At 67.1% G+C, this 56,567-nt stretch carries 51 protein-coding genes and 1 tRNA gene (2 of these 52 only partly in view); 26 read left to right on the top strand and 26 right to left on the bottom strand.

The features are described from left to right. Positions 1 to 563 carry the 5' portion of a LysE family translocator gene (locus H9Q09_RS01920; protein WP_246715959.1) on the bottom strand. The gene continues 55 nt to the left of window position 1, outside the view, so 563 of the gene's 618 nt are visible here — the first part of the coding sequence; its start codon is at positions 561 to 563; its stop codon lies beyond the left edge, outside the window. Between the two features lie 392 nt (positions 564 to 955). On the opposite strand from H9Q09_RS01920, the gene ilvA reads away from it, so the two are divergent. Further along, positions 956 to 2,209: a threonine ammonia-lyase IlvA gene (ilvA, locus tag H9Q09_RS01915; protein ID WP_187389663.1), complete on the top strand. Its 1,254-nt coding sequence runs from the start codon at positions 956 to 958 to the stop codon at positions 2,207 to 2,209. 59 nt (positions 2,210 to 2,268) lie between these two features. Here ilvA and H9Q09_RS01910 read toward each other — a convergent pair whose 3' ends face one another. The 6 genes from H9Q09_RS01910 to H9Q09_RS01885 form a co-directional block, all read right to left on the bottom strand. Further along, a complete protein-coding gene (locus H9Q09_RS01910) occupies positions 2,269 to 3,288 on the bottom strand; it encodes an aldo/keto reductase (RefSeq protein ID WP_187389662.1) in 1,020 nt (339 codons plus the stop codon). A 49-nt stretch (positions 3,289 to 3,337) separates the two neighbouring features. Next, a complete protein-coding gene (locus H9Q09_RS01905) occupies positions 3,338 to 4,393 on the bottom strand; it encodes a hydroxyacid dehydrogenase (RefSeq protein WP_230785238.1) in 1,056 nt (351 codons plus the stop codon). After that, the gene (locus tag H9Q09_RS01900) at positions 4,390 to 5,475 is read right to left on the bottom strand and encodes a LacI family DNA-binding transcriptional regulator (RefSeq protein ID WP_187389661.1); all 1,086 of its coding nucleotides are present in this window, start codon (positions 5,473 to 5,475) and stop codon (positions 4,390 to 4,392) included. Before H9Q09_RS01900 ends, H9Q09_RS01905 begins: the two co-directional genes overlap by 4 nt. Continuing rightward, entirely contained in the window at positions 5,472 to 6,218 is a 747-nt protein-coding gene (locus H9Q09_RS01895; protein WP_187389660.1) for an ATP-binding cassette domain-containing protein, read from the bottom strand. The genes H9Q09_RS01900 and H9Q09_RS01895 overlap by 4 nt, the downstream gene beginning before the upstream one ends. Further along, a complete protein-coding gene (locus H9Q09_RS01890) occupies positions 6,215 to 7,246 on the bottom strand; it encodes an ABC transporter permease (RefSeq protein WP_210315169.1) in 1,032 nt (343 codons plus the stop codon). Before H9Q09_RS01890 ends, H9Q09_RS01895 begins: the two co-directional genes overlap by 4 nt. A gap of 76 nt (positions 7,247 to 7,322) precedes the next feature. Then, positions 7,323 to 8,267 (bottom strand): substrate-binding domain-containing protein, encoded by a 945-nt coding sequence (locus H9Q09_RS01885; protein ID WP_246715958.1) that lies wholly within the window; start codon positions 8,265 to 8,267, stop codon positions 7,323 to 7,325. Positions 8,268 to 8,602: 335 nt separating this feature from the next. Here H9Q09_RS01885 and H9Q09_RS01880 point away from each other — a divergent pair, with 335 nt between their 5' ends. From H9Q09_RS01880 to H9Q09_RS22735, 5 genes are all read left to right on the top strand, one after another. Further along, entirely contained in the window at positions 8,603 to 9,535 is a 933-nt protein-coding gene (locus H9Q09_RS01880; RefSeq protein ID WP_187389659.1) for an SMP-30/gluconolactonase/LRE family protein, read from the top strand. 73 nt (positions 9,536 to 9,608) lie between these two features. Further along, a complete protein-coding gene (locus H9Q09_RS01875; RefSeq protein WP_187389658.1) occupies positions 9,609 to 10,055 on the top strand; it encodes an RbsD/FucU domain-containing protein in 447 nt (148 codons plus the stop codon). A gap of 8 nt (positions 10,056 to 10,063) precedes the next feature. Next, on the top strand, positions 10,064 to 10,981 hold the full coding sequence (locus H9Q09_RS01870) for an amidohydrolase family protein (RefSeq protein ID WP_187389657.1): 918 nt from the start codon (positions 10,064 to 10,066) through the stop codon (positions 10,979 to 10,981). 118 nt (positions 10,982 to 11,099) lie between these two features. After that, positions 11,100 to 11,351, top strand: a complete 252-nt coding sequence (locus tag H9Q09_RS01865; protein WP_281414905.1) for an FAD-dependent oxidoreductase — start codon at positions 11,100 to 11,102, stop codon at positions 11,349 to 11,351. Positions 11,352 to 11,402: 51 nt separating this feature from the next. Then, on the top strand, positions 11,403 to 12,806 hold the full coding sequence (locus H9Q09_RS22735) for a GMC oxidoreductase (RefSeq protein WP_187389655.1): 1,404 nt from the start codon (positions 11,403 to 11,405) through the stop codon (positions 12,804 to 12,806). An 82-nt stretch (positions 12,807 to 12,888) separates the two neighbouring features. Here the strand turns inward: H9Q09_RS22735 and H9Q09_RS01855 are convergent. After that, positions 12,889 to 12,978: transfer RNA gene (locus tag H9Q09_RS01855), tRNA-Ser, on the bottom strand. Between the two features lie 603 nt (positions 12,979 to 13,581). On the opposite strand from H9Q09_RS01855, the gene H9Q09_RS22640 reads away from it, so the two are divergent. The 8 genes from H9Q09_RS22640 to mazG all read left to right on the top strand — a co-directional run bounded on the left by H9Q09_RS22640 (position 13,582) and on the right by mazG (position 22,241). Continuing rightward, the gene (locus tag H9Q09_RS22640) at positions 13,582 to 14,673 is read left to right on the top strand and encodes a septal ring lytic transglycosylase RlpA family protein (protein WP_187389654.1); all 1,092 of its coding nucleotides are present in this window, start codon (positions 13,582 to 13,584) and stop codon (positions 14,671 to 14,673) included. A 209-nt stretch (positions 14,674 to 14,882) separates the two neighbouring features. Further along, the gene (locus H9Q09_RS01845) at positions 14,883 to 16,076 is read left to right on the top strand and encodes a D-alanyl-D-alanine carboxypeptidase family protein (RefSeq protein ID WP_246715957.1); all 1,194 of its coding nucleotides are present in this window, start codon (positions 14,883 to 14,885) and stop codon (positions 16,074 to 16,076) included. A 34-nt stretch (positions 16,077 to 16,110) separates the two neighbouring features. Continuing rightward, positions 16,111 to 16,779, top strand: coding sequence for a dTMP kinase (gene tmk / locus H9Q09_RS01840; RefSeq protein ID WP_187389787.1), 669 nt, complete (start codon positions 16,111 to 16,113; stop codon positions 16,777 to 16,779). Beyond that, entirely contained in the window at positions 16,776 to 17,834 is a 1,059-nt protein-coding gene (locus H9Q09_RS01835; RefSeq protein WP_187389653.1) for a DNA polymerase III subunit delta', read from the top strand. Before tmk ends, H9Q09_RS01835 begins: the two co-directional genes overlap by 4 nt. Positions 17,835 to 17,941: 107 nt before the next feature. Continuing rightward, a complete protein-coding gene (gene metG, locus H9Q09_RS01830; protein WP_187389652.1) occupies positions 17,942 to 19,489 on the top strand; it encodes a methionine--tRNA ligase in 1,548 nt (515 codons plus the stop codon). Next, complete coding sequence (locus H9Q09_RS01825; protein ID WP_187389786.1) at positions 19,489 to 20,283, top strand: TatD family hydrolase; 795 nt, start codon at positions 19,489 to 19,491, stop codon at positions 20,281 to 20,283. The genes metG and H9Q09_RS01825 overlap by 1 nt, the downstream gene beginning before the upstream one ends. A 15-nt stretch (positions 20,284 to 20,298) precedes the next feature. After that, a complete protein-coding gene (locus tag H9Q09_RS01820) occupies positions 20,299 to 21,111 on the top strand; it encodes an MBL fold metallo-hydrolase (RefSeq protein ID WP_187389651.1) in 813 nt (270 codons plus the stop codon). A 257-nt stretch (positions 21,112 to 21,368) separates the two neighbouring features. Beyond that, positions 21,369 to 22,241, top strand: coding sequence for a nucleoside triphosphate pyrophosphohydrolase (gene mazG / locus H9Q09_RS01815; RefSeq protein ID WP_187389650.1), 873 nt, complete (start codon positions 21,369 to 21,371; stop codon positions 22,239 to 22,241). Positions 22,242 to 22,297: 56 nt separating this feature from the next. Here the strand turns inward: mazG and H9Q09_RS01810 are convergent, their stop codons facing one another. The 10 genes from H9Q09_RS01810 to H9Q09_RS01765 all read right to left on the bottom strand — a co-directional run bounded on the left by H9Q09_RS01810 (position 22,298) and on the right by H9Q09_RS01765 (position 30,642). Further along, on the bottom strand, positions 22,298 to 22,582 hold the full coding sequence (locus tag H9Q09_RS01810) for a TfoX/Sxy family protein (RefSeq protein WP_246715976.1): 285 nt from the start codon (positions 22,580 to 22,582) through the stop codon (positions 22,298 to 22,300). A 120-nt stretch (positions 22,583 to 22,702) separates the two neighbouring features. Then, entirely contained in the window at positions 22,703 to 23,080 is a 378-nt protein-coding gene (sufA, locus tag H9Q09_RS01805) for a Fe-S cluster assembly scaffold SufA (protein WP_187389649.1), read from the bottom strand. Positions 23,081 to 23,199: 119 nt separating this feature from the next. After that, positions 23,200 to 23,619, bottom strand: coding sequence for a VOC family protein (locus H9Q09_RS01800; RefSeq protein WP_187389648.1), 420 nt, complete (start codon positions 23,617 to 23,619; stop codon positions 23,200 to 23,202). 10 nt (positions 23,620 to 23,629) lie between these two features. Beyond that, complete coding sequence (locus tag H9Q09_RS01795) at positions 23,630 to 24,043, bottom strand: SUF system Fe-S cluster assembly protein (RefSeq protein WP_187389647.1); 414 nt, start codon at positions 24,041 to 24,043, stop codon at positions 23,630 to 23,632. Positions 24,044 to 24,130: 87 nt separating this feature from the next. Continuing rightward, positions 24,131 to 25,381 carry a cysteine desulfurase gene (locus tag H9Q09_RS01790; protein WP_246715956.1) on the bottom strand — a complete coding sequence of 417 codons (1,251 nt, stop codon included), beginning with the start codon at positions 25,379 to 25,381 and terminating at the stop codon, positions 24,131 to 24,133. A gap of 94 nt (positions 25,382 to 25,475) precedes the next feature. Continuing rightward, positions 25,476 to 26,711, bottom strand: coding sequence for a Fe-S cluster assembly protein SufD (gene sufD, locus H9Q09_RS01785; protein WP_187389646.1), 1,236 nt, complete (start codon positions 26,709 to 26,711; stop codon positions 25,476 to 25,478). A gap of 2 nt (positions 26,712 to 26,713) precedes the next feature. Further along, the gene (gene sufC / locus H9Q09_RS01780; RefSeq protein ID WP_024351751.1) at positions 26,714 to 27,469 is read right to left on the bottom strand and encodes a Fe-S cluster assembly ATPase SufC; all 756 of its coding nucleotides are present in this window, start codon (positions 27,467 to 27,469) and stop codon (positions 26,714 to 26,716) included. A 14-nt stretch (positions 27,470 to 27,483) separates the two neighbouring features. Beyond that, positions 27,484 to 27,801 carry an antibiotic biosynthesis monooxygenase gene (locus H9Q09_RS22410; protein WP_187389645.1) on the bottom strand — a complete coding sequence of 106 codons (318 nt, stop codon included), beginning with the start codon at positions 27,799 to 27,801 and terminating at the stop codon, positions 27,484 to 27,486. Further along, the gene (gene sufB, locus H9Q09_RS01770) at positions 27,798 to 29,321 is read right to left on the bottom strand and encodes a Fe-S cluster assembly protein SufB (protein WP_024351749.1); all 1,524 of its coding nucleotides are present in this window, start codon (positions 29,319 to 29,321) and stop codon (positions 27,798 to 27,800) included. Before sufB ends, H9Q09_RS22410 begins: the two co-directional genes overlap by 4 nt. 133 nt (positions 29,322 to 29,454) lie before the next feature. Then, positions 29,455 to 30,642 carry a cysteine desulfurase family protein gene (locus H9Q09_RS01765; protein ID WP_187389644.1) on the bottom strand — a complete coding sequence of 396 codons (1,188 nt, stop codon included), beginning with the start codon at positions 30,640 to 30,642 and terminating at the stop codon, positions 29,455 to 29,457. Between the two features lie 187 nt (positions 30,643 to 30,829). Between H9Q09_RS01765 and H9Q09_RS01760 the strand changes: the two genes are divergently transcribed. Beyond that, complete coding sequence (locus H9Q09_RS01760) at positions 30,830 to 31,504, top strand: alpha/beta hydrolase (protein ID WP_024351747.1); 675 nt, start codon at positions 30,830 to 30,832, stop codon at positions 31,502 to 31,504. Between the two features lie 28 nt (positions 31,505 to 31,532). Here H9Q09_RS01760 and H9Q09_RS01755 read toward each other — a convergent pair whose 3' ends face one another. Next, a complete protein-coding gene (locus H9Q09_RS01755; protein ID WP_246715975.1) occupies positions 31,533 to 32,660 on the bottom strand; it encodes an anhydro-N-acetylmuramic acid kinase in 1,128 nt (375 codons plus the stop codon). 137 nt (positions 32,661 to 32,797) lie between these two features. On the opposite strand from H9Q09_RS01755, the gene tyrS reads away from it, so the two are divergent. Then, positions 32,798 to 34,051, top strand: a complete 1,254-nt coding sequence (gene tyrS / locus H9Q09_RS01750; protein WP_187389642.1) for a tyrosine--tRNA ligase — start codon at positions 32,798 to 32,800, stop codon at positions 34,049 to 34,051. A gap of 29 nt (positions 34,052 to 34,080) precedes the next feature. On the opposite strand, the gene H9Q09_RS01745 is transcribed toward tyrS, so the two are convergent. Next, positions 34,081 to 37,302 carry a hypothetical protein gene (locus H9Q09_RS01745; RefSeq protein ID WP_187389641.1) on the bottom strand — a complete coding sequence of 1,074 codons (3,222 nt, stop codon included), beginning with the start codon at positions 37,300 to 37,302 and terminating at the stop codon, positions 34,081 to 34,083. Positions 37,303 to 37,557: 255 nt separating this feature from the next. Here H9Q09_RS01745 and H9Q09_RS01740 point away from each other — a divergent pair, with 255 nt between their 5' ends. The 3 genes from H9Q09_RS01740 to H9Q09_RS01730 all read left to right on the top strand — a co-directional run bounded on the left by H9Q09_RS01740 (position 37,558) and on the right by H9Q09_RS01730 (position 40,352). Beyond that, positions 37,558 to 38,034, top strand: a complete 477-nt coding sequence (locus tag H9Q09_RS01740; protein ID WP_187389640.1) for a peroxiredoxin — start codon at positions 37,558 to 37,560, stop codon at positions 38,032 to 38,034. Next, positions 38,031 to 38,867, top strand: coding sequence for a ferritin-like domain-containing protein (locus H9Q09_RS01735; RefSeq protein ID WP_187389639.1), 837 nt, complete (start codon positions 38,031 to 38,033; stop codon positions 38,865 to 38,867). The genes H9Q09_RS01740 and H9Q09_RS01735 overlap by 4 nt, the downstream gene beginning before the upstream one ends. Before the next feature lie 156 nt (positions 38,868 to 39,023). After that, positions 39,024 to 40,352 carry a M23 family metallopeptidase gene (locus tag H9Q09_RS01730; RefSeq protein ID WP_187389638.1) on the top strand — a complete coding sequence of 443 codons (1,329 nt, stop codon included), beginning with the start codon at positions 39,024 to 39,026 and terminating at the stop codon, positions 40,350 to 40,352. Between the two features lie 86 nt (positions 40,353 to 40,438). Here the strand turns inward: H9Q09_RS01730 and prfB are convergent. The 3 genes from prfB to H9Q09_RS01715 form a co-directional block, all read right to left on the bottom strand. Further along, a protein-coding gene (gene prfB / locus H9Q09_RS01725) for a peptide chain release factor 2 (RefSeq protein ID WP_187389637.1) occupies positions 40,439 to 41,567 on the bottom strand; the annotation gives its coding sequence in 2 pieces (ribosomal slippage) (positions 40,439 to 41,497 and positions 41,499 to 41,567; 1,128 coding nt in all). A 127-nt stretch (positions 41,568 to 41,694) separates the two neighbouring features. Beyond that, positions 41,695 to 44,145 (bottom strand): penicillin-binding protein 1A, encoded by a 2,451-nt coding sequence (locus tag H9Q09_RS01720; RefSeq protein ID WP_024351738.1) that lies wholly within the window; start codon positions 44,143 to 44,145, stop codon positions 41,695 to 41,697. 236 nt (positions 44,146 to 44,381) lie between these two features. Further along, positions 44,382 to 45,602, bottom strand: coding sequence for an N-acetylmuramoyl-L-alanine amidase (locus H9Q09_RS01715; protein ID WP_246715955.1), 1,221 nt, complete (start codon positions 45,600 to 45,602; stop codon positions 44,382 to 44,384). 690 nt (positions 45,603 to 46,292) lie between these two features. Between H9Q09_RS01715 and H9Q09_RS01710 the strand changes: the two genes are divergently transcribed. Further along, positions 46,293 to 49,151, top strand: coding sequence for a ribonuclease E/G (locus H9Q09_RS01710; protein WP_187389636.1), 2,859 nt, complete (start codon positions 46,293 to 46,295; stop codon positions 49,149 to 49,151). A 119-nt stretch (positions 49,152 to 49,270) separates the two neighbouring features. Here H9Q09_RS01710 and H9Q09_RS01705 read toward each other — a convergent pair whose 3' ends face one another. After that, positions 49,271 to 50,452 (bottom strand): aminotransferase class I/II-fold pyridoxal phosphate-dependent enzyme, encoded by a 1,182-nt coding sequence (locus H9Q09_RS01705; RefSeq protein WP_246715954.1) that lies wholly within the window; start codon positions 50,450 to 50,452, stop codon positions 49,271 to 49,273. Positions 50,453 to 50,556: 104 nt separating this feature from the next. Here H9Q09_RS01705 and H9Q09_RS01700 point away from each other — a divergent pair, with 104 nt between their 5' ends. The 6 genes from H9Q09_RS01700 to aat all read left to right on the top strand — a co-directional run bounded on the left by H9Q09_RS01700 (position 50,557) and on the right by aat (position 55,874). Continuing rightward, a complete protein-coding gene (locus H9Q09_RS01700) occupies positions 50,557 to 51,939 on the top strand; it encodes a M48 family metalloprotease (RefSeq protein ID WP_246715953.1) in 1,383 nt (460 codons plus the stop codon). Between the two features lie 41 nt (positions 51,940 to 51,980). Beyond that, positions 51,981 to 52,778 (top strand): DsbA family protein, encoded by a 798-nt coding sequence (locus H9Q09_RS01695; RefSeq protein ID WP_187389635.1) that lies wholly within the window; start codon positions 51,981 to 51,983, stop codon positions 52,776 to 52,778. Between the two features lie 117 nt (positions 52,779 to 52,895). Beyond that, the gene (gene aroQ / locus H9Q09_RS01690) at positions 52,896 to 53,330 is read left to right on the top strand and encodes a type II 3-dehydroquinate dehydratase (protein WP_187389634.1); all 435 of its coding nucleotides are present in this window, start codon (positions 52,896 to 52,898) and stop codon (positions 53,328 to 53,330) included. 31 nt (positions 53,331 to 53,361) lie between these two features. Beyond that, complete coding sequence (gene accB / locus H9Q09_RS01685; protein WP_187389633.1) at positions 53,362 to 53,841, top strand: acetyl-CoA carboxylase biotin carboxyl carrier protein; 480 nt, start codon at positions 53,362 to 53,364, stop codon at positions 53,839 to 53,841. A gap of 10 nt (positions 53,842 to 53,851) precedes the next feature. Then, positions 53,852 to 55,201, top strand: a complete 1,350-nt coding sequence (gene accC / locus H9Q09_RS01680) for an acetyl-CoA carboxylase biotin carboxylase subunit (RefSeq protein ID WP_187389632.1) — start codon at positions 53,852 to 53,854, stop codon at positions 55,199 to 55,201. A 4-nt stretch (positions 55,202 to 55,205) separates the two neighbouring features. After that, entirely contained in the window at positions 55,206 to 55,874 is a 669-nt protein-coding gene (aat, locus tag H9Q09_RS01675; RefSeq protein ID WP_187389631.1) for a leucyl/phenylalanyl-tRNA--protein transferase, read from the top strand. On the opposite strand, the gene H9Q09_RS01670 is transcribed toward aat, so the two are convergent. Both H9Q09_RS01670 and H9Q09_RS01665 read right to left on the bottom strand, forming a co-directional pair. Then, positions 55,814 to 56,221: a DUF2155 domain-containing protein gene (locus H9Q09_RS01670; RefSeq protein WP_009209683.1), complete on the bottom strand. Its 408-nt coding sequence runs from the start codon at positions 56,219 to 56,221 to the stop codon at positions 55,814 to 55,816. The genes aat and H9Q09_RS01670 overlap by 61 nt on opposite strands. A gap of 158 nt (positions 56,222 to 56,379) precedes the next feature. Then, positions 56,380 to 56,567: the end of an NADH:ubiquinone oxidoreductase subunit NDUFA12 gene (locus tag H9Q09_RS01665; RefSeq protein WP_024351728.1), read on the bottom strand. The gene runs 193 nt beyond the window's last position; the window shows 188 of its 381 coding nt (coding positions 194-381); the start codon falls outside the window, past its right edge; it ends in the stop codon at positions 56,380 to 56,382.

Here is a 56,567-nt window from a genome sequence, read left to right as displayed (position 1 = left end):
AAGCAGGCGCCGGCCAGCCGCTCGATACGGTGACGGGCATCGCGGAACCGGGCCATGATCGGCGGCGAGGCCATGAACAGGCTGACGGCGGAATACCCGGCCAGTGAACTCGCGACGACCAGGCCGATCATCAGCACCATGACCCACCACGGCATGGCGCCGGACGCGGCCGTCGCAAAGACGCTGGCGAACAGCACGATCGCCTTGGGATTGGTGAGGGTGACGACGAAGCCGAACAGAAGCGCACTGCGCTCGCGCGGCGCCTCGCCGGCGATCTCCACTTGATCGGGCCGCTTGATGATCAACCGCAGCCCGAGGAAAACGAGATAGGCGCCGCCGAGGATGCGGACGAACCAGGCCAGCCATTGATACTGGGTCAGGATCGCCGACAGGCCGATCAGGCTCAGGGCGGCGTAGAAGCCGAGACCGAGCGAGACGCCCAGCGCCGTCGCCAGGCCGGCCCGCGATCCCCGCGTCATGGCAGAGCGCACGACCGCCACGAAATCGGGCCCCGGCAGCATCAATGCCGGGATGAAAACCGCGAACACGCTGCCGACTGCCATGACGAGGTCCATCGGGCATTCTCCCGCGCAGGCTTGAGAGCGATGATTATCGCCCCGGCTTTCAACCCGTGCAACGACAGCGACGCCGGTGACGCGGATCGGCCGCGCGGCTTTACAAATTCGCGCGGATGGCCGATGGCTGGCGCAACGGCAATCGAGCAGAGAAAGGGGCGCGCGATGGCATGGAACATCACGATCGGCGGAGCCACGTCCCTGATTATCGGCGCCGGCATGTCTGGCGCTCCTGCTGCACTGCAGCCATCCGGCGCCCAGACATGTCCGGCCCGCGGCGGCGTCGTCTAGACAGCTTCCGCCTATCCGGCCGCCACATGTGACGGCCGTGCATTCCTTCGGAGCCGGAGCCGGCTCCACAAGAGCTAAGTCTGTGATCCATGTCCGATAACGAGTTTTCCCGCCGCGTCGCTGTCGCGGAAGAGGCCCTGCGTGCCCTGTTTCCGGCGACGCCCCTGCAGCTCAACGAGCATCTTTCCGCGAGATACGATGCGCGCATCTTCCTGAAGCGCGAGGATCTGACGCCGGTGCGCTCCTACAAGATCCGCGGCGCCTTCAACTTCATGCGCAAGCGGATCGCCAACGGCTCGGCCACCGGGCGGTTCTGTTGCGCTTCGGCCGGCAACCACGCCCAGGGCTTCGCCTTTGCCTGCCGGCATTTCGGCCTCGAGGGCCGGGTCTACATGCCGGTGACGACGCCGCAGCAGAAGATCGACAAGACCCGTGTCTTCGGTGGCGATGCCGTCGAGATCGAGCTGATCGGCGACTTCTTCGACGATTGCTACGCGGCGGCCAAGGCCTATTCTGCCGAGACCGGCGCGGCGATGGTGCCGCCCTTCGACCATGAAGACATCGTCGAAGGCCAGGCGACGGTCGGCCAGGAGATCGCCGCGCAGCTCGACGGCGAGCGCCCCGACATGCTGGTGCTGCCGGTCGGCGGCGGCGGACTGGCCTCGGGCCTTGCGCGCTACTACGCCGGCGAAGCCAGCCCCGACTTCCGCTTCGTCGAACCGCTCGGGGCGCCCAGCCTGCGCACCAGCCTGGAAAAGGGCGAGCGCACGCGTCTGCCGCAGCTCGACGGATTCGTCGACGGTGCGGCCGTCGCCGAGATCGGCGCGCTGCCCTACGAGACGCTGTCGCGCTTTGCGCCGGACAACGTGCTGCTGTCGCCGGAAGGACGGCTCTGCCAGACCATGCTGGAGATGCTCAATCTGGAGGGCATCGTCCTGGAACCGGCCGGCGCGCTGGCCATCGACGCACTGCGCGACCTGAAGGACGAGATCCGCGGGAAGACCGTCGTGCTGGTGGTCTCGGGCGGCAATTTCGACTTCGAGCGCCTGCCGGACGTGAAGGAGCGGGCGCTGCGCTTCGAGGGGCTGAAGAAGTACTTCATCCTGCGGCTGGCCCAGCGCCCCGGCGCGCTGAAGGATTTCCTCGACTATCTCGGCCCGGACGACGACATCGCCCGCTTCGAGTATCTGAAGAAATCGGCCCGCGACTTCGCCTCGATCCTGATCGGCATCGAGACCAAGGACCCGGCGAATTTCGAGGGGCTGCTGGCCCGCTTCGCCGAGAACGGCGTCAGCTACCAGGACATCACCGACAACAACATCCTCGCCGACTTGCTGATCTGATCCTCAAGCGATCCGCGTGATCACGACCGCCGCGGCTCCTGCCAGCGGCGGTCGCCTTGTCAGTCCTGCGGGACCGGCGCATCAGTGCGCAGCAGCCCTTCGGACTTCAGGTCCGACCAGAGGCCGGCCGGAATCGTCTGCCCGATCAGTTGCAGATTGCGCTGCAGATGGTTGCGGGACGACATGCCGGGGATGACCGCGGCGACACTCGGATGCGTGAGGGGAAAGCGCAGGGCCGCAGCGGCCAGCGGCACGCCATGGGCCTCGCAGACGCTCTCGATCCGCCGCACCCGCTCCAGGATTGCGGCCGGCGCCGGCTCGTAGTCGTAGGTGGCGCCAGCCACGGGCCCCGTCGCCAGAATGCCGGAATTGAACGGCCCGCCGATGACGATCGAGGCGTTCTCACGCTGACAGCGCGGCAGGAAGCTGTCGAGTGCGGTCTGTTCGAGAAGCGTGTAGCGGCCGGCCAGCAGGAACACGTCCCAGCGTCCGTGATCCATCGCCTCCTCGCAGACCTGCCACTCGTTGACGCCGAGCCCGATCGCCTTGACGTCGCCATTGCGGCGCAATTCGTCGAGCGCCCGGTAGCCGCCTTCCATGGCCTGCCTGAACAGCGCCGGATGCGCCGCGGCGCCATGGGTGACCGGACCGATGTCATGCAGGAAGAGGATGTCGACCCGGTCGATGCCCAGCCGCTGCAGGCTGTCCTCGTGGGAGCGCATGACGCCGTCGTAGGAATAGTCGTAGTCGGAGCGGAAGGGCGCCGCGTCGACGAACTTCTCCCGGTCCGGATTGGGCCCGCGATCCGGCCGGATCAGCCGCCCCACCTTGGTGGAGACGACCGCCTCCTGCCAGGGCAACCCGCGCAGCGCGTCACCGAAACGGCGCTCCGACAGGCCGAAACCGTAATAGGGAGCCGTGTCGAAATAGCGAAAGCCCGCCTCCCACGCGTCGGTCAGGAGGCCGCGTGCCTCGTCCTCGGCGATCGGGGCGTAGAGATTGCCCAGCGGCGCGCCGCCGAAGCCGTATTCGGTGACCTGGACGCCGGTGCGCCCGATCTCGCGTTTGCCGAACTGCATGGGTGATCCTCCCTGTTCGTTCAGACGGAGCCTCGTTGCGGCCGCCGATCTAGTTTGTCGTCACCGGGCGCGAGCGCATCCTGGCGACGGTCTCGCGCTCGGCCCGTTTGCACAGCATCGGTGGCAGGCCGCGGTCCATCAGGTCCATGTCGTCCAGCACCATGTCGCCCATCCGCTTGAACGCGATATCGAGCGCGCCGGCGCGATGCGCCGAGCAGAGGAAGCCGTCGAGGGTGCGCACCGGATGATCCGGTGCCAGGGGCTCTTCGGGGAAGACGTCGCTGGCGGCCTGGATGTGCTTGGCGCGCACCGCCGCCATCAGGGCGTCGAAATCGACGACGTCGGCGCGGCTGAGGAGGATGAAGGACGCACCCGCGCGCATCGCCGCAAACTGGGCGGCGCCGATGAAGCCCTGGTTCTCGGAGGTGACCGCGGCGACGGTGAAGATCGTGTCGCTCTCGGCCATGACCTCCTCTAGCGTGGCGGGGACAACGCCGTGGCCGCGCAGGATCGCGTCGGGAAGCCAGGGGTCGAAGACCCGGATGGTGACGCCGAACCCCGTCAACAGCCGGTGCAGCGCCCGGGCGAGATCGCCAAACCCGATCAGGCCAACTTCCGAACCGCCGATCAGGCGGGCGCCCTGATTGCCGTCGCCGCCCCAGGCTTCGCGCCCCTCGCGGAAAGCGCGCGCCGCGGTGCTGACGCCGCGGGCGAGATCGAGTGCCATGGCGAGACCCAGTTCGGCGACCGGCTGGGCAAAGACGGCGCCCGTCGTCACCACGTGAATGCCGCGCTCGAACAGTGTCGGATAGGGCATGTTGTCGATGAGGTTGCTCTCGACATTGAAGACGCAGCGCAGAGACTGCAGCCGCTCCAGCGTGGCCGCGTCGATCGGAGGCTGGCCGATAATATAGCGGGCCGCCGCCAGGACCGGATCGGGCAGGGCGGCCAGACCGTCCGGTTCGCATTCCACGACCTGATAGGTGTCGAAGAGCTGCCTGCGCCGCGCATCGGTCAGGATCAGCGCGAGCGAGCGCGGATGCGGCACGCTGATCACCAGCGGCCGGTCGTCGACAATTGCGGATGGGGCAGCCGGCAGGCTCACGCGACGTTCTCCATGTTCGAATGCGAGCGCGGCGGCCTTGCCGATCCGCGGATCACCAGACGTGACGCCAGCCGCCTGTCCGAGGGGCGACGGCTCGGATCGGCCAGAAGCTCCTGCATCATGTCGGCGGCCGCGTCGATCATCGCGGCGACCGGCTGATGGACTGTCGTCAGGTCATAGGCCGCATGGGCGGCAACGCCGATGTCGTCGAAGCCGACGACCGCCAGATCGCCGGGAATCTGCAGGCCGAGCTCGCTGCGCGCCACGTCGATCACCGCCAGCGCCATGACGTCGTTGGCGGCGAAGATCGCGTCCGGCCGCTCGGCTCCCGACAGCAGCCGCCGGCTGGCGGCAAGACCGTCGGCATAATTGAAATTGCCCGTCTCCTCGGCAAGCAGCGCCACACCGCGGGCGGCGAGCCGGTCCGTGAAGCCGCGTCGCCGCTCGCCGCTGGTCGCCGCGCAGGGCAGTCCGGCAAGATAGGCAGGGCGCAGGCAGCCGGCATCCAGAAGCAGGTCGGCGACGGCCGCCGAAATCTCGACATTGTCGACCGTGACCGCGCCCACCGGCACCTCGTCGGCGTGGTCCGAGATGCCCTCGATATCGGAATTGAACACGACGACCAGCGGAATATCGAATTCGGTGTAGCGGGCGGCGGACTGGGGCGAGATGTCGTTGGACAGGAAGAAACAGCCGTCGACCCGGTATTCCAGCATGGACGGCATGGCGATCTGCAGGTCGCTCTCCGCGTCTCCGGAAAAGATCAGCGTTTTCAGGCCGTCATCCTGCAGGCGCCGCGCCAGCCGCTCCAGCGCGACGGCGATGAAGGGATTGTCGAGCCGGCCGGTGACGATGCCGATGATGCCGGAGCGCCGGCTTACCATCGCCCGGACCAGAGCGTTGCGGTGATAGCCGAGCTCCTTGGCGGCGGCGAGCACCTTGCGGCGGGTCTCGTCCGAGACGCTGGCGCCCTCGGTGAGGGTGCGCGACACCGCCGAACGCGACACGCCGGCGAGTTCCGCGACGTCCAGCGCGGTCACGCGGCGGCGGGACTGACGCGAGGGTCGCTTGCCTGCCGTCATGCCGTTTCGAGCGCTCCCGTGATCAGGCCGGTTGCCTCTTCGGGAGAACTGGCGGAGATGGGCTTGTCGGCGACCTTGCGACCGCGGCGCAGCACCACCAGGCGCTCGGCGACGGCGAAGACGTCGGGCATGCGGTGGCTGATGAGGACGACGGTGACGCCGCTGTCGCGCAGCCGCTTGATGAGGTCCAGCACCTGCGCGACCTGTCGCACGCTGATGGCGGCGGTCGGCTCGTCCATCAGGACGATCTTCGATTGCGCCAGCCGGGTCCGGGCGATTGCGACGGCCTGGCGCTGGCCGCCGGACATCATCCGCACCTTGTCGCCGGGGCGGGTCTCGGACTGGAGCTCGGCGAAGAGCTCGGCCGCGCGGCGCGACATGGCGCGGTAGTCGAGCACCTGGAAAGGACCGATGCGGCGCTTGAGTTCGCGGCCGAGGAAGACGTTGTCTGCCGCGGTCAGGTTGTCGCAGAGCGCCAGGTCCTGATGCACCACCTCGATGCCGTGATTGCGCGCATCGGCACTGTCGGCAAAGCGCACCGGCTGTCCCTCCAGCGCGATCTCGCCCTCGGACGGCTGGAAATTGCCGGCGATGATGCGCACCAGCGTCGACTTGCCGGCGCCGTTGTCGCCCATCAGGCCGACGACCTCGCCATGGCCTAGCGTCAGGTCGATGTCGTCGATCGCGTGGATCGCGCCGAAGCGCTTGGAGACGTTGCGCAGTTCGAAGAGCGGTCCGGTCATTCGGCAAGCCTCCGCGTGGCGGCGAACTGGTCGAGGGCGACGGCCGCCACGAGGATCACGCCGATCAGGATCTGCTGGATGAAGGAGGAGACGTTGAGCAGCACCAGACCGTTGGTGAGAACGCCGATCAGCAGCGCGCCGACGACTGTGCCGAAGATGCTGCCGACGCCGCCGAAGAGGCTGGTGCCGCCGATAACGACGGAGGCGATGACGGTGAGTTCCAGGCTCAGGCCGGCGACCGCCTCGGCCGAGTTCAGGCGGGCCGAGAGAAGGAAGGCGGCGAGGCCGCAGAAGAAGCCGCTGATGACATAGACCAGCATCACGATCCGGCGGATCGGCACGCCATTCAGCGCAGCGGCCCGGGCGTTGCCGCCGGTGGCGTAGACGTGCTTGCCGAAGGCGGTGTAGCGCAGCACCAGATGGGCGACGAGCGCCGCGAGGATGAAGATGATGACCGGGACCGGCACCATCGAGATGCGTCCCTGGCCCCACCAGGCGTAGTCGGCGGTGAAGCCGGAGATCGGCCCGCCACCGGAAAACAGCAGCGCAGCGCCGCGAAAGGCGGTGAGCCCGCCCAGGGTGACGACGAAGGGAGGCACCTTGAGGCGTGTGATCGCCAGCCCCTGGAGCGCACCGCCCGCCATGCCGACGGCGAGCGCGGCGAGGACGGCGAAGATCACCGGGTTGCCGGCAGCGTCGCCGGCGGCGATGGCGAAGCGGTCGTCCAGGCCGCCCTTGGCGACATAGGCGCCGACGAGCCCGGCGAGCGCCAGGAGCGAGCCGACCGACAGGTCGATGCCGGCGGTCAGGATGACGAAGGTCATGCCGATGGCGATCAGCCCGGCGATGGACACCTGCCGCAGGACGTTGAAGATGTTGAGCGGGTGCAGGAAACGCGGCTCGAGAATGGCGAAGATCGCGACGAGCAGCAGCAGGAACAGCGGGGCGGCATAGCGGGCCAGGAACTGGATCGCATCGAAGGGATGCGCTCGCGAGTGCGGCACCGCAGACGGGGGCGCAGGGGTCATGGTCTCATCCGAAGACAGGGACGGGAAAGAGCCGGCGGCAACGCCGGCTCTTCTGGCAGCGCGGTAACGCCCGGCGCTACTGGATCTCGCCGAGGCGCTCGGCCTTGTCGAGATTGTCCTTGGTGATCGCGATCGGGTTCAAGAGGACCAGCGGCTCGGGTGCCTTGCCGTCGCGCAGATGCGCGATCATCGCCTCCAGCGCCGTGGCGCTCTGGCCGCCGGGAAACTGCTCGATGGTCGCGGCGAGGCCGCCGTCGCGCACCGAGGCCAGTGCCTCGGGCAGGGCGTCGAACCCGATGATCGGGATGTCGAGGCCGCGCTCCTGCGCCACCTGCAAGGCGCCGAGCGCCATGTCGTCATTGGCGGCGACGATGACATCGGGCGGGGTGGCGAGGCCGCCGAGGATCGCCTCGGTGACCGACGCGCCTTCCTCGCGGGCGAAATTCGCCGTCTGCTCGGCGACGAACTCGTAATTGTCCTTGCCGTCGAGGACGTTGTGCAGGCCCTTGTTGCGATCGATCGCCGGGCTCGCGCCGGGCTGGCCCTGCAGATTGACGACGCGCGCGCCGTCCGGGAACAGTTCCATGATGAGGTTGCCCTGGGCCTCGCCGCCGACGACATTGTCGGCGCCAACATGGGACAGGATGCCCTCGACACCGTCGACGCGGCGGTCGATCGTGATCACCGGGATCTCGGCATCCACCGCCTGCTTGAGGGCCGGGGCCATCGCGACCGCGTCGATCGGGCTGATGATGATGCCGTCGACGCTCTGGATGATCGCCGCTTCGACGTCACCGGTCTGCTTGGTCGTCTGGTTCTGGCCGTCGGTGGCGATCAGGCTGATGCCGCCGACCTCCTCGGCCTTCTTGGTCAGCGCGTCCTGCATGTGGACGAAGAACGGGAACTCCAGCGCCGGCATGGAGGTCGCCAGCGTGACGTCCTGGGCATGCCCCGGCACCATGGCGCCCAGCAGCGACGCAGCGACGACGCCCGGCGCCAGCAATTTCGAAAACGGCTTCATTCCATCCTCCCGAGATCCGGCGCGTTCGCGGCCTCCCAGCGTCGAACGCCCGTATTTATCGTTGCGAAATCAATTAGAAGCGCCAACCGCCCCAAGTAAAACCGCCCTTTGCACACGTGTGCAACGATGCTACGCTAGCTTCGGTGCTGCGATCGGTCAATGGCCGGGCTGCCGCTGGCGGATTTCAACTTTGCGCTGCATGTATAGCCATGTTGCGATGCGAAATCCGACAGTAAAGGGTTGATCTGCGTCGCCTACGGGTGACACTCAAGGCGAGGGGCGGCGGCATTCCTGCTGCAAACGCCCGGGACGAACTGCCGGCGGGAGGGCCGAATATGGGGGAAACAGGGTCGGCTGTGGCCGTGGAGGATCCGCGCTTTGCGGCATTCTTCCCGCCAGACGCGAAGCTGGAGCGCATTGCGGAGGGGTTCATCTGGGCCGAGGGGCCGGTCTGGTTCGACGAGATCGGCGAATTGCGCTTCTCCGACATTCCCAACAACCGCATGATGGCCTGGACGCAGGAGGGCGGACTGCGCGTCTTCCGCCAGCCGGCGCAAAGCACCAACGGCCATACCCGCGACCGCGACGGGGCGATGATCTCCTGCGAGCATACCGGGCGCTGCGTCAGCCGGACCCGGATGGACGGCACCTACGAGGTGCTGGCAACCCACTGGCAGGGCAAGCGGCTGAACTCGCCCAACGACGTGGTGGTTAAGTCCGACGGCTCGATCTGGTTCACCGATCCGCCCTACGGAATCATCTCGGACCATGAGGGCATTCGCGCAGAGAGCGAGATCGGGTCGAACAATGTCTACCGGATCGATCCCGACACCGGTGCGGTCGAGCTCGTCGCCGACGATTTCGACCGGCCCAACGGCCTGGCCTTCTCGGTCGACGAATCCGTTCTCTACGTCGCCGATTCCGGCCGCGCCCGCGGCCACGGCTTCGGCACCGATGACAGCCGGCCGCATCACGTGCGGGCACTGACCGTGGAGGATGGCCGGCGGCTGGGGACGAGCCGGGTCGTTTGCGAGGTCGACCGCGTGCCCGACGGCCTGCGGGTCGACACCGAGGATCTCCTCTGGATCTCGGCGGCCGACGGCGTCCATTGCTTCACGCCGGCCGGCGAACGGCTCGGCCGCGTGCGGGTGCCGGAGGTCGTGGCCAATCTCACCTTCGGCGGGCCGGATCGCTCGCGGCTCTTCATCTGCGGAACGAGTTCGATCTACGCCATCGACACCACACGCTGCGGGGCGCAGCGGCCGTGACCGCCACCATCCGCACCTTCCTCACGAACACCGGGCTCCGGAACGGGGCCGACCACTAGAAGGATTGTCGCCCATGCTGAAGGGGATCGACCCGCTCCTGAACGCCGAATTGCTGGGCGTCCTTGCTGCCATGGGACATGGCGACGAGATCGTCATCACCGACGCGAACTTTCCGTCCGAATCGGTGGCGCGCGACACGGTGCACGGCACCGCGCTGCGCATGGACTGCTCGGCCCCGCGCGCCGTCGAGGCGATCCTGTCGCTGCTGCCGGTCGACGATTTCGAGCCGGACGCCGTGCGCTTCATGAATGTCGTGGGCGATCCCAAGGCCCGGCCGGAGGTGATCCAGGAGGGCGAGGCGTTGTTTCGGGCCGAAGGCGCGGATCTCACCGGCGTCGACCGGTTCGATTTCTACGATCAGGCGCGCGAGGCCTATGCGATCGTCCAGACGACCGAGCGACGTTTCTACGGCAATTTCATCATCCGCAAGGGCGTGATCCCGCCGGCATCGGGCGGCTGAGGCGCGCGATGTCGGAGCGGATCGACGCCCATTGCCATTTCTGGCAGCTGTCGCGAGGCGACTATAACTGGCTGCAGGACAATGACGATCCGGCGCTGGCGCCGATCCGGCACGATTTCGGTCCCGCCGATCTCCGCCCGCTTTCGGCAGCGGCCGGGATCGGGCAGGTGGTTCTGGTGCAGGCGGCCGAAAGCGACGCCGAGACCGATTTCATGCTGGCGCTAGCCCGGCAGAACGCGGACATCGCCGGCGTCGTCGGCTGGGTCGATCTGGCCTCGGCCAGAGCTGCGGACCGGATTGCGGCGCTTGCGGCGGAGCCGGCGCTGAAATCGCTGCGGCCGATGCTGCAGGACATTGCCGACCCCGACTGGCTGCTGACGGCGCCGACGCCCGCGGCACTCGCCGCCTTGGACCGCTCGGGCCTGCGCTTCGACGCGCTGGTGCTGCCGGTGCATCTGTCGCGGCTTGCGACCTTCTGTGCCACGCATCCCGATCTGCCGGTCATCATCGACCACGCCGCCAAGCCGGCGCTCGGCGCGCCGGCGGATGATCCGCGTCACGCCCTGTGGGCCGAGGGGATGGCCCGGCTGGCCAGCGAGACGGCCTGCGCCTGCAAGCTGTCCGGCCTCCTGACCGAGATGCGGCCCGACCAGCGCGACACGCCGGAAGCGGCGCTGGCCGTCCTGCAGCCGGTGTTCGAGCAGCTGTTGGACTGGTTCGGGCCAGAGCGCCTGGTCTGGGGCTCGGACTGGCCGGTGCTGACCCTGGCGGCGTCTCACGCCAGCTGGGTCGAGATCACCGACGCCTTGCTCGCTCCATTGTCGGCGAGCGAGCGCGCGGCGATCCTCGGCGGCAATGCCCGCCGGTTCTACGGGCTGGCGGAGGCGAATAATGGATTGGGCTCAGCCAAGCTGACCGGCACCTGAACGCGCTTTCTCGCTTCCTTGCGCGAGTAATATGTCCCGGTACAACGTAGACGCGCTCCCCTTCCGTTGCGAAACGTGCCAGCTTGGTCAAAGTGCAATGCAGCATCGGGGCTTGATCATGATCTCGCATGGTGTTCCTTCGCATTTCGGAACCGCGGATATCTGTGTGGCGGGAGCGGGCCCGGTCGGTCTCGCAGTTGCACTGCAATGCGCCCAGGCCGGCCTCAAGGTGATCCTTCTGGAGTCCGGTACGCAGCGCGCAAGCAAGACGCACCAGCTGCTGTCGAATTTCACCAGCGACGACGACATCATTCATGCTCCGGCGCATCTGACCGTGCGCAGGGTTCTGGGTGGCACATCAACCATGTAGGGCGGGCGCTGCGTCGAGTACGACGATATCGACTTTGTCAGGCGCGACCATGTGGGAGGATCGGGCTGGCCTATCGCCCATCATACGCTGAGACCTTACTACGACGCCGCGCGCCGTTTCCTCAGCAGCGATTTCGGCGCAATTGACCCGGTGCCGGAGCAGAGTGTCTTCCAGACCACGTCGCTGGAAAGCTGGACCCGCGACAGAAACACGGCGCATTACCACCGCGAGGTCCTGAAATCGTCGAAAAGCATACTCGTCTGCACCGACAGCACATTGGTCGACGTGCGGATGCGCAATGGGGGCGGCGCCGTCGAAGCGTTCGTCATCCGGTCTCGCGGGCAGGAGGTTGTCGTCCGGGGCTGCGCCTTCGTTCTCGCCTGTGGGGGGCGCGAGAACGCCCGTTTGCTCCTCAACCTGCAGAGGCGGTTCTCCGCAATGTTCGGCGGGGAAGGGGGGCCACTGGGGCGCCGTTACATGGGCCATCTGGCCGGTGAAATCGCCTGTATCGAATTCGCGGACCCGAGTCTGGCCGAAGCGTTCTTCTTTCGGCGGGCCGGGCAGCGGACCTTCATACGGCACCGGTTTCGACCGACCGACGAGACCCAGCGTCGCCACGAGCTTCTTAATATCGCCTTCTGGCCAAAGAGTCCGCCGCCGGAGGATGCGTCCCATCGCGACGGCGTTGCTTCGGCGCTGCACATAATGAGCCGGCTGCGCGTACGAGCGCGACATCGACCGGGGCGCCCAGCCGATCCGACAGTCGCCAGCGCGCACATCCTCAATATTCTCCGCAAACCGGGCGCTGCGATGATCGGGGCAGCCAGCTATGCCTATCGGCAAGCGACGCCGCGGAGCCGATATCCGCATTATTTTCTTCGGACGCCCGATAATATCTACCTACTCCACTATCATTCCGAACACGCGCCGAACGACGCTAGCCGGATCGCGCTTTCGTCCGACAAGGACGATTTCGGGCTTCACCGGCTATCGGTGAGCTTCCGCTATGGCCACCAGGATTTCCAGTCCGTCGTACGCGCCCATGAACTGCTGGATGAGTGGCTGAGGTCTCAAGGATATGGCCGATTGCGATATCTCGACGATAGCGGGGATCGCCTCGAGGGCATCCGCCGCCATGCCCGGGACGGTTACCACCAAATCGGCCTGACCCGCATGTCGGATAGGCAGGGAGATGGGGTCGTCGACACAAACTGCACCGTACACGGGGTCGCCAACCTCTCCATCGCCGGAAGCTCGGTTTTCCCGACCTCCGGACAAGCCAACCCGACCCTCGCCGCAGTCGCGCTTGCGCAGAGACTTGGCGATCACCTCACCCGAAGGCTCTCGACGCGCGGCTCGCCCAGCCCGGCTCCGCACGACCCGCCAGCACGTTCGTCCTCCACCTTGACTGAGGGGCGTTTCCTCCGAGGACGAACAGACGGGGCAGAAGCGTGAACCGATACTCGGTCATTGACGCGAACCGCACTGCGTCCCGGGACTATAGGAATTCGCGATACCAAGTGATCGATAGCTGGGTTGGCGGATGGGGTGGGATTCGAACCCACGGTACGGTCTCCCGCACGCCGGTTTTCAAGACCGGTGCCTTCAACCGCTCGGCCACCCATCCGACAGCGTCCGATTAAAGCCGACAGCGGTCCGGCGCAAGCGGGCGCCGTGTCTTTGCCGCGGTCGTGGGCGTGGCCTTCCTGTCGATGTCCGCCGCGGTGGTTCGAGCTGTCGGTGACGCGCGGGCGGACGGGGAGAGGGTCTTGTAATAATTCGTGAACGGGCGTGATCCGTATCGCGGCCGGCGGCCCAACCGTGGCGGCAATGTGGCGCCTGCCGTTGGACAACCGGCTCGCGTGGCTGTCGGCATATCGCCGCATCGGACTGCGTTCGCCCAGCAGAGCCTGTTCGGACTCAACTGCTTATGGCGCGGCGCACCGGGGATCGCGCCTCGTTTGGGTTGCCTGGCCGCGCGCAGCCGGCGGGTTGCGACCAGACTGCCGGCTGCGCGCGGCCGGCGGCCAAGTCAAGCGCCGAAAGGGCCGGCGGATCGGGCGCGTTGCGGCCAAAGGTTTGCCCGGCGGGTTCAGTCTTTGGTAAGCTCCAGCCTGCATGGGGGCGCAGGTGCCGGAAGTGCCGTTCGCGGATCTTCCGGCTGTGTATTGAGTGATGGAAGGGGCGCAGCATGTGCATTGCCGCTGCGAGACGGAAGCGACACGGGCTGATGACCGGCCTGATCGTTTCGTCCGGAATGTTTCTGGCCGGCTGCACGGGGACGCAGTCCCCGGTCGAGGAACTGGCCGACATCAGCACCACCGTGAAATTCGACTCCCGGACCTTCGGCGTTCCGGCCAGTCCGCGCATCACCACTGCCAAGCGCGTGCCCAAGGGTGGCGGCCGCTCGCAGGTCGGCAAGCCCTACAAGGTGCGCGGCAAGTGGTACTATCCCAAGGACGATCCGGGCTATTCCAAGTCCGGCACGGCCTCGTGGTACGGCCCGAACTTCCACGGCCGCCTGACCGCGAATGGCGAAGTCTACGACATGCATGGCCTGTCGGCCGCCCACAAGACCTTCCCGCTGCCGTCCTATGCGATGGTCACCAATCTGGAGAATGGCAGCCGCGTCATGGTGCGGGTCAACGACCGCGGGCCCTTCGCCCATGGCCGCGAGATCGATTTGTCGGCCGTGGCAGCGAAGCTGCTGGACTTCCAGCATGCCGGCACCGCCGAGGTGCAGGTCGACTATATCGGCCGGGCGCCGCTGGAAGGCGACGACACGCAGATGCTGATGGCGAGCTACGTGCCGGCCCAGGGCGCCGATCCGTATGGCGACGCCGTCATGGTGGCCTCGGCCGACGATCGTCCGATCCCGCAGCGCGGCGTCCAGCCGAGCGCCATCGCTTATGGCGAGACCCGCGAATTGCCGGGTGTGCGTCCGGACGCCGTCCGGGCGGGCGAGGGTAGGGGCGCGGGATCGGGTGAAGGCTTCGATCTGCGCCGCTTGCTGCCGCTGGACGGGATCGCCGCTTTTGCCAGCTCCTACGCGCCGGAACACAGCACTGGCGGTGCAGGCGATGCACTGTCGGCGGCGATCGCCGCGGAGCCGGAACGGATTGCCATCGGCACGATCGCCGGCGATCTGGCCGAGCGGGTGCGCAGCGTCGCATTCGGTCACGGCGAGCTGGTCGAGGACGATGTCCCCGGCGAGAATGGCCGCGTCGCGACGCTGATCATCGCCCCCGGTGCCGACACCGATGCCGTGTTGCGTCGGCTTTGGCAGGTCGGCGCCGAAGACGCCTTCGTCATTCGCGACTGATCGGTTGCAGGGCAGGGCCCGGCGCGCGGTTCCATGCCGGCCCCGCAGGATTGTTAAGGCCCTGCGCTCATCCTGTCCTGCAAGAGCGGAAACCAGTCTGACGGAAAGTGACGACGCGCATGTTGCAGCGGCGTCCGGCAGCGGCCTAAAGTTCGCTCAACTTCCAGTGCCCGCGGTCCCCAGCCGCCGCCACGTGCAAGCGGACACCGATGACAGACGCATTTCCGTTCAAGGCCTTCCTCGTCACCGTCTCTCTCATGCTGCCGCTGGCAGGGCCCGCCGGCCCCGTCCTGGCCCAGGAGGAGGACGTGCCGCGGATCGAGACGACGGCCCGCGAAGCGTTGCTCGTCGATGGCGAAACCGGCACGGTCCTGTTTGCCAAGAATGCCGACGCGCCGTTCCCGCCGGCGTCGCTCGCCAAGATGATGACGATGGAAATCGTCTTCGCCGCGATCAAGGACGGAACGCTCACCCTCGACACGGAATTTCCCGTCAGCGAGCATGCCTGGCGCACCGGCGGCGCCCCGTCGCGGACCTCGACGATGTTCGCCGAGCTGAAGTCGCAGGTGCCGGTCTTGGCGCTGATCCGCGGGGCGATCATCCAGTCGGCCAACGACGCGGCGATCGTGATCGCCGAGGGCATGGAAGGCTCCGAGGCGGCCTTCGCCGAGCGCATGAACGCCCGGGCCCGCGAACTCGGCATGATCAATTCGCGCTTCGCCAATCCGACCGGCCTGCCGGCGGACGACCAGTATGTCACCGCCCGCGACCTGATCACGCTGGCGCGTCACCTGCGGTCCACCTATCCCGAGCTCTACGCGATCTATGCCGAGCCGGCCTTCGAGTGGAACAAGATATTCCAGCGCAATCGCAATCCGCTGCTGTCGATGGAGATCGGCGCGGACGGGATCGAGACCGGCTATACCGAGGCCTCGGGGTTCAGCCTGGTCGGCGCCACCTCGCATGGCGGCCGCGATACGCTTCTGGCGGTGAGCGGTCTCGAAACCGCCCGCGACCGCGCCAGCGAAGCCCGCAAGCTGCTGCTGTGGGCGCGGGAATCGTTCGAATCGGAGACGCTGTTTCCGGCCGGCCAGATCGTCGGGTCGGCCAATGTCTTCGGGGGCGAATCCGGCAGTGTCGCGCTGGCCGCCACGGAGCCCGTCGAGGCGCTCGTCCCCGCCGATGCGTCGGAGCTCGTCAGCCTGCAGATCCGCTATCTGGAACCACTGATCGCGCCGATCGCCGAAGGCCAGACCGTTGCCTCGCTGGATATTCTGGTAGAAGGAGAGCCGGTGCTTTCGCGCGACCTCCACGCTGCAAGCGCGGTGGCCGCCGGAAGCTTCACCGATCGCGCGCTCGGCGCGGTCAGGGAGCTCGCCGTCGGCTGGCTCCGGACGCTCTGATCATCCACGCGGACGCGAATTGACCCGATTTTTCATGACATTCGAGGGCGGCGAGGGGAGTGGCAAGACGACCCAGATCGCCCGGCTTGCCGACCATCTGCGCAGCGAGGGCCACGACGTCGTCACCACCCGCGAGCCGGGCGGCTCGCCCGGCGCCGACGCGCTGCGGCACGTCATCCTGTCCGGCGCTGCCGAGGGGCTGGGCGTCGAGGTCGAGGCGATGCTCTTCGCTGCCGCCCGCGCCGACCATGTGGACACGCTGATCCGGCCGGCGCTGGATGCCGGGAAGATCGTCCTGTGCGACCGGTTCCACGATTCCACCCGGGTCTATCAATTCCTCGATTCCGATCTCGACCAGGATTATCGCGACGCGATGGAGCGGGCCGCGCTCGGCGATCTCCTGCCGAACCTCACCATCATTCTCGACGTGCCGGCGAGCGTCGGTGTCGAGCGGGCGCGCCAGCGCCGGGCCGACCATTCGCCCGACCGTTTCGAGAAGGAGGACGAAGCGCTGCACGAGCGCCGGCGGCAGGCCTTCCGCAAGCTCGCCGAGGACGAACCGGAGCGCTGCGTGATCGTCGATGGCACACAGGCCGAAGACAAGGTCGCGGCGGAAATCCGGGACATCGTCGACGACCGCCTCGGGGCGGCCCGGTTCGAGGCGATAGGCCAGTCGCTGGGGGCAGGGCAGGCCGCCCGATGAGCGACGCGGCGCTGGACATCCCGGCAAGCCACGACGATCTCGATGGCGTGCCGCCGCCCGCGGCAACGCCCACGCTCTTCGGGCACCGCAGTGAATTTGCCGAGCTGGCGTCGGCCGAAGCGGCCGGACGGCTGCACCACGCCTGGCTGTTTCAGGGCCCGCGCGGGGTCGGCAAGGCGACGACCGCCTTCGCCTTCGCGCGGCACCTGCTTTCCCCCGGCCATGCCAGGGGCACCGAGCCGCCGATGTTCGATCCAGCCGACCCCGCCATGCGCCAGATCGCGCTCGGCACCTATCCCGGCCTCGTCCATGTGACCCGGCCGCCGGTCGAGAAGGGCACGGGCTTTCGCACCCAGATCACCGTCGAGGGCGTGCGCAAGCTCAACCGCTTCTTCCAGGCCACCGGTTCGCGCACGAGCTGGCGGATCGCGATCATCGATCCGGCCGACGACATGAACCGCAGCGCCGCCAACGCGCTTCTGAAGATTCTCGAGGAGCCGCCGGCGCGCTCGGTCTTCCTGATCATGAACCACACGCCGGGCCGGCTGTTGCCGACCATTCGGTCGCGCTGCCGCACGCTGCGCTTCGAGCCGCTGGGCGACGATGACCTGGCCGCGGCCACCGCCGCCGCGCTGCCGAGCGCCGGCAAGGAGGAGATTGCCGCCGCCGTGCCGCTCAGCGAAGGCAGCGCGCGGCAAGCGATCTCGCTGATCGCCTATGGCGGGATCGAGATCCGGCAGTCGCTCCAGACGCTCATCGCAGCAGACCGGCCCGACTGGAACAGCATTCACTCGATGGCCGACGCTCTGACCCAGAAAGGGCGCGAGCAGGCCTACGAGTTTCTGATCACGGCGCTGCTGTCGGCAACAGCGGAGGCGAGCGAGGCGTGCCTTTCGCGCGGCGACAGCGCCGGGGCCGCGTCGCTCGCGGCGCTCTGGCAGGACGAGACCGCCAGGCTGCGCGAGGCCGCGGCCTATAATCTCGACCGCAAGCAGGCGCTGCTGACGCTTTTCGACCGGTTCTATCGCTGCCGCGGCGCCGCAAGCGCCGCCTGAACGCCATTGCGGCAGGTTTCGGGCGCCGATCGATTGAGCCGCCTGCGCCAATGCACTATGTCGCAGGGATCACGTCGCCTATCGTACCGGAGTTTGACGACAGCCCCATGGCCGAACGCTTCTACCTGACCACCGCGATCTCCTATCCGAACGGTCGTCCGCATATCGGCCACGCCTACGAGTTCATCGCGACCGACGCGCTGGCGCGCTTCAAGCGACTGGACGGCTACGACGTGTTCTTCCTGACGGGCACCGACGAGCACGGCATCAAGATGCTGCAGAGCGCGCGCGAGCAGGGCATCAGCCCGGCCGAGCTCGCCCGGCGGAACTCGGCCGAGTTCGAGGCGATGGCGGCCCTTCTGGGCGGCACCAACGACGATTTCATCCGTACCAGCGAAGACCGGCACGTGGCCGCCAGCCAGGCGATCTGGACCAAGATGGCCGCCGCCGGAGACGTCTACAAGGACGCCTATTCGGGCTGGTACTCGGTCCGCGACGAAGCCTATTACGGCGAGGACGAGACCGAGCTGCGCGAGGACGGCAAGCGCTACGGCCCGCAGGGCTCGCCCGTCGAATGGGTGGCCGAGGAAAGCTATTTCTTCAAGCTGTCGGAGTTCCAGGACCGGCTGCTGGCGCTCTACGAGGACAATCCGGACTTCATCGGCCCGGCCGAGCGGCGCAACGAGGTGATGTCCTTCGTGCGCTCGGGCCTGCGCGACCTGTCGATCTCGCGGACCACCTTCGACTGGGGCATTCCCGTGCCCGGCGACGAGAAGCACGTCATGTATGTGTGGGTCGACGCCCTCACCAACTACCTGACCGCGACCGGCTTTCCGGAGGAGGGCGAGCGCTCGGCCTACTGGCCCGCCGACCTGCACGTCATCGGCAAGGACATCGTGCGCTTCCATACGGTCTACTGGCCGGCCTTCCTGATGTCCGCCGGCCTGCCGCTGCCGCGCCGCGTCTATGCCCACGGCTTCCTGTTCAATCGCGGGGAGAAGATGTCGAAGTCGGTCGGCAATGTCATCGACCCGGCCGCCCTGGTCGAGGTCTACGGCCTCGATCGGCTGCGTTATTTCCTGCTTCGCGAGGTACCGTTCGGCCAGGACGGCAACTACTCCCACGAGGCGATCGTCAACCGGACCAATTCCGAGCTTGCCAACGATCTCGGCAATCTGGCGCAGCGGTCGCTGTCGATGGTCGGCAAGCATTGCGGCGCCAGGGTGCCGACGCCGGGCGCGTTCACCGAGGCCGACACGGCGATCCTGACGGCTGCGAACGACCTGTTGCCCAAGGTCCGCACCATGATCGACCGGCAGGAACTGCACGGCGTTCTCGCCGCGATCATTGCCGTCGTCAGCGAAGCCAACCGCTATTTCGCCGGCCAGGAGCCCTGGGCGCTGCGCAAGAGCGATCCGGCGCGCATGGAGACGGTGCTGTTCGTCACCGCCGAAATCCTGCGCCGCGTGGCGATCCTGCTGCAGCCCTTCGTGCCGGAGAGCGCCGGCAAGCTGCTCGACATTCTCGGGGTCGGCCCGGACGCCCGGACGTTCAATGAACTGACACCCGATGTCCGCCTGGTGCCTGGTGCTGACCTGCCGGCGCCGCAGCCGATCTTCCCGCGCTTCGTCGAGGCGGAAGACGCCGCATCATGATGCCGTTCCTCGTCGACAGCCATTGCCATCTGGACTTCCCGGACTTCGCCGAGGACCGTGCGGACTTGATCGCCCGCGCCAAGGCCGAAGGCGTCGGCCTGTTCGTGACGATCTCGACCTTCGTCTCGAAGATCGAGAACTTGAAGGCGATCACGCGGGACCACCCGGAGGTCTATGCCTCGGTCGGCACCCATCCGCACAATGCCGCCGCCGAGCCGGATGTCAGCACCGAAGATCTGGTGCGTCTGTCGCAGGACCAGAGGATCGTCGCCATCGGCGAAGCCGGGCTCGACTATTTCTACGACAAGGCGCCGCGCGACATTCAGGAGATGGTGTTTCGCCGGCATATCGCGGCGGCGCGTGAGACCGGCTTGCCGCTGGTGATCCATTCGCGCGACGCCGACGACGACATGATCCGGATCCTCGAGGACGAAAGCGGGAAGGGGGCCTTCCCCTTCATCCTGCACTGCTTCTCCGCCGGACCGCGGCTCGCCGAGGTCGGCGTGGCGCTTGGCGGCCATGTCTCGTTCTCCGGCATCCTGGCCTTCAAGAAGTCCGAGGAGATCCGCGCCATCGCCGCCGACGTGCCGATGGAGCGCCTGCTGGTGGAGACCGACGCGCCGTATCTTGCGCCACCGCCATATCGCGGCAAGCGCAATGAGCCGGCTTACGTTCGCCATACCGCTGAGGTGCTTGCAGAAACGAAGGGAGTCGATCTGGCGACCATCGCGCGCCAGACCTCGGACAATTTCTTCGCGCTGTTCTCGAAAGTTCCCGATCCGAGAACGGCTTAGGCGGAGACGCTGAGGGTGAGCGACACGCTACGGCTGACCATTCTGGGCTGCGCTTCGTCGCCGGGCGTACCGCGCATCAACGGTGACTGGGGCGCCTGCGACCCCATGAACCCGAAGAACCGCCGCCTGCGGTCTTCGGCGCTGGTCGAGCGGATCGGGCCGAACGGCCGGACGGTCGTTGCCATCGATTGCGGCCCGGATTTTCGCGAGCAGATGCTGATGGCCCGGGTGGCGCATCTCGACGCCGTGGTGCTGACCCATCCGCATGCCGACCACATTCACGGCATGGACGATCTGCGCGGCTACATGCTGACCCAGAAGTCCCGCATTCCGGTGCATTCGGACCATTCGACCCATGCCCGTGTGCTGGAAGCCTTCCGCTATTGCTTCGAGACCCCGGCGGGCAGCGCCTATCCGCCGGTGGCGCGGCATGTCGAGATCAGCGCCGGCGAGACATTCTCGGTCGATGGCGCCGGCGGCAAGCTGAGTTTTGCGCCATTTCGCCAGGAACACGGCTCGATCCATTCGCTGGGCTACCGGATCGGGCCGCTGGCCTATTGCAGCGACGTCAGCGACTTTCCGGCAGCTGCGATTGCGGCCATTGCCGGTGCGCAGCACATCGTCATCGACGCGCTCCAGTACCGGACGCATCCGAGCCATCTGTCGGTCGAACAGGCGCTCGACTGGATCGCGCGTCTCGGCGTGCCCGAAGCGACGCTGACCCACATGCATATTCCGCTGGACTACGACACGCTCTGCCGCGAGCTGCCGGGCCATGTGCGTCCGGGCTTCGACGGCCTGACGCTGGAATGGCCGCTCGACGCCTGAGCCGGAGCCGCGCCAGTCGCCACAGGATCGCAGCGGCCGAGGACAGACAGCCCACGGGACATCGCTACCCATCAGCCTTCATCCATATGGTTCCATAATCTATCTTATGCAACTTAGCTGTATGGTTGGATGGGTATGGCTTCGACTGTGGGCCGTGTGTGACGCCGCGTTGCGTCTCGGCCATCGGCTGGCCCTTCCCCTCCGGTCCGCGCGTCGCTATGCGGGATCGATCCGCAGGACTGTTCCGGAGTTTCGCCATGACGCCATCCAAGGACGTTGCACGCCTCGTCGAGATCATGGCGGCGCTGCGCGATCCGGTGTCCGGCTGCCCCTGGGATGTCGAGCAGGATTTCGCGACGATCGCGCCCTACACGATCGAGGAAGCCTACGAGGTCGCCGACGCCATCGAACGCAACGACGCGGTCGACCTGCGCGAGGAGCTGGGCGACCTCCTGCTGCAGGTCGTCTATCACGCGCAGCTGGCAACGGAGGCCGGCCTGTTCGATTTCGGCGACGTGGTGGACGGCATCACCCGCAAGATGATCCGCCGGCATCCGCATGTCTTCGGAGATGCGGAAGCGCGTTCGGCGGGTTCGGCCAAGGGCCAGTGGGAGCGCATCAAGGCCGAGGAAAAGGCCGAGCGCGCGGCTCTGCGCGAAACCGTCGCCACAGTCGCGCTGACGGCCGAGACGCGCGTCCCGGAGGCAGCAGACCAGGCCGGGTCCGGGTTTCTCGATGGGGTTCCGTCAGGCTTTCCGGCGCTGACGCTGGCACTGAAAATCCAGCAGAAGGCCGCGAGAGTCGGCTTCGACTGGGACCGGCCGGAGCCGATCGTCGGCAAGATCGTCGAGGAGATCGACGAAGTCGCCGAGGCTGCGGAGAACGGCGATCGCGACGCGCTGGAGGGCGAGATCGGGGATCTTCTGTTCAGCGCGGTCAATCTCGCGCGCTATCACGAGATCGATCCCGAAGCCGCGCTGCGGCGTTGCGTCCGCAAGTTCCGCGGCCGTTTCCGCCATATCGAACAGGAGCTTGCCGCGACGGGCCGCGCGCTGGAAACGGCCAGCCTCGATGAAATGGAAGCGCTCTGGATCGCGGCCAAGACACGCAAGCAGCCGGCGGCCTCCTGACCTGATCGGCCGATTGTGTGGGGCTGATCCGGTACCGTCGTTCACGGCTGCCGCATTCAGGCCTTCGGAGTTCCGGTGCCCGATCTCGGCCGTTTCGGTTCGCCTCTGGGCTTTGCGGCGCCCTTCGTCCGGGCCGCGCGCCGGGAGGCTCCGTCAGCTAGGGCGATCCAGCGCTGCGCTTCGTCCGGGTCGTCGAAGGCTTCATCCGGCATCCGGTAATAGGGCATCCGCACGGGGCTTCGGCCGGTGCGGGCGTAATGCCAGTTTCGCAGACCTTCGGCCTCGTAGACGGCATCGGTCTCGGCATCGCTCTTGAGATAGAGTTCGCCGTCGACGACCAGGGCGAGGATGCGATCCCCTGCCCGCCGAACATCCGGCGAATGCGAAATCCGGGAACCGAGGCGAAGAGCTCGCGGAGAAATTCCTCGTCCATCGGACCGCTCAGGTGCGATGGCGGGCGGTCATCCCGGCTGGCTGGCGAGCGCCGCCAGATCGGCCTGCTTCAGCTCGACGGATTCGCCGCAGCCGCAGGCCGAGGTCTGGTTGGGATTGCGGAAGGTGAAGCCGGACCGCAGGACGGTCTCCTCGTAGTCCATTTCGGTGCCAAGCAGGAACAGGACGGCCTCCGGCGCGACCAGCACCGTGGCGCCGTCCTTCTCGATCATGTCCTCGTTGGGATTGGCTTCGGTTGCGAGGTCGATGGTGTATTCCATCCCTGCGCAGCCGCCCTTCTTGATGCCAACCCGCAGGCCGAGCGCACCGTCGCCCTTGCTCGACGTGATCGCCTTGACCCGCTCGGCAGCGGCGTCGGTCATGCTCATCACGGTGAAGCGGCCCATGGCGGCCTCCTTTCGAGAAATTCTGTCACGCAAACACTATCAGAAAGATGGGGCGTTTCGCGAGGCGTCACAAGGCGAACGCTGCGTCGGTTTGCGGGCTGCGCGCGATGCAACACCGCTCAGGACCGCGACCAGAGTTCGCGTGTGGCGAGTTCGGCCGCATGGCCGTCGGGGTCGCGGAAATACAGGCTGTTGCCCCGCCCCCGCGACCATTGCACCTCGCTCTCCACCGCAACGCCGCAGGCTTCGAGATGGCGGCGCCATTCATTCACCGAGCCCGGTGGAATGCCGAGCGCGAAGTGGATCGGACCCTGGCCGTCATGGGGCGGGATCGTCCCGTCCGGTGTCGTCACCGGTTCCAGCGTCGAGCCGCGGGCGAACAGGATCAGGACCGTGCCGTCGGGCAGGCGGAAGACGCAGATGCGGTCTTCCTCGAACAGAGGCTCGATGCCGAGCAGCGCCGCGTAGAACGCCTTCGACCGCGCCATGTCGTCGACATAGAGGCAGGTCTCCAGCAATCCCGAAAGCGGCGGTGTCATGGCGTCAGCGTCAGAACCAGCCGACGGCGACCTGCGCCTCTTCGCTCATCCGCTCGGGCGTCCACGGAGGATCGAAGACGAGGTCGACGCGGACCTGGCCGACGCCGTCGACGGAGCTGACGGCGTTCTCGACCCAGATCGGCATTTCGCCGGCGACCGGGCAGCCCGGTGCGGTCAGGGTCATCTCGACGTCGACATTGCGCTCGTCGTCGATGTCGATCTTGTAGATCAGGCCGAGCTCGTAGATGTCGGCCGGGATCTCCGGATCGTAGACGGTCTTCAGCGCGCCGACGATGTCGTCGGTGAGGCGCGTGAGCTCCTCGGCCGGGATCGCCGATTGCGTGCCGTTGTCGCCGGACGCCATGGCGACGTTGGCGGCGGCGCTGTCGTCCGCTGCGGGCTTTTGTTCGGCTTGGTCGGTCATGCGATCATCCTTGCGGCCTGCCCCGGTTTCGCGTGATCGCGATGCTGCGGGGCCATGCCTTCAATATCTTCTCTGGCGAGCGCCTGATCAGGCAAAGAAGCGCCGCGCCTTTTCGAGCGCCTCGGCCAGGCGATCAATCTCGTCGGTCGTATTATACATACCAAACGATGCCCGGCATGTGGAAGTCGCGCCGTATCGCTTCAAGAGCGGCTGGGCGCAGTGGGTGCCGGCACGCACGGCGACGCCCTCGCGGTCGATGACCATGGAAATGTCGTGGGCGTGGATGCCCTCCAGGTCAAAGGAGACAATGGCCCCCTTCCCCGGCGCCTCGCCATAGATGCGCAACGAGTTCACTGCGCGCAAACGCTCATGGGCGTAGTCGCGCAGGGTTTCCTCGTGGGCGGCGATCGCCTCGCGGCCGATGTGGCGCATGTAATCCAGCGAAGCGCCGAGGCCGATGGCCTGGACGATCGGCGGCGTGCCCGCCTCGAAGCGGTGCGGCGGCGCGTTGTAGGTCACCGCGTCCTCGGTCACCTCGACGATCATCTCGCCGCCGCCATTGAAGGGCCGGGTGCGCTCAAGCATCTCGCGCTTGCCGTAGAGAATGCCGATGCCGGTCGGGCCGTAGACCTTGTGCCCGGTGAAGACGTAGAAATCGCAGTCGAGATCCTGCACGTCGACCGGCAGATGCACAGCGGCCTGACTGCCGTCGACGAGCACCGGAATGCCCCTGGCATGGGCCATCGCGCAGACCGCCTTCACGTCGACGACGGTGCCCAGCACGTTCGACATGTGGGTGGTGGCGATCATCTTCGTGCGCGGCGTGATCGCCCGCTCGAAGGCGGCGACGTCGATGGAGCCGTCTTCCTCGACCGGCACGAAGACCAGCTTGGCGCCCTTCTTCTCGCGGATGAAGTGCCAGGGCACGATGTTGGAGTGGTGCTCCATGATCGTCAGGACGATCTCGTCGCCCTCGCCGATCTCGTTCATGCCGTAGCCATAGGCGACGAGGTTGATCGCCTCGGTGGCCGACCGCGTGAAGACGATCTCCTCGGCGCTCGGCGCATTGAGGAAGTCCGACACCTTGCCGCGGGCCGCCTCGAATTCCTCGGTGGCCTTGTTGGAGAGGAAGTGCAGGCCGCGATGGACGTTGGCGTAGTCCTCGCTATAAGCCTTCTGGATCGCGTCGAGCATGGCCCGCGGCTTCTGGGCCGAGGCACCATTGTCGAGATAGACCAGCGGCTTGCCGTAGACTTCCTTCGACAGGATCGGGAAGTCGCGCCGGATGGCGTCGATGTCGTAGGCGGGACTGGCCGCAGCCATCACGTCAGCCTTCATGGCACGGGAACTCCGGTTTGCGCACGGGTCGCCTCGGCATGCCGAGGGGCGAGACGGGCGCGGCCGAGATGTCGGCGCGCCCGTCAGGACCGCATTATCGCTCGTGTGCGAGCCAGGCGTCGATGCGCTCCATCAGCGCGTCTCCGGCCGCCTTGTCTTCCAGCTCTTCCACGACCTCGGCGACGAAGGCCTTCACGAGCAGCGCCCGTGCCGGCTTCTCCGGAATGCCGCGCGACATCAGGTAGAACAGGTGATCGGCGTTGATCTCGCCCGCCGTCGCGCCGTGTCCGCACTGCACGTCGTCGGCGAAGATCTCCAGCTCGGGCTTGGCCGAGAAGTCACCCTGGTCCGACAGGAGCAGCGTGTTGCAGGCCATCTTCGCGTCGGTCTTCTGGGCGTCCTTGGCAACCTTGATCATGCCCTGGAAGACGCCGTGGCCACCCGTGACCACGTTCCGGAAGGTCTCCGTCGCGGTGGTGTTGGGCACCTGATGGCGCAGGGTCGTCGTCACGTCGACATGCTGGCCCTCGGTCAGGAGGTTCACGCCGCGGATGCGGATCTCGCTGTTCTCGCCGACGGATTCGACGTGAACCTCGTTGCGCACCAGCGCGCCGCCGCTGTTCAGGACGAACAGCTTGAAGACGGCATTGGCGCCGACGGTGACGTTGAGCTGGCCGAGATGGGCGGCCGACATGCCCTTCGCCTGATCGATGATCCAGAGCACTTCGGCCCCGTCGGCGATCGTCAGGTGCGACACGCCGGTCGAGGGCGCGCCGGTGGCGTTGCCCTCGATGCGCTCGACGAAGGTCGCGCGGGCGCCCTCGCCGACCGTGCAGCGGGCAAAGCCGTGGCCGCGCTCGCCGGTGCCGGCGCGCAGCTCGATCGCGGCTGCCAGCGCCGTTCCGGCGGCGACGTTGACCACGACGGCCGGTGCGCCGAAGGCGGCATTGACCAGGCGGACCGTATCGATCGGCCGATCGAGATGGTTCGGCGACTTGTTCCAGTCCGCCGCCTCGCTCACCGCCGCGATCTGCACGCCCTCGGGCGCGGTGGTCGCAGCCGGGTCGCTCATCTCGACCACATGGCTGTTGTGCAGGAGCGGCGCCAGCAGCGCCGAATCCTCGCTCGCCGTCGCCTCGGCCGCCGGCAGGCGCCCCATCAGAGCGCGCAGATCGGTGTAGTGCCAGGCTTCGGTGCGCCGGTTGGGCAGGCCTTCACGGCGCAGGGCGTCGATGGCGGAGGCCGCAGTCGCGACGCTGCCGGCCCGCTCGGCGCTGTCGATCAGCGCCGCCTCGGCCGGGCTTCGGGTCTTGAGCTGATGCACCGTCATGATCAGGCTGCCTCGTCGATCAGCTGGCCGTAGCCCTCGTTCTCGAGCTGCAGAGCCAGGTTCTTGTCGCCGGTCTTGATGATGCGGCCCTTGTAGAGGACGTGCACCGTGTCCGGCACGATGTAGTCGAGCAGGCGCTGGTAATGGGTGATGACCAGGAACGAGCGCTCCGGCGAACGCAGCGCATTGACGCCGTCGGCGACGATCTTCAGCGCGTCGATGTCGAGGCCGGAATCGGTCTCGTCCATGACGCAGAGTTTGGGCTCGAGCAGCGCCATCTGCAGGATCTCGGCGCGCTTCTTCTCACCGCCGGAGAAGCCGACATTCAGCGGCCGCTTCAGCATGGCGGCGTCGATCTTCAGATCGGCGGCCGCGGCCTTCACCCGGCGCATGAAGTCGGGCGTGGTCAGCTCGCCCTCGCCGCGCGCCTTGCGCTGCGAGTTGAGCGCGGTCTTCAGGAAGGTCATCGTGGCGACGCCCGGGATCTCCAGCGGATACTGGAAGGCCAGGAAGACGCCCGAGGCGGCGCGCTCGGCCGGGTCCATCTCGAGAATCGACTCGCCGTTGTAGAGGATGTCGCCCTCGGTGACCTCGTAGTCGTCGCGACCGGCGAGGATGTAGGACAGGGTCGACTTGCCGGAGCCGTTCGGCCCCATGATCGCCGCGACCTCACCGTCCTGGACGGTCAGATTAACGCCGCGCAGGATCTCGGTTTCGTCGTCCGCCACGCGGGCATGAAGGTTCTTGATTTCAAGCATGTCAGTTCCTGCGATCAGTAGCTGCGCGTGTCGCGCAATTCATAGTGTTGCGAGCGTTCGTCGAACCGCTTCAGGACGCGCCGCGCCTCGTCGGGGACGTAGCTGCGCTCGTGGTCATCGCCGACAAAAGCCTTCACGTTGTCGATGGAATCGAATTCCATGATGGTGATGAACTCGACCTCGTCGGCAAGCGGGCGACGCAACACCTCAATGTGGCGGAACCCGGGAATGGCCTTGCCTTCGATGCCCTTGATCACCTCCGAGCGAAGGATCGCCTCGTACGTCTCGGCGTTTTCCGGCGTCGTGTATCCATGCCAGATCCGTTTGATCATCCCACCGAGCCTTCGAGGCTGATGCCGATCAGCTTCTGGGCCTCGACGGCGAACTCCATCGGGAGCTGCTGGATCACGTCCTTGACGAAGCCGTTGACGATCAGCGCCACGGCCTCCTCCTCGGGGATGCCGCGCTGCATGCAGTAGAACAGCTGGTCGTCCGAGATCTTCGAGGTGGTCGCCTCGTGCTCGAACTGCGCGGTGGCGTTCTTCACCTCGATATAGGGCACCGTGTGGGCGCCGCAGTCGTTGCCGATCAGCAGCGAGTCGCACTGGGTGAAGTTGCGGGCGTTCGTCGCCTTGCGGTTGGCCGAGACCTGGCCGCGATAGGTGTTGTTCGAATTGCCCGCCGAGATGCCCTTGGAGATGATGCGGCTCGAGGTGTTCTTGCCGAGATGCAGCATCTTGGTGCCGCTGTCGATCTGCTGGCGACCGTTGGACACGGCGATGGAATAGAACTCGCCGCGGGAATTATCGCCGCGCAGGATGCAGGACGGGTATTTCCAGGTGATCGCCGAGCCGGTTTCGACCTGGGTCCAGGAGATCCGCGAGTTCTTGCCGCGGCAATCGCCCCGCTTGGTAACGAAATTGTAGATGCCGCCCTTGCCGTCCTTGTCGCCCGGATACCAGTTCTGGACGGTGGAGTACTTGATCTCGGCATCGTCCAGCGCGATCAGCTCGACCACCGCGGCATGCAGCTGGTTCTCGTCGCGCTGGGGCGCCGTGCAGCCTTCCAGATAGGAAACGTAGGAGCCCTCGTCGGCGATGATCAGCGTGCGCTCGAACTGGCCGGTGTTCTTCTCGTTGATCCGGAAATAGGTCGACAGCTCCATCGGGCAGCGAACGCCCTTCGGCACGTAGACGAAAGAGCCATCGGTGAAGACCGCGGAGTTCATCGTGGCGAAGAAATTGTCCGACACCGGCACGACCGAGCCGAGATATTTCTTCACCAGCTCGGGATGCTCGCGGATCGCCTCGGAGATCGGCATGAAGATGACGCCGGCCTTCTCGAGTTCCTTCTTGAAGGTGGTGGCGACGGAGACCGAATCGAACACGGCATCGACAGCGACGCGGCTTTCGCGCGGCGCGATCTCGTTGCCGTCCTCGTCATAGGTCGGCTCGGCCGCAGGCTTGACGACGCCGGCCAGCATCTCCTGCTCGCGAAGCGGAATGCCGAGCTTCTCGTAGGTGCGCAGGATCTCGGGATCGACCTCGTCCAGCGAGGCCGGGCCGGACATGGATTTCGGCGCGGCGTAATAATGGATGTCCTGGAAGTCGATCTCGGGATAGTCGAGACGCGCCCAGGACGGGCTCTCCATCGTCTTCCAGCGCTCGAACGCCTCCAGACGCCAGTCCAGCATCCACTGGGGCTCGCCCTTCTTGGCGGAAATCAGCCGGATGATGTCTTCGTTGAGGCCCTTGGGCGCCACATCCATCTCGATGAGCGTCTCGAAGCCGTATTTGTACTGATCGACATCGATCTTGCGGACCTGATCGATGGTTTCCTGAACTGCTGGCATTCCAATTCTCCATACTCGCCGGATTCAAGGTCCGGTGGTCGGCGCGCCGCCGAAGCGCCCGGCCGCGCGGTGTAGATAGCAACGAAGCGCCCCGATTTTTAGGGCGTAGCCGATGTCCTGCGAACTCTTATCGTCACGCCGCGCGGTGGGCCCTCGCCGCCGGTGCGGCGCGCCCCGCCAGGGCGGCATATTCCCGAACGAAACGATCGAGATCGTGCGTCGCGGTGTCATAGCCGAAGCTGATGCGGATGGCACCGTCATCGGCAGAAATCTGAAGGCCTCCCCGGACCATAGCATCGACCACATGGCTGCGACCGACCTTGCCCGACGAACAGGCCGATCCGGCCGACACGGCGAGCCCGGCGAGATCGAGACCGATCTGGGCGGTTTCGGCGCGCAGACCCGGTGCCGCGATCGCCACCGTGTTGGGCAGGCGCGGCGCATGGCTGCCGAGAAGGGTCGCCTGCGGCACCTGCGCCAGAAGCGCGGTTTCCAGATGCCGGCGCAACGCCATCAGATCGTCGGGCCCATGCTCGAGCCGTTGCCGCGCGACACAGGCCGCCGCGCCGAGGCTGGCGATCGCCGGCACGGCTTCCGTTCCGGCCCGGCGGCCCTTTTCTTGGCCGCCGCCGCGCACGAGCGCAAAAGGCCGCGTCGCGGGATCGCGAAACATCATGGCGCCGACGCCCTTGGCCGCACCGAATTTGTGCCCGGAGACGAAAGCTGCGTCGGCGCCGCTCGCCGCAAAGTCAAAACCGATTCGGCCGATCATCTGGACGGCGTCGAGAACGAGCCGGACCGGGCGATCGGCGATCGCCGCCTGGATCCGATCCAAGGGCTGCAGGACACCGGTCTCGGAATTGGCCAGCGTCAGCGCCAGAAGGCCGGTCATGCCGTCGTCGAGAGCATCGGCCCATGCGGCCAGCGCGGCGCAATCGACGATGCCGTCAGCATCGACCGGCAGGCGCGTCACGTCGGCGGAGGCGAAGGCACCGCCGTCACGCACGCAAGGGTGATCGGTGTCGATGACGGCGAGACGCGAAATCCGCGTCTCCTGCCCTTCCACGAGCCAGGGCGGCGACAGGCAGGTGGTGGCCGCCTCACTGGCGCCACTTGTGAAGGCGATCTGTTCGGCCTCGCAGCCGACCAGCCGCGCCAGTTCGTCACGGGCGCCTTCCACCAGCTTCCTGGCGGCGCGTCCTTCGCTGTGAACGGACGAAGCGTTGGCGGCATCGAGCGAGTCGATCAGCGCGGCGCGCGCTTCGGCCAGAAGCGGCGCACTCGCATTGTGATCCAGATAGAGACGCTCGTCTCTGCTCATTGCCTCTCGCAACGGTTCGGTCCGGGGCGCGATGCGCAAAAATCTTGAATTTTCGACGACGCCCGGACTACAAGACGCCTGATAGACGCCCGTAGTTTTGAATCATTCTAAACTGGACCCTACGAGGCCACTTCGGCTTCGTCAAGTCAGGCCAGCCGAGCCATCCCGCTCGCCAAGGAACATTATTATGCCCGAAGTGATCTTCAATGGCCCTGCCGGCCGCCTGGAGGGCCGTTACCAGGCCGCCAAGGAGAAGAACGCCCCGATCGCCATCGTCCTGCACCCGCATCCGCGCTTCGGCGGCACGATGAACAACCAGATCGTCTACAAGCTCTTCTACATGTTCGTGGAGCGCGGCTTCACCACCCTGCGCTTCAATTTCCGCGGCATCGGCCGCAGCCAGGGCGAGTTCGACCATGGTTCGGGCGAGTTGTCGGACGCAGCCTCGGCGCTCGACTGGGTGCAGAGCCTGCATCCCGATTCCAAGCAGTGCTGGGTCGCCGGCTATTCCTTCGGCGCCTGGATCGGCATGCAGCTGCTGATGCGCCGGCCCGAGATCGAGGGCTTCTTCTCGATCTCGCCGCAGCCCAACTCCTACGACTTCTCCTTTCTCGCCCCCTGCCCGTCCTCGGGCCTGATCATCCATGGCGACAAGGACCGCGTGGCGCCGCCGAAGGACGTCCAGACCCTCGTCGACAAGCTGAAGACCCAGAAGGGCATCGTCATCACCCAGAAGACGATGGAAGGGGCCAACCACTTCTACAGCGAGCACACCGACGAGCTTCTCGGCGAATGCTCCGAATATCTCGACCGGCGTCTGGCCGGCGAACTCAGCGACCCGCGGCCGAAGCGCCTGCGCTAGGCCTCGACACCCGGCACCGGGACGCTTGTCAGCGATCGGTGCCGGCTTCCGCCTGTCGGGCATTATCCGGCAGCGACAGGACACCGCCGGTCACCGCTTCGCGGCAGCCGGTGGTCGTCGGCCAGGTCAGCGGCCGGCGATCCAGCGACCGGACGGCGAGATAGCCCCAGGCCTCCGCCTCCATGGCATCGCCGTCGAAGCCGGCGGCTTCGGCCGAGACGACCGCCGCATCGGGTCCGGCGCCGGCTTTCAGATCGGCCATGATCGCCGGATGGTGGCGCCCGCCGCCGCAGATGATCCAGAGCTTCGGTTCGGCCGGAAAATGCTCGGCCGACTTCAGGATGGCTGCAGCGCTGACGAAGCACAGCGTGCGGGCGACATCCTCGAGCGTGCCGCTGCCGGGCGGCGGTACCGGAAAATCGAAACGGTCCAGCGATTTCGGCGCGGGCCTGGCGAAAAAGTCCGACGCCAGATAGCGCTCGGCCATGCCTTCGATCAGACCGCCCTCGCTGGCGATGGCGCCGTTCTGGTCGTAGGGAATCCCCGCCTCGCGCTGCAGCCACTGGTCGAGAAGCGCATTGCCCGGCCCCGAGTCGAAGGCGACCGGATCGGTTTCGCCATCGAGCCAGGTGACGTTCGAGATGCCGCCGATATTGACGAAGACGACGGGATAGGCCCGGCGGTCCGCCGGCAGACTGCCAGCCAGCGCCGCGTGATAGGCGGGCACGAGCGGCGCGCCCTGCCCGCCGGCCATCATGTCGGCCGCGCGCATGTCATGGACCACCGGCAGGCCCAGTTGCCGGGCCAGGAGATCGCCCCGGCCGATCTGGACCGTCAGCGCCTCGGCCGGGCGGTGCAGCACCGTCTGGCCGTGCAAGCCGACGACATCGACCGAGGCCCTGTCGATGCCGCATTCCTTGAGGAAGCGCGTGACCGCTTCACCGTGGCGGTGGGTGAGCGCGACTTCCAGCGCAGCCAGATCGCCGGGACGTGCGTCGCGCTGCCGGATCGTCTTGGCGGTCTCCAGCGCCGCGGCGAGCTGGCCCCGGAAGGCCGCGTCATAGGCATAGACCCGGGCCGGTCCGCGTTCGACGACGGTATCGCCATCCGTGTCGACCAGCGCCACGTCGATGCCGTCGAGCGACGTGCCGCTCATCAGGCCGATGGCGCGGCGCAGCTTCGGTTGGCGCAATTTCGGCTCCACAACTGGAATTCTGGCGCAGGGCTGATAAACCGCACCCCACATCTTGCGGAGCGCCTGCCGCTCCGGCGAAAGAACAGGATCACCATTCCATGACCCGCTTCAAGTCCGAGTTCCTGGCGACACTCGCCGAGCGCGGCTTCATCCACCAGACATCCGACGACAACGGCCTCGACGAGCTGTTCCGCACCGAGACGGTCACCGGCTATATCGGCTTCGACCCGACGGCCGCCAGCCTGCATGTCGGCTCGCTGATGCAGATCATGATGCTGCACTGGATGCAGCAGACCGGTCACCGGCCGATCGCGCTGATGGGCGGCGGCACCGGCATGATCGGCGATCCGTCCTTCAAGGACGAGGCGCGCAAGCTCCAGACCGAGGACACGATCGCCGCCAATCTGGCCGGTATCAAGCGGTCGTTCCAGCCTTACATCCGCTTCGGCGACGGGCCGACCGATGCGGTCATGGTCGACAATGCCGAGTGGCTGCTGGAGCTGAACTACGTCGCCTTCCTGCGCGATGTTGGCCGGCACTTCTCGGTCAACCGCATGCTGTCCTTCGATTCGGTCAAGCTGCGGCTCGACCGCGAGCAGTCGCTGTCCTTCCTCGAATTCAACTACATGATCCTGCAGGCCTACGACTTCGTCGAGCTCTACAAGCGGACCGGCTGCAAGCTGCAGATGGGAGGCTCGGACCAGTGGGGCAACATCGTCAACGGCATCGATCTCGGCCGGCGCATGGAGGGTGCGGATCTGTACGCCCTCACCTCGCCGCTGCTGACCACCTCGTCGGGCGCCAAGATGGGCAAGACCGCCTCGGGCGCGATCTGGCTCAATGACGACATGCTCAGCGCCTATGATTTCTGGCAGTACTGGCGCAACACCGAGGACGCCGATGTCGGCCGCTTCCTGAAGCTCTACACCACCCTGCCGATGGACGAGATCGCGCGGCTCGAAGCGCTGGGCGGCTCGGAGATCAACGACGCCAAGAAGGTGCTCGCCAACGAGGTCACGGCCATGCTACACGGCCGCGCCGCGGCAGAAGCCTCCGCCGAGACGGCGCGCAAGACCTTCGAGGAAGGTGCGCTGGCCGACAGCCTGCCGACGATCGAGGTTCCGGCGGCGTCGCTGGCCGAGGGCGTCGGCCTCCTGTCGCTTCTCGTCTCCGCGGGCCTTGCCGGCTCGAACGGCGAAGCGCGCCGTCACATCAAGGGCGGCGCCGTGCGGGTCAACGACGCGCAGGTGACCGACGAGCGACTGATGGTCGGCACGGATTCCCTCGTCCAGGGCGTCATCAAGCTGTCGGTCGGGCGCAAGAAGCACGTGCTGGTCCGGCCCGCCGACTGAGCGACCGGACGCTCCCGGCGTGCGGAGCGTCAGTACTCGAAGATGCGCCGGAAGATGCCCGGCGCGATGGCGGAGATCGGGTTCACCGACAGGGTCGGGTCGTCGAGCGGCCCGGCCAGACGGTAGGTGATCCCGATCAGGCCGCCCTCCTGGCCATTACCCAGAATGCCGCCGAAGAAGGGGATCGCGCCGAACAGGCGGTTCACCCCATAGGCGGGCATGAAGGACCCGTCGATGGCGATGCGCTGCGCGTCGTCGACGATCACGCCCTCGAAGCTCGATCCGAAGATCGGCCCGCGAATGATGCCGTCGCGCGCCACCAGCCGCGACCCGTTCCAGGCGAGCTGGGCAGAGGCCGCGTCGAAATAGGCATCCGAGGTCTGCAGTTCCTGCCCCACGGCGCCGGCCAGACTGGCCTCGCGGTCGCGGGTCGTGCCGACGAGCCGGGCCAGCCGCGATTCGTTCACCAGCGTGAAGTCCTGCAGCGCCAGCTTGCCGCCATACTGGGCCGGCTGATTGCCCGCCATGGCGAGCCGCGCTCTGCCGCCATACATGTTGGAATAGAGCCCGGTGAAGCGCAGCAGCGCGCCGGCATCGTCGGTGCTGAGTTCGACGCTGCGGCCTTCGCCGCGCTTCTGGATCGCCAGACGCAGCGGCGAGCCGTCCGCCGCCACGGCGGCGATGTCGGCCACCGGCGCGCCGGACGCCTGCTGGCGAAAGGCGATGGTGGCATTGCGCAGTTCCTCGCCGCCGAAGCCGATCAGGCGGTCCACCGCGATCGACAGGTCGAGCGGCGCCTGGCGGGTTCCGGTATCGGTCGCCGATGCCATGCCGCCGGCGCGCAGCCGGGCCAAGCCGGCCCGCGCGTCGAGGCTGCGTCCCGTCAGCGCCACCTTGAAGCCGCCGTCCTCGCGGCGGACGCTTCCGGAAAAGTCGTCCGACCGGCTGAACGCTGCCTTGTCGATCGTCACCGACTTCAGGCCACCGCCGTCGGCTTCGGCCCGGCCCTCGGCGTGGAAGCCTTCGCCTTCGAGCTTGGCGTTGGTCAGGCTGAGCGCATTACCGCCCGTCGTCATGTCGAAGGACAAGGAGGCCGGCACGCCGGGCCCCTTGCTCCACCCCGTCGCGGGCAGACGCAGGCGTGCGGCGGACAGATCGATCGCGGCGCGGTAGGTGTCGCCGGACCGCACCAGGGTCGCCGACAGGGCGCCGTCGACGACGTCGTCCAGGGTCGGAAGGATGGCCTGCAGCTGGCTCTTTTCCAGTTCGGTCGTGATGGTCAGGGATCGCTCGCCGACAGGGTTCGGCTCCAGCGGTTCGGCAAAGGCGATCCGGGCCGGGACGCCGTCGATCGTCGCGTCCACCTCGCCGAAGACCGTGCCCGGCGACAGGCTGGCCATGCCGGTGATCGCGCCGAGCTGCCGCCCTTCCAGCCGGCGTTTCAGGCCGACATCGTCGAGGTCGGCGATCACCGTCCAGTTCTGCAGGACGGATTTCTCGCCCGGGCGCCCAAGCAAGAAGCGGGCATTCACCCCGGCCGTCGCCGCGCCCGAGACCTCATCGCTCTTCCAGCCGATCTTGTCGAGCGCATTGACGGGGTCCCTGTCGGCGATCTCCAGGAGCGCCGAGGCCGGGCCGCCGATGTTCAGCGAGAGTGACGCGATCACGCCGGCCTCCTCGCGTTCGAACTGCAGCGAGGACGGCAGGATCGTCACCTCGGGAAGCGCCGCGACCGTGGCCGAGGCGACCGAGATCACCGTCCTGCCGGCCCGAAAATCCAGATCGCCCGTAACGGCGGAGAGACCGGGAAGATCGCCGATCGTGGCAAAGGCGGCGCTGTCGATGGCGAGGGCGAGATGCATCTCCTCGGCGCTCGGGCTGATTTCGGGGTCCAGGATCTTCGGCAACCGGTCGACGGACACGTCGAGCGTGAAATTGCCGCCCTCCACCCGGCCCGCATCGCCGGCATGGTCGATCACCCAGGATCGCGCCTCGGGCGAGATGATGATTGGCCAGAAGGCCTTCACCGTGGCCGCGTCGACATTGTCGAAGGTCAGGTCGGCGCGGATGCGGTCCTCGGGCTCCATCCCGCCAAGTGCGGCGGCCCCGGCCAGCCCCCCGTCGCCGGTGTCCAGGACCAGACGCTCGATGTCGGCCGCCGCATCGGCCGGATCGAACCATCCGCCCAGAGTCAGCTCGGCGGATCGTGGCGCGCCATCGCCCCCGGCGGTCGAGATCAGACGCGAACTGGCAAGGCTGAAGCCGTGATGGCCGGCGGCGTCGGCGACGAGGTTCAGCCCGCCGCGAAACTCAGCCTCGACCGACGCGGTCTCGATACGGCCGGCGGAGACGCGCGCATAGCTGCGCCCCTCGTCGAGTGTCAGTTCCAGGACGCCGCTGCGCAGCGCGACGGGCATGCGGCCGATCAGGCGGCCTTCGCCGGCGTCGAGCCGTACGCGCAGGTTCCGGCCGGCGTCGGTGGTGGCGAGTTCGGCGGCCAGAGAAGCCGACCCCTCGAAGGCGACGGATCGGTCCGCCGCGTCCTTCGGCGGTTCGCCAAAGGCGAACGGAAGCGGAGCGGTCTGGAGCGACAGCCCGGCCAGCCTGTCGCCGTCCGGGGCCAGGGTCGCGCGCCCGGTCACCGCAACGTCACGGCCGGCAAGGTGCGCCGTCAGGTCGATGGCGGTCTCCCCCTGGCCGACGCGACTGACCGTCAGGCGGTCGAGCCGCGTGTCGGGATCGGCGTTCAGGCTGGCGACGTCGGCCACCTCCAGCAGACGCAGCCCGGCGTCATCGAGGGCCGTGAAGATGCGATCGGCGGTCTGGAAGATCTCGTCCGGTACGAAGGGCTCGCCATCGTCCTCGCCCTCCAGGCTGCCCGGGTCCAGTCGCACCCGCTCCACGGCGAGGGTTTCGAGCGCGAGACTGCCGGACAGCAGGCTGGAGACGCCGATGCCGGCGCGCACCAGCGCCACCGTGCCGACCGTTTCGCCGGTTTCGCGATCGCGCAGGGCGACATCGGAAAAGCCGAGCCCGATCCGACCGCTCGGGCCGATGCCGATCGTCTGCTGGCCCAGCGCGACGACATAGCCGGGACCAAGGGCGTTCGAGGCGAGTTCCTCGGTCTTGCGCCGCAGCAGGTCCTGGCCGGAATCGGTCCACAGGATGGCGGCGGCAAGCCCGCCGATCAGCAAGGCCGCGCAGATCGCAATGCTGGCCGTGCCGGCCAGGATACGGACGACGATTTTCATCTTCGGCGAAACGCCTCCGGACTGCGACCAGCCTCGTGCGCAGGACGGAATGGAATCTGCGCAGACATGGCGTCTCGGCGCTCCCCTGCCGACGCCGTTTCGAACCGGACGCCGCGCGTTGAACAATACGTCGCGCGGAGCATGCTTTCGCCCGCGCATCTCATCCGGCATCTTCGCCACCAGATCGTCAGCCGCCGGCTGATTCGTCCAGTCACCCTCTCCTGACGCACGATTTCCCCGAAAGGATGGCACGCCATGCCGATTTCAGCCGGTGAACCCTGTCCGACATTCAGCCTGCCCGACGATCATGGCGCCGTGGTCGCGTCCGACGATCTCCTCGGCGAGCCGTACGTCCTCTATTTCTATCCCAAGGACGATACCTCCGGTTGCACGCTTGAAGCTGTCGAGTTCACGCGGCTGAAGAGCGATTTCGACGCGATCGGCGTTCCGGTCTTCGGTGTCTCGCCGGATCCGGTGAAGAAGCACGGCAAGTTCCGCGACAAGCATGAGCTCACGGTCCGGCTGCTGTCGGACGAGGAGAAGACGCTGCTGTCGGCCTTCGGCATCTGGGTCGAGAAGAGCATGTACGGCCGCAAATATATGGGCGTCGAGCGGACGACGGCGCTGGTGGCGGCCGACGGCACGGTGGCGCGGCTCTGGCCCAAGGTGAAGGTGCCGGGGCACGCCGAGGAGGTTCTGGAGGCCGCGCGCCAGCTTTCTGCGGCGACATGAGCAGCGAACCGCGCGAGGCCGGCGCCCCGGCAACGCTGCGCCAGGCCGCGATCGAGGCGCTCAGGGCCGCCGATCTCGACGAAAAGGTCGAGCGCACCAACCTCGCCTGCCGGCTGTGGTTCGGTCGCCGCCTCGGGCTGCACGCCCCGCACGATCCGGCGCTGCCTAACCGGCCGGGCCGCCCGGCCGAGCCGGTCCTCGTCTCGCCGCGCACGGTCAAGCGGCGCTCGGTGCACACCGAAACCGGCCGGATCGCACTGATCCATGCGCTCGCCCATATCGAACTCAACGCCATCGACCTGGCGCTCGACATCGTGGCGCGCTTCGCCAGCGAACGCGTGCCGCGATCCTTCTTCGATGGCTGGATGACGGTGGCGCTGGAAGAGGCCAAGCATTTCCGGCTGCTGTCGCGCCGACTGGAATCGCTCGGCAGCCATTATGGCGCCCTGCCCGCCCATGACGGGCTCTGGCAGGCGGTGGAGGCGACCGCCCACGATCTGGGCGCACGGCTGGCGGTGGTTCCGCTGATCCTCGAAGCCCGCGGCCTCGACGTCACGCCGTCCCTGCTGGAGAAGCTGCTGGAGGTCGGCGACGCCGACACCGCCGCGATCCTGGAGATCATCTACCGGGACGAGAAGAAGCACGTGGCGATCGGCGCCAAATGGTTTCGCTTCCTGTGCGCCCGCGAAGGCCGCAATCCGGCGCAGCGGTTCCGGGAGCTGGTGCGGGCGAGCTTTCGCGGCGACGTGAAGGCGCCCTTCAACGATCGCGCCCGCGCCGAGGCCGGCCTGACGCCCACCTTCTACCGGTCGCTCTCGCCGCTCTCGAGCTGAGGTCCGGGAGCGGTCACCCCGGCCAAAGCGGGCCCGGACGCCCGTCGCCACCGCCGGAAGGCGGTCGATCCGCTGCCGATCAAAGGAATGTTAACCTTACCCGAGTGTAATCAGGCGGTCGACGGGACATCGCGTCCCGGTATCCGGGGATGGGTAATGACTGCGGTGAAGCACAGGCGAACATTCGGCGATCGACGCGAACCGCATACGGTGATCATCGCGCGCGGCGAACAGGTTCGCTACTTCACCATCGGCCGCAAGGCCCTGATGCTCGGCTCGGCCCTCGCCGCCCTCGTCGTGGTCACCTGCGTCGCGATCCCCTCCTACTATCTCCTGCAGGACGACCTCACCGTGCGCTATGCCGAGCGGCAGTGGAAGGTGACGCGCGACTACGAACAGCGAATCGCGGCGCTGCGGGCGCAGCTCGACACCGCCACGAGCCGGCAGTTCCTGTCCGAGAAGATGGTCGAGACCAAGGTGGAAGTGCTGCTCGACCAGCAGGAGGAACTGACCGCCCGCTACGACAAGCTGCAGCCGCTGCTCGAACGCGCCAAGGCTACCGGAATCATCACGACGGCCGTCCCGCTGCCCACGCAGAACCCCCGCACCTCGCCCGCCGAAGACGCACCTTCGCAGACGGAGCCGGCGCTCGAAGCCCATGGCGATTCGCTGGACGAGGACGAGCCGATGCTCGACACGATCCGCACCAGCGCGATTCCCGGCGACGACTGGCGCGCTGCGCCGATGACGGCCGCGGCGACCGCGAAGGTCGGGCCGCGCCGCTTCGACATCTCGGAAGCTGCGATCCGCCAGATCGGACGCTCGATCGACATGGCGGAACTTCGCCAGATCGGCGACCTGCAGAGCCTCGCCGCCAAGGCGCGCACCCGCACCGTACGCATCGCATCGGCCTTGACCGCGATCGGTATCGACCTGCCGCCGGACACCGTCGGTTCGGCGGTCGGCGGCCCCTACGAGCCGGCACCCGCCGATTTCGATTTCGAGGAATCCTACGCCGAGCTCGATGCCGCGCTCGAGACGCTGAAGAAGCTGCATGACGTCGCCGAGCGACTCCCCCTGACCGAGCCCATGCCGGCGAGCACCCGGTCGAGCACCTTCGGCATCCGTTCCGACCCGTTCCTCGGCAAGCGCGCCCTGCATGCGGGGATCGACTATGCCCGCCCGAGCGGCTCGGCGGTCTCGGCGGTCGCGCCGGGCAAGGTCGTGCGCGCCGGTCGGGCCGGCGGCTACGGCAATCTGGTCGAGATCGACCACGGCAACGGCATCACCACCCGCTATGGCCACATGTCCCGGATCGACGTGTCGGTCGGCGACGAGGTGGGCCGCGGCACGCGCATCGGCGCGGTCGGCAGCACCGGTCGCAGCACCGGGCCGCATCTCCACTACGAAGTGCGCCGCGACGGCAAGGCCGTCGATCCGATGCGCTTCCTGCGCATTCGCGACAGGATCCGCCTGCCGTCCTGACACGGGGAACGGTCTGCACCGGGCGCAACGCAAAACGGGCCACCGTTTCCGGCAGCCCGCTGAATGCTCATGCGACGATGGCGTCGTCAGTCGATGTCGTCGACCGCGGCGTCGCCGCCATGGACCCGGTGCGCCAGCGCACCCTCCATGAAGGGGTCCAGCCCGCCGTCCAGGACTTCCTGCGGCGAGGTGCTCTCGATGCCGGTCCGCAGATCCTTGACCATCTGGTACGGCTGCAGGACGTAGGACCGGATCTGGTGGCCCCAGCCGATATCCGTCTTCGAGGCCGCCTCGGCATTCGCCGCATTCTCGCGACGTTCGAGCTCGGCCTCGTAAAGCCGGGCGCGCAGCATGTTCCAGGCGGTCGCCCGGTTCTTGTGCTGCGAGCGCTCGGCCTGACACTGGACCACGATGCCGGTTTCCAGATGCGTGATGCGCACGGCCGAGTCGGTCGTGTTCACGTGCTGGCCACCGGCGCCGGAGGCCCGGTAGGTGTCGATGCGGACATCGGATTCGTTGACGTCGATGTCGATCGAATCGTCGACCACCGGATAGACCCAGACCGAGGCGAAGGACGTGTGCCGCCGCGCCTGGCTGTCATAGGGCGAGATCCGCACCAGCCGGTGGACGCCGGATTCGGTCTTCATCCAGCCATAGGCGTTGTGGCCCTTGATGAGCAGCGTGGCGGACTTGATGCCCGCCTCTTCGCCGGAATGCTCTTCCAGGACCTCGACCTTGAACTTGGCGCGCTCGGCCCAGCGCATGTACATGCGCTGCAGCATCGCCGCCCAGTCCTGGCTCTCGGTGCCGCCGGCGCCCGAATGAACCTCGACATAGGTGTCGTTGGAATCGGCCTCGCCGGAGAGGAGCGTCTCGATCTGCCGCTTGTCGGCCTCGGACTTGATCTCGCGGATCGCAGCCTCGGCTTCCTTGACGATCTCGGCGTCCTTCTCCTCCTCGCCCATGGCGATGAGTTCGATATTGTCCTGCAGCGACTGGTTCAGGCGGTTCACCGCGCCGATGGCGGTGTCCAGGAACTGGCGTTCGCGCATGAGCTTCTGCGCTTCGGCCGGATCATCCCAGATGGTCGGATCTTCCGCCTTGTTGTTCAGCAGGTCGAGGCGTTTGAGAGATTTCTCCCAGTCAAAGATGCCTCCTCAGCAGGCTTATGGCCTGCTTGATTTCGTCGACAAGGTTCTCGATCTCGGCGCGCAAGCCGCAATCTCCTAAATCCTGAGGGTATGGTCTCGCACCGGCGAGGAAGGCCTCGCCGTCGCGCGGGGCGACGCCGGAGCCGGATCGCCGGTCGGGGTGGCTCTATAACGGTCCGTGGCCGGCTTGGCTAGAACAGCCCGCCGCCACCACCGCCCTGGACGATGGCCTGCTCGGCCTCCTGCGAGACCTGTCCCGAGCCGAAACCACCGGCCATCTCATCGGCACCGATGATGTTGAAGGTGTCGGACGGCCCGGTGCCGGGCTTGAACGCCTCCATGATCACGTCGCCGCCAGAACCGCCGGAGCGCATGCCGGTCTTCCGGTTCACGGCGATCAGGTCCATGCCCTCGGGCACCTTGAACTCGACCGGCGGCACGCCTTCCAGCGCATCCTCCATGAAGTCGATGAAGACCGGCGCCGCCATGCCGCCACCGGTGGCGCCGCGGCCCATCGGGGTCGGGTTGTCGTAGCCGAGGAACACGCCGGTCACGAGGTCCGGGGTGAAGCCGACGAACCAGACGTCCTTCTCCTCGTTGGTGGTGCCGGTCTTGCCGGCGATCGGAACGCCGAGCGCGGCCACACGGGTGGCGGTGCCGCGCTGGACGACGCCCTCCATCATCGAGGTGATCTGGTAGGCGGTCATCGGGTCGAGCACCTGATCGCGCTCGTCGACCAGTTCCGGCTCGCTCTGGCCGTCATAGGCCGGCGCGTCGCAGGTCTGGCAGATGCGCTGGTCGTGCTTGTAGATCGTCTTGCCGTAGCGATCCTGGACCCGGTCGATCAGCGACGGCTCCAGCGAGCGGCCGCCATTGGCGATGACCGAATAGGCCGACACCATGCGCAGGACCGTGGTCTCGCCGGCGCCGAGGGCCATCGGGAGATACTTACCGAGATTGTCGTAGATGCCGAAACGCTCGGCATATTCCGCGACAAGGTCCATGCCCATGTCCTTGGCGAGCCGGATCGTCATGAGATTGCGGCTCTTCTCGATGCCAAGGCGCAGGGTCGAGGGACCGGCCGAGCCGCCGCCGTAATTGGACGGCTCCCAGACGCCGCCATTGCCGTCGGGCAGCGAGATCGGCGCATCCATGATCACCGAGGACGGCGTGTAGCCGTTGTCCAATGCCGCGGCATAGACGAAGGGTTTGAAGGACGAACCGGGCTGGCGATATGCCTGGCTGGCGCGGTTGAACTCGGACTGGGCGAAGGAGAAGCCACCGACCATGGCGACGACACGCCCGGTCTTGGGCTCCATCGCCACCAGTGCGCCCTGCACCTTCGGCGGCTGGCGCAACCGGTAGCCGGCGCCCTCTTCCTTCTTCTCCACATAGACGACGTCGCCGCGCGACAGCACCTCGGCGGCGGAGCTGACATTGCCCTTCCGATCCTCGGTGTTCAGGCGCAGGGCCCATTTCATGTCGTCCCTGGCGATGCTCGCCAGCTCGCGCTCGGCGCCACGGGCGCCCGACATGTCGCGCGGCGGCTGCAGGCCGATCTCCACGCGGCCCGCCTCGGCGGTCAGGACGACGGCCAGACGCCATTCGGGGACGTCGGCGAGCGGCTCGATCTTGGCCAGCGACTGGCCCCAGTCGCTGCCGATCTCGACCCGGGTCACCGGCCCGCGCCAGCCGCGCTCCTCGTCATATTTGATCAGCCCGTGCTGCAGCGCCTTGCGCGCCTCCGCCTGCAGCGTCGGATCGAGGGTCGTGCGGACCGACAGACCGCCCTCGTAGAGCGCGTCGACGCCGTAGCGCTGGATGATCTCGCGGCGCACGTCCTCGGTGAAATATTCCGACGACGCCAGATAGGTGCCGGTCGGCCGCGGATTGACGTCGAGCGGCTTTTCCTGCGCCTCGCTGGCGGCCTCGGCGGTGATGAAGCCGTTGGCGGCCATCTGGTCGATGACCCAGTTGCGGCGCTCGATCGCCCGGTCCGGATCGCGGAACGGATTGTAGTTCTCCGGCGCCTTCGGCAGCGCGCCCAGATAGGCGGCTTCCTCGATCGTCAGCTCGTTCACCGACTTGTCGAAATAGGCGAGCGCCGCGGCGGCGACGCCGTAGGAGCCGAGGCCGAGATAGATCTCGTTCAGATAAAGCTCGAGGATCTTGTCCTTGGAATAGGCCTGCTCGATGCGCAGCGACAGGATCGCTTCCTTGATCTTGCGGTCGAAGGTACGCTCGTTGGTCAAAAGGAAGTTCTTGGCGACCTGCTGGGTGATGGTCGAGGCGCCCTGCATGCGGCCGCCCTTGGCCAGCACCATGACGGCGCGCGCCACGCCTTCGATATCGACGCCCGGATGCTGGTAGAAATTCTTGTCCTCGGCGGAGAGGAAGGCGTTTTTGACGAGATCCGGCACCGCCTGGATCGGCAGGAACAAGCGCCGCTGGCGCGCGTATTCGGCCATCAGCGAACCGTCGGCGGCATGCACCCGCGTCGTGACGGGCGGCTCGTAGGCCGCCAGGACCTGATAGTCCGGCAGGTCACTGCCCATCTTCTCGATGTACCAGGCGAAGCCGCCGGCCACCACGAGGAAGAAGACGGCACCGATGGCAAAGAAATAGCCGAGCAGTCTGATCATCGAAACTCCGTCCGCCCTGCGCCGCCGCGCCGGTCCGGTTCATGCTCCCCGCATCGGCTCGCAGGAGCCTTGGCCGGGAATTTGCAACATCCGCCGCGCATGGGACGCAGCGAACGTCCTTTTAACGTTTTCCTGCTGCGCAAATGCGGCGAGGCCATGGACATGGGTGCATGACGGCCCCGCAATGCAGGCAAGCGTTGTCGATTTACCACATCCGCGCGGATGCGCGTGCCCGATTAGCCGGGCTTGCGCGGTTCGGCGACCTTTTCCCCGAAGAAATCCATCACCGCCTGGGCGATCGCCGCGGCGGTGTCCTTGCGCCAGGCGGCGTCCGTCAGGAGCTTCTCGTCCTCGCGATTCGACAGGAAGCCGAGTTCGACCAGCACCGAGGGGACGTCCGGCGCGGTCAGCACCTTGAATCCGGCCGAGCGTTTCGGCCGGTTGATCAGGCGAATGTCCTCGCGCCGCAGGTCCCGGACCAGCGACGAGGCGAAATGCTCGGAGAAGCTGACGGTCTCGCGCCGGGTCAGGTCGAGAAGGATGTCGAAGACGGTCGGCTCGTCGCGCTGCCATTCCTCGCCGGCAAAGCGGTCCGCCGCATTTTCCGACGCGGCGATCTCGCGCGAGAGCTCGTCCGAGGCGGTCTCCGAGAGCGTATAGACGGTCGCGCCCCGCAGGTCAGCGTAGCGGATCGAGTCGGCATGGATGGAGATGAACAGGTCGGCGCGTTCGCGGCGACCGATCGCCGCGCGCTCCTCCAGCGGAATGAATGTGTCGTCGTCGCGGGTCAGTGTCACCTCGACATCGCCGCGGGCCTGCAACGCATCGCGCAGGGCCAGGGCCATAGCGAGGTTGATCTCCTTCTCCAGCGTGCCCGACTTCGACACGGCGCCCTTGTCGACGCCGCCATGCCCGGCGTCGAGCACGACCTTCAGGACACGCCCCTGCGGCACGGCCGCCGGCACATCGGGTCCGGCGTCGGCGGTCTCCGGCGCCGGCCTCGACGGTGACGCCGCAGCAACCTTGCCGGACGTCGCCGGTCGGATGGTCAGGGAGAGCCTCTCGCCGTGCGCGGTCGCGGTGCGGTCAAGTTCGGCGCTGGCCGCACCCTTGAGCGTGAAGATGAAGCGATAGCGGTCGGCCGCGACCAGGCCATGGCGGCTCGCCGAGACGAGCGCGTTGTCGGGCGGCGCATCCAGCGCGGCAGCCGAGAGGGTGTCCTCGAAATCGACGGCGATGCGCTCGGGATTGCGCAGATGCAGAACCCGCGCCTCGGGCTTGCCGATGACGTCGAACGCGACGGTGAAGGCGTCTGCGTCGGCCGCCTGGGTCACCGCGGTGATGATCCGGTCCTCGGCCAGCGCGGGAGACTGGGCACCCCACAGCAGGAGCGCCACCACAGCCGCCAGGGCTTTCCGGGCAAGCTCGGCCACCACGTTCCGGCATCGTCCTGTCATTGCACCCCTTCCCGGTCGCAGCGTGTCGCGTCCTCTCCGCGATAGGCCATCCCTGCTGACGCGACAATGTTGATGAGACTGGGGCGACGGCTCAAAGTCGCGCGGCCGAAACGCTGCGGCGGCCGGCAGAGCTCCGGCGACAGCCGGTATGCCGCTTCGCGCCCACGCCTCGCGCGATCTCTTACCTTGCGACCACAATCGCCGCGCCGCACTTGTTTATTAGGCATTCCCGTCATAAAATCGAACCGAGGCTTAGTGATGCGGAATCACATGCAGCTGCCGATTCGGAGGCACGAGTGCCCCGCGGACGTCGGCACGGCTGCGGCGAAAACGTCGCGGCAGGTTTGCGATCCTGCGACCAGTCACCGGGCCTCGAGCAGAATTTTCATTTCGCCGCAGGAGTTTCCTTCCCGGCGGATTTCCAACGTCGCGAATGTGCCCGGCTCGCAAGCCGCCAATTCGCCCGTTTCGTCGGCCGCCCGAGCGGCCATGTAGTTGTTACAGGTCGAATCTTGTCACCAGCTCCCGTTCTCCGATACCCGCCGCATCCCTTCACAAGGGGTCTGGCGCCGTCGAGTCACGGCCGCGCTGCAATGCCAGATTCCACCGATACGGGCTCGCGCCCTCCCGTCGACAGGCAGGCGCACGACGCCTTGCCGCGACCTGGTGCGAGCGCCCGGGAGTCCTTTCATGGCAAACAAAATGCTGATCGACGCGTCCCACCAGGAGGAGACGCGCGTCGTCGTCGTCCGGGGTAGCCGGGTCGAGGAATTCGATTTCGAATCCGAACACAAGAAGCAGCTCAAGGGAAATATCTATCTGGCGAAGGTGACGCGGGTCGAACCCTCGCTCCAGGCCGCCTTTGTCGAATATGGCGGCAACCGCCACGGCTTCCTCGCCTTCAGCGAGATCCATCCCGACTATTACCAGATCCCCAAGGCCGACCGTCAGGCGCTGATCGAGGAAGACCTCCAGCGCGCGATGGAAGAGGAAGAGGCCGACGAGCCGAAGCCGACCCGTGCGCGTCGCGGATCGCGCAGCAAGTCTGCCGCGAACAGCGATGAGACCGTCTCGGAAAAGGCCGAGATCGACGAGAACGGTGACGAGGCCGGCTCCGACGCGGCGTCGAGCGACGCCGATCAGGGCGAGGCCCATGGCGACGAGACCGAAATCCGCGCCACCGAGTCCGACGACGATCACGACGCAGACGCCGATGCCGATGGCATCACGACGTCCGGCGGCGACGGTGACGACGAGGAGAACGGGTCCGAGCGGTCTTCGCGGGGCCGGCGCGGCGGCCGCGGTCGGCGCGGGCGCACCCGCGCGTCCGGCGACGACGAGAGCAATGGCGACGAGGACGGCGACGACGAGATCGACCAGATCGGCTCCGAGGACGCCATGGAGGAAGTGCCGGTCCGCCAGGCACGCCAGCGTCGCCAGTACAAGATCCAGGAAGTCATCAAGCGTCGGCAGATCCTGCTGGTGCAGGTCGTCAAGGAAGAGCGCGGCAACAAGGGCGCGGCCCTGACCACCTATCTGTCGCTGGCCGGTCGTTATTCGGTGCTGATGCCGAACACGGCGCGTGGCGGCGGCATCTCGCGCAAGATCACCAATGCGGCCGACCGCAAGCGGCTGAAGGATGTCGTGCGCGAGCTCGACGTGCCGCGCGGCATGGGCATCATCCTGCGCACGGCCGGTGCCAACCGCACCAAGCCGGAGGTCAAGCGCGACTACGAATATCTGATGCGGCTGTGGGAGACGGTGCGCACCGTCACGCTGTCGTCGATCGCCCCTGCCCTCGTCTATGAGGAAGGCAGCCTGATCAAGCGATCGATCCGCGACCTCTACAACAAGGACATCGACCAGATTCTCGTCGCCGGCGAGACGGGCTACCGCGAAGCCAAGGACTTCATGCGGATGCTCATGCCGAGCCAGGCGAAGGTCGTGCAGCCCTATCGTGACCCGACCCCGATCTTCGTGCGGCAGGGCATCGAATCGCAGCTCGACAAGATGGTGCAGCCCCACGTCACGCTGAAGTCGGGCGGCTACATCATCATCAACCAGACCGAGGCCCTCGTTGCCATCGACGTCAATTCGGGGCGTTCCACCAAGGAACACTCGATCGAGGACACGGCCTACCAGACCAACATGGAAGCCGCCGAAGAGGTGGCGCGCCAGCTGCGTCTGCGCGACCTCGCCGGCCTGATCGTCATCGACTTCATCGACATGGACGAGAAGCGCAACAACCGCGCCGTCGAGAAGAAGATCAAGGAGTGCCTGAAGAGCGACCGGGCCCGCATCCAGGTCGGCAGCATCTCGCATTTCGGCCTGCTGGAAATGAGCCGCCAGCGGATTCGCGCCAGCGTGCTGGAATCGACCATGCAGACCTGCCCGGTCTGCGAGGGCACCGGCCATATCCGCTCATCCTCGTCGTCGGCGCTGCACGTGCTGCGCACGATCGAGGAACATCTGCAGAAGCACGCCGACCACGATCTCATCGTCAAGGTTCCGACCTCGACGGCGCTCTACGTCCTCAACGAGAAGCGCCAGCGGATCGAGGAACTCGAGCACCATCACGGCCTGCGCATCATCCTGGAAGCCGACGACAGCGCCGGTCACCAGGCGATCACCATCGCGCATGGTGCCGAAGCGACGAAGCCGGAAATCACGATCGATGCCGGCCAGCCGGACGCCCTCGCCGTCAGCGATGCGCTCGACGACGCGGCGGACGAGGAAGCGGCACGCCGCTCGGCCGACGAGCTCGACCGGATCGCCGAAGAGAAGCCCGCCGCCGAGGACAAGGGCCGTGCCGAGGAAGATCGGAACGGGTCGGACAATTCGGAAGGCGGCGGCCGCCGCCGCCGCCGGCGTCGGCGCAAACGGTCGGGTGACGAGGACGAGACTGTCGCCGACGGCCAGTCGCGCGACGACCGTTCGGATCAGGACAATGGCGACGATCGCGACGGCGATGCCGAAGGCGACGACGAGACGGATGGCGGCGCACATCGCAGCACCAGCCGGACTGACGACGACAGCGACCGGGGCCGCAAGCGCCGCCGCCGCGGTCGTCGGGGTGGTCGCCGCAACCGCGAGGACCAGAATGGCGAGGGCGAATCCGGCCAGCCGTCCGGTGATGTCGCAGCCGATCAGGCTTCGGATGCGCAGCCGATCCACGCCACCGCAACGACGGTGATGTCGGATCAGGTCGCCGCAACGCCGGCCCCCGTGGCCGAGGATGCGCCGGTGGCGTCGCCCGCCGAGCCGGTCGCCGCGCAGAGCGAAGCGGCCGACAACGCCGACACGGCGGTCGTGGCAGAGCCTGCAATGCCGGCTTTGGCCGCCGAGCCGGTGGCCACCAGCGAACCGGCACCGGTCGAGGCACAGCCTGCCGCGGCTGAAGAGGCCGCAGCGGCCGCAGCCAACGACGATACGCCCGCCGCACCGGAATCGTCCGACCCGGTGGTCACGTCGAGCACCTCGAACGATGCCGAGGCCAAGCCCGAGAAGCCGCGCCGCACCGGCTGGTGGGCGCGCCGGAGCTTCTTCTAAGGCGAGCGCGCCACCTCGCGCCCAGGTGCGAGACACGGCAAACATGAAAACGGGCGGCCCATCGGGCCGCCCGTTTGCGTTCGGGGTCTGTTGTCGGGCGCCGGGGTCGGCGCTGCCGGTCAGCCGGTGCGGCGGTCGGCGATCCGGTCCAGCGCCTCGGTGAGCGTTGCGTGATCGCAGGCATAGGACAGCCGCACGAAGTTCTCGCCGCGGCGGGTGTCGAAGTCGGTGCCGGGGGTGATCGCCACATGGCAGCGCTGAAGGATGTCCGCGGCGAACTGCGTGGCGCCGGATTCGCCCTCGGGGATCGCGGCATAGGCGTAGAACGCGCCATCGATGGGGGCGATATCGCGAAAGCCCAACTCCGGCAGCCGGCTCGCGATGAGGTCGCGATTCTTCACATAGCCATCGCGCACGACGTCGAGTTCGGCCGTCGCGTCGAACACCGCCGTGGCCGCGACCTGCGAGAGCTCCGGTGCCGAGATGTAGAGGCTCTGGCCGATCCGCTCGGCGGCGCGCAGCAGCGCCTTGGGCAGAATCAGCCAGCCGATCCGCCAGCCGGTCATGCAGTAGTATTTGGAGAAGGAGTTGACGATGATTGGCCGGTCGGAAAACTCCAGCGCCGTCGCCTCGGCTCGGCCATAGGCAAGGCCGTGATAGATCTCGTCGGAGACGAAGCGGATGTTTTCAGTATCGGCATATTCGACCAGCCGGCGCAGTTCGTCGCGGGGCGTGACGGTTCCGGTGGGGTTGGCCGGGCTCGCGACCAGGACACCGGCGAGCCTGTGCTCCTCATGGGCGGCGCGCAGATGCTCCGCGGTCAGGATGTAGCCGGTGGTCCGGTCGACCTCGATCTCCACCGGCACCAGCCCGAGCGCGCGCAGGATGTTGCGATAGGCCGGATAGCCGGGCGCGGCGAGCGCGATCCTGTCACCCGGATCGAAGGCGGCGAGGAAGGTCAGGTTGAAGCCCGCCGACGAGCCGGTGGTGATCATGATCTGTGCGGCATCCACCGTCTGGCCGTAGGCGTCGGCGTAGTGGCGGGCGATGCGCTCGCGAAGATCCTGGCGCCCGAGGGCGTCGGTATAGGCGATGCGGCCATGGTCGAGCATGGAGCGGGCGGCATCGCGGGCGATCTGCGGCGCCGGCGCCGCAGGCTGGCCGACCGCCAGCGACAGCACCCGGTCGCCCCGTGCGATCATCCGGTTGGCTTCGGCCAGAACGTCCATGGCGCGAAACGGGTCGATGTCGGACCGCTTTGATGCCATCATCGTGAGGGTTTCGGACAGGTCGGACCGCATGTTTCGCCTCGATTTCGCCGGATTGGGGTGAGGATTGCCAGAGAGTGCCGGGATCGCATCGGGAATTGGCGATCGCTCACCGGCCAGCATCGGAGGGGACTAGCATGAACATGTCGCTCGGCGCGATCTCCGCCCGCATCACATCGATGATCCTGGCGGCATCCGTGGCACTGGCACCGGTCGGCGTTCAGGCCGCGGCGAAGGACAAGGCCAGCCTGCCCATCGTGCGGGACGCCGAGATCGAGGCGCTGGTCGCCGACTATGCGCGTCCGCTGCTGAAGGCGGCGGGCCTGTCGCGTTCGGGCATCGAGATCGTGCTGGTCAATTCTGACGCCTTCAACGCTTTCGTCTCCGGCCGCCGCATCTACATCAACACCGGCGCCATCACCGCGACGCAGACGCCCAACCAGCTGATCGGCATCCTCGCCCACGAGATCGGCCATCTGGCCGGCGGCCACCAGCAGCGACTGCGCGAACAGCTGGAGCGCTCGCAGGCCATCGCCGTGGTCGCCAGCCTTCTCGGCGCCGGGATCGCGGCAGCGGGCGCCGCCGCCGGCGGCGGCAGCGCGGTCAGCGCCGGGGCAGGAGTGATGATGGGCGGCGGCGGTATCGCCCAGCGCAACCTGCTCAGCTACCAGCGCGGCGAAGAGTCCACCGCCGACCGGTCCGCCCTCACCTATCTGGAAGCGACCGGCCAGTCGGCCCGGGGGCTGGTCGAGACCTTCGAGATCCTCGATCGCGGCAATCTCTTCGCCCGCAGCAGCGGCGGGAACTACACCTCCTCGCACCCGATGCCGCGCGACCGCATTGCGGCCCTGCAGCGGCTGGCCCAGGAAAGCCGGTTCTACGACCGGACCGACAAGCCGGAACTGGCCGTGCGCCACAATCTCGCCCGGGCCAAGATCGTCGCCTACAATGACGGCGCCGGGGCAGTCCGCCGGATGTTCGCCCGCGATCCGCGCAGTCTTGCGGCCTATTACGGCGACGCGATCGCCACGCACCTCGCCGGGTCTCCGGCCTCGGCGCTCGCCAAGGTCGATGCGCTGCTCAAGGCCCAGCCGAACAACGCCTTCTTCTACGAGCTGCGCGGCGATATCCTCGTCGATGCGGGACGCTCCCAGGAGGCGGCGGCCGCCTATTCGAAGGCCGCCAAGCTGGACAAGACCGGCTCGGGAATCCTGAAGGCCGAGATCGGCCAGGCGCTGGTGACCAGCGGCGATCCGGCCAAGATGAAGGAGGCGATTCGCCTGATCCGCGACGGGCTGAGCTCTGATCCGGGCAATTCCGTCGCCTACCGGTTCCTCGCCATGGCCTATGGGCGGATCGGCGAAGTCGGCCGCGCTGAACTTGCCACCGCCGAAGGCTACTGGCATGGCGGTGCCTTCCGCCAGGCGAAGATCTTCGCCATCCGCGCCCAGCAGAAGCTGCAGCCGGGCACGCCGCCCTGGCGGGCGGCGCAGGACATCATCCAGACCGAGATTCGCTGACCGGCGATCCGCACCGAACCGAACAGAAGGACGCCGCACCCGTGCTTTCCATCCGACGCCTGACCGCCGCAACGGCCCTCGCCTGCACGCTTCCGCTGTTCGCAGCCGGTGCTGCCAACGCGCAGGACAGCGCGCCCGCGGCGGCGCAGACGTCCTTCGACGCAAAGCAGACCGACGCGATCGAGACGATCGTGCGGGCCTATCTGATCGAGCATCCCGAAGTGCTGCTGGAAGCGCTCGACGCGCTGGAGGCCAAGCGGACGGCCGACCAGTCGGCTGCCCAGAAGGCGGCGATCGCCGAAGTCGGACCGGCGCTGTTCGAGACGCCCGAGGGCACGGTTCTCGGCAATCCCGACGGCGACGTCACCGTGGTGGAGTTCTTCGACTACAATTGCGGCTACTGCAAAAAGGCGATGCAGGACATGGATGCGCTGCTGGCGGCCGATCCGAACATCCGCTTCGTCCTGAAGGAAATCCCGGTGCTGGGGCCGCAGTCGCTGGAAGCGGCGCGGGTCTCCCTCGCCTTCCGCGAGATCGCCCCGACCGAATACGCGGCCTATCACCGCGCACTCCTTGGCTCGCGCGGCGCCGCCGACGAGGCAAGCGCCATCGCGGTCGCAGGGGACTTCGGCGTCGAGGAGGCTGCCCTGCGCACGGCCATGCAGTCGTCCGCCGTGAAGGAGGCGTTGAGGCAATCGAACGAGATGGCGACCCGACTCGGCATCAACGGCACGCCGTCCTATGTGGTCGGCGAAGAGGTGGTTCCCGGGGCGGTCGGTCTCGACAATCTGCAGGCGAGCATCGCCAATGTGCGCGAATGCGGAACCATTGCCTGTTGAGGAACCGCTGAGGGAACGAAACGCCCGTCGGGGCGCTTTCCCCACGCTGCCGATGCCTCTATACGGGGCTGTGAGCCGCGCGGCGCGCGTGCGATTGCCAGAAAAGACCGAGGGTCGATGACCTCGACGATCTACTTTCTCAACGGCCCCAATCTCAATACGCTCGGAACCCGCGAGCCCGAGATCTATGGCACGACGACGCTGGCCGACATCGAGGCCCGCTGTCGCGACGTGGCGGCGGACGCCGGCTTCGAGATCGTGTTCCGGCAGTCCAACCATGAGGGCGAACTGGTCGACTGGATCCACGAAGCGCGCGAACGCGCCGTGGCGGTCGTCATCAACGCCGCCGCCTACACCCATACTTCCCTCGCCCTTCACGACGCGCTCCGGGTCTTCGGAAAGCCCGTCGTGGAGGTGCATCTGTCCAACATTCACGCGCGCGAGGAGATCAGGCACAAGAGCCTGATCGCGCCGGTCGCCGTCGGCATGATCGCCGGCTTCGGCCCGGTGGGTTACGAACTCGCCATTGCGGCCCTCAAGGCGCGCCTGTGAACAATCGAGTCGAATAGACCGAAGGAATCGCATGTCGAAAGAAGACCACTCTGTCGACCCGTCGTTCGTCCGCGAGATGGCGAGCATCCTGAAGGACACCGATCTGACCGAGATCGAGGTCGAGCACGGCGAGATGCGCGTCCGCGTCTCCCGCCAGAAGGACTATGGCGGCTACGCCCAGCCGATGCACTACGCCGCGCCGTCGAGCCCGGCGCCTGCCGCTCCGGCGCAGCACACCGAGCAGCCAGCTGCACCGGCGGCCGCCACCGGCCCGGAGAAGGGCACGGTTCCCTCGCCCATGGTCGGCACGATCTACCTGTCGTCGGCTCCGGGCGCGCGCGCCTTCGTCGAGGTCGGCCAGAAGGTCGCCGAGGGCGAGACGCTGCTGATCATCGAGGCGATGAAGACGATGAACCAGATTCCCGCGCCGCGCGCCGGCACGGTGACCAAGATCCTGGTCGAGAATGCGCAGCCAGTGGAATACGGCGAACCGCTCGTCGTGATCGCGTAAGGGGCGCGGCATGGTCAAGAAGGTCCTGATCGCCAACCGCGGCGAGATCGCCCTGCGGGTGCTGCGCGCCTGCAAGGAACTCGGCATCCCGACGGTGGCCGTCCACTCCACCGCCGACAACACGGCCATGCATGTGCGCCTTGCCGACGAGAGCGTCTGCATCGGTCCGCCGCCGGCCCGCGACAGCTATCTGAACATTCCGCAGATCGTGGCGGCCTGCGAGGTGTCCGGCGCCGACGCCGTGCATCCCGGCTACGGCTTCCTGTCCGAGAATGCGCGCTTCGCCGACATTCTCGACGCCCACAAGATCACCTTCATCGGCCCCACCGCCGAGCATATCCGGATCATGGGCGACAAGATCGAGGCCAAGCGCACTGCCAAGCGTCTCGGCATTCCCGTCGTCCCCGGCTCGGCGGGCGCGGTGACCGACGACGACGAGGCGGCACGGATCGCCGAGGAGATCGGCTATCCGGTCATCGTCAAGGCTTCGGCCGGCGGCGGTGGCCGCGGCATGAAGGTCGCGAAGACGGCGCAGGACCTGTCGATGGCGCTGTCCACGGCCCGTTCGGAGGCCGGAGCGGCCTTCGGCGACGATGCCGTCTATCTGGAGAAGTATCTGGAGAAGCCGCGCCATATCGAGGTGCAGGTCTTCGGCGACGGCGCCGGCAACGGCATTCATCTGGGCGAACGCGACTGCTCGCTGCAGCGCCGCCACCAGAAGGTCTGGGAAGAGGCCAGCTCGCCGGCGCTCGACCAGGAGCAGCGCGACCGGATCGGCATGATCTGCGCCAACGCCATCGCCAAGCTCGGCTATCGCGGCGCCGGAACCATCGAGTTCCTGTATGAGAACGGCGAGTTCTATTTCATCGAGATGAACACCCGCCTGCAGGTGGAGCATCCGGTGACGGAAGCCATCACGGGGCTGGATCTCGTTCACGAGCAGATCCGCGTCGCCAGCGGCCAGGGCCTGTCGGTGACGCAGGCCGACATCCAGTTCGCCGGCCATGCGATCGAGTGCCGGATCAACGCCGAGGACCCGGAGACCTTCGCACCGTCGCCGGGGCGGATCACCCATTACCACATGCCCGGCGGGCTGGGCGTGCGGGTCGATTCGGGCGTCTATCAGGGCTATTCGATCCCGCCCTTCTACGACAGCCTGATCGGCAAGCTGATCGTGCACGGCCGCACCCGGACCGAATGCATGATGCGGCTGCGGCGCGCCCTCGACGAGATCGTCGTGGACGGCGTGAAGACCACGCTGCCGCTGTTCCGTGACCTCGTGGACAATCCGGACGTCGCCAGAGGCGACTACGACATCCACTGGCTGGAAAAGTATCTCGCCCGCAGATCAGCAGGGTAGGATCATGACACGGCGTGGTGGCCAGCGTTTCGAGATCACCCCGTCCATCCTGCTGAAGGCCTATGCCTGCGGCATCTTTCCGATGGCGGAAAAGGCGGACGATCCGGGCATCTTCTGGATCGATCCGACCGAGCGGGGAATCCTGCCGCTGGACGGCTTCCACCTGCCGCGCAGCCTGCGCAAGACCATCCGCCGGGCGCCCTTCGACATTCGCGTCGACACCGCCTTCGCGGCGGTGGTCGACGGCTGCGCGGAAGCCGCGCCGGGGCGCATGGAAACCTGGATCAACGGCCAGATCCGCTCGCTGACGCTGGCGCTGGCGCAGGAAGGCTTTGCCCATTCGGTGGAAGCGTGGGACGGCGACGAGCTGGTCGGGGGCCTGTATGGCGTGTCGCTGGGCGGCGCGTTCTTCGGCGAGAGCATGTTCTCGCGCCGCACCGATGCGTCCAAGGTGGCGCTGGCCTATCTGTGGGAGCGGCTGTGCCGTGGCGGCTACCAGCTCCTAGACACCCAGTTCCTGACCGGCCATCTGGAGCGCTTCGGCGCGATCGAGATCGACCGCGACACCTATCAGGCACTGCTGGCCGAGGCGATCGCGGTGGACGCGACCTTTTACCCAGCAGGCGCCGGGACATCCGATTCGCTTTTGCAGCTCTTCAGCCAGACGTCATAGACCGGATGCTCGACGGCGTTGAGGCCGGGCGACGCAGCGAACATCCAGCCCGAGAATATCTGGCGGATGTCGCGCTGCAGGGTGATCTCGTCGACCTTCACGAAGGCGTCGGTCTTGGCGGCTTCGCCCTCGGCGCTGGTGTAGCAGACCTTCGGCGTCACCTGCAGGGCGCCGAACTGCACCGTCTCGTCGATATAGACGTCGAAGCTGGTGATCCGGCCGGTGATCTTGTCGAGCCCGGAGAACACCGCGACCTTGTTGGCGATGCGCTGCTGCGCCGAGGCCGGAACCAGCGCGAGGCCGGTCGTCACGGCAAACAGGATCGACGCACATAGCCGACGGTTCATGGGGGCGTCCTCAACATTTCCGGCCCGCCGGGCCGGGCAATACGCGCTGTGTCTGCCGGCAGAATGCGGCGATGACAGGGAGATTGTCCGGGCCGCGATCGAAAAGGCCGAAAGCGGAGCCAATCAGGCGGCCGATCGCGCTCCGGACCGCCGTGCGATCACGGCGTCCAGGCGTCGTAATCGTCGGTGACGCGCGGGCGCTCGGACGGAGTGAGCAGCGAGCCCTGCGGCCGGTAGGCCTTGGCCGTGCCGGTGTAGTTCGGCTGGTGCGGCTTCTGCCAGGCGCGCGGCTTGTAGTCTTCCTGCGACGGTGGCGTATCGACCCGGTAATGGATCCAGCCATGCC

Source organism: Aurantimonas sp. DM33-3 (assembly GCF_014334315.1).
In the GTDB taxonomy this organism is placed as follows: Bacteria; Pseudomonadota; Alphaproteobacteria; order Rhizobiales; family Rhizobiaceae; genus Aurantimonas; species Aurantimonas coralicida.
Note: the sequence above shows the minus strand (reverse complement) of the source record. Positions and strands in the feature narration are given on the sequence as shown.

Excerpts from the sequence above, each read along its gene's own strand:
- ilvA (WP_187389663.1), top strand. The coding sequence starts at position 956 with ATGTCCGATAACGAGTTTTCCCGCCGCGTCGCTGTCGCGGAAGAGGCC.
- H9Q09_RS01910 (WP_187389662.1), bottom strand. The coding sequence starts at position 3,288 with ATGCAGTTCGGCAAACGCGAGATCGGGCGCACCGGCGTCCAGGTCACC.
- H9Q09_RS01900 (WP_187389661.1), bottom strand. The coding sequence starts at position 5,475 with ATGACGGCAGGCAAGCGACCCTCGCGTCAGTCCCGCCGCCGCGTGACC.
- H9Q09_RS01895 (WP_187389660.1), bottom strand. The coding sequence starts at position 6,218 with ATGACCGGACCGCTCTTCGAACTGCGCAACGTCTCCAAGCGCTTCGGC.
- H9Q09_RS01890 (WP_210315169.1), bottom strand. The coding sequence starts at position 7,246 with ATGACCCCTGCGCCCCCGTCTGCGGTGCCGCACTCGCGAGCGCATCCC.
- H9Q09_RS01885 (WP_246715958.1), bottom strand. The coding sequence starts at position 8,267 with ATGAAGCCGTTTTCGAAATTGCTGGCGCCGGGCGTCGTCGCTGCGTCG.
- H9Q09_RS01880 (WP_187389659.1), top strand. The coding sequence starts at position 8,603 with ATGGGGGAAACAGGGTCGGCTGTGGCCGTGGAGGATCCGCGCTTTGCG.
- H9Q09_RS01875 (WP_187389658.1), top strand. The coding sequence starts at position 9,609 with ATGCTGAAGGGGATCGACCCGCTCCTGAACGCCGAATTGCTGGGCGTC.
- H9Q09_RS01870 (WP_187389657.1), top strand. The coding sequence starts at position 10,064 with ATGTCGGAGCGGATCGACGCCCATTGCCATTTCTGGCAGCTGTCGCGA.
- H9Q09_RS01865 (WP_281414905.1), top strand. The coding sequence starts at position 11,100 with ATGATCTCGCATGGTGTTCCTTCGCATTTCGGAACCGCGGATATCTGT.
- H9Q09_RS22640 (WP_187389654.1), top strand. The coding sequence starts at position 13,582 with ATGACCGGCCTGATCGTTTCGTCCGGAATGTTTCTGGCCGGCTGCACG.
- H9Q09_RS01845 (WP_246715957.1), top strand. The coding sequence starts at position 14,883 with ATGACAGACGCATTTCCGTTCAAGGCCTTCCTCGTCACCGTCTCTCTC.
- tmk (WP_187389787.1), top strand. The coding sequence starts at position 16,111 with ATGACATTCGAGGGCGGCGAGGGGAGTGGCAAGACGACCCAGATCGCC.
- H9Q09_RS01835 (WP_187389653.1), top strand. The coding sequence starts at position 16,776 with ATGAGCGACGCGGCGCTGGACATCCCGGCAAGCCACGACGATCTCGAT.
- metG (WP_187389652.1), top strand. The coding sequence starts at position 17,942 with ATGGCCGAACGCTTCTACCTGACCACCGCGATCTCCTATCCGAACGGT.
- H9Q09_RS01825 (WP_187389786.1), top strand. The coding sequence starts at position 19,489 with ATGCCGTTCCTCGTCGACAGCCATTGCCATCTGGACTTCCCGGACTTC.
- mazG (WP_187389650.1), top strand. The coding sequence starts at position 21,369 with ATGACGCCATCCAAGGACGTTGCACGCCTCGTCGAGATCATGGCGGCG.
- sufA (WP_187389649.1), bottom strand. The coding sequence starts at position 23,080 with ATGGGCCGCTTCACCGTGATGAGCATGACCGACGCCGCTGCCGAGCGG.
- H9Q09_RS01800 (WP_187389648.1), bottom strand. The coding sequence starts at position 23,619 with ATGACACCGCCGCTTTCGGGATTGCTGGAGACCTGCCTCTATGTCGAC.
- H9Q09_RS01795 (WP_187389647.1), bottom strand. The coding sequence starts at position 24,043 with ATGACCGACCAAGCCGAACAAAAGCCCGCAGCGGACGACAGCGCCGCC.
- H9Q09_RS01790 (WP_246715956.1), bottom strand. The coding sequence starts at position 25,381 with ATGAAGGCTGACGTGATGGCTGCGGCCAGTCCCGCCTACGACATCGAC.
- sufD (WP_187389646.1), bottom strand. The coding sequence starts at position 26,711 with ATGACGGTGCATCAGCTCAAGACCCGAAGCCCGGCCGAGGCGGCGCTG.
- sufC (WP_024351751.1), bottom strand. The coding sequence starts at position 27,469 with ATGCTTGAAATCAAGAACCTTCATGCCCGCGTGGCGGACGACGAAACC.
- H9Q09_RS22410 (WP_187389645.1), bottom strand. The coding sequence starts at position 27,801 with ATGATCAAACGGATCTGGCATGGATACACGACGCCGGAAAACGCCGAG.
- sufB (WP_024351749.1), bottom strand. The coding sequence starts at position 29,321 with ATGCCAGCAGTTCAGGAAACCATCGATCAGGTCCGCAAGATCGATGTC.
- H9Q09_RS01765 (WP_187389644.1), bottom strand. The coding sequence starts at position 30,642 with ATGAGCAGAGACGAGCGTCTCTATCTGGATCACAATGCGAGTGCGCCG.
- H9Q09_RS01760 (WP_024351747.1), top strand. The coding sequence starts at position 30,830 with ATGCCCGAAGTGATCTTCAATGGCCCTGCCGGCCGCCTGGAGGGCCGT.
- H9Q09_RS01755 (WP_246715975.1), bottom strand. The coding sequence starts at position 32,660 with ATGAGCGGCACGTCGCTCGACGGCATCGACGTGGCGCTGGTCGACACG.
- tyrS (WP_187389642.1), top strand. The coding sequence starts at position 32,798 with ATGACCCGCTTCAAGTCCGAGTTCCTGGCGACACTCGCCGAGCGCGGC.
- H9Q09_RS01745 (WP_187389641.1), bottom strand. The coding sequence starts at position 37,302 with ATGAAAATCGTCGTCCGTATCCTGGCCGGCACGGCCAGCATTGCGATC.
- H9Q09_RS01740 (WP_187389640.1), top strand. The coding sequence starts at position 37,558 with ATGCCGATTTCAGCCGGTGAACCCTGTCCGACATTCAGCCTGCCCGAC.
- H9Q09_RS01735 (WP_187389639.1), top strand. The coding sequence starts at position 38,031 with ATGAGCAGCGAACCGCGCGAGGCCGGCGCCCCGGCAACGCTGCGCCAG.
- H9Q09_RS01730 (WP_187389638.1), top strand. The coding sequence starts at position 39,024 with ATGACTGCGGTGAAGCACAGGCGAACATTCGGCGATCGACGCGAACCG.
- H9Q09_RS01720 (WP_024351738.1), bottom strand. The coding sequence starts at position 44,145 with ATGATCAGACTGCTCGGCTATTTCTTTGCCATCGGTGCCGTCTTCTTC.
- H9Q09_RS01715 (WP_246715955.1), bottom strand. The coding sequence starts at position 45,602 with ATGACAGGACGATGCCGGAACGTGGTGGCCGAGCTTGCCCGGAAAGCC.
- H9Q09_RS01710 (WP_187389636.1), top strand. The coding sequence starts at position 46,293 with ATGGCAAACAAAATGCTGATCGACGCGTCCCACCAGGAGGAGACGCGC.
- H9Q09_RS01705 (WP_246715954.1), bottom strand. The coding sequence starts at position 50,452 with ATGCGGTCCGACCTGTCCGAAACCCTCACGATGATGGCATCAAAGCGG.
- H9Q09_RS01700 (WP_246715953.1), top strand. The coding sequence starts at position 50,557 with ATGAACATGTCGCTCGGCGCGATCTCCGCCCGCATCACATCGATGATC.
- aroQ (WP_187389634.1), top strand. The coding sequence starts at position 52,896 with ATGACCTCGACGATCTACTTTCTCAACGGCCCCAATCTCAATACGCTC.
- accB (WP_187389633.1), top strand. The coding sequence starts at position 53,362 with ATGTCGAAAGAAGACCACTCTGTCGACCCGTCGTTCGTCCGCGAGATG.
- accC (WP_187389632.1), top strand. The coding sequence starts at position 53,852 with ATGGTCAAGAAGGTCCTGATCGCCAACCGCGGCGAGATCGCCCTGCGG.
- aat (WP_187389631.1), top strand. The coding sequence starts at position 55,206 with ATGACACGGCGTGGTGGCCAGCGTTTCGAGATCACCCCGTCCATCCTG.
- H9Q09_RS01670 (WP_009209683.1), bottom strand. The coding sequence starts at position 56,221 with ATGAACCGTCGGCTATGTGCGTCGATCCTGTTTGCCGTGACGACCGGC.